This is a genomic window from Subtercola vilae (assembly GCF_004923255.1).
GTDB classification, from domain to species: domain Bacteria; phylum Actinomycetota; class Actinomycetes; order Actinomycetales; family Microbacteriaceae; genus Subtercola; species Subtercola vilae.
The window spans coordinates 1-55,503 of record NZ_QYRT01000018.1; the positions used below are offsets into that span (position 1 = coordinate 1).

60 protein-coding genes, 1 tRNA gene and 1 other RNA gene (1 of these 62 only partly in view) are annotated in these 55,503 nt (G+C 66.6%); 34 read left to right on the forward strand and 28 right to left on the reverse strand.

Going from position 1 to position 55,503, the window contains the following annotated elements:
• Positions 1-275 precede the first annotated feature (275 nt).
• Positions 276-1,622 (forward strand): S1C family serine protease, encoded by a 1,347-nt coding sequence (locus tag D4765_RS10450; RefSeq protein WP_136642246.1) that lies wholly within the window; start codon positions 276-278, stop codon positions 1,620-1,622.
• A gap of 134 nt (positions 1,623-1,756) precedes the next feature.
• Positions 1,757-2,833, forward strand: coding sequence for a glycosyltransferase (locus D4765_RS10455; RefSeq protein WP_136642247.1), 1,077 nt, complete (start codon positions 1,757-1,759; stop codon positions 2,831-2,833).
• A gap of 14 nt (positions 2,834-2,847) precedes the next feature.
• Here D4765_RS10455 and D4765_RS10460 read toward each other — a convergent pair whose 3' ends face one another.
• The 3 genes from D4765_RS10460 to D4765_RS10470 form a co-directional block, all read right to left on the reverse strand.
• On the reverse strand, positions 2,848-3,132 hold the full coding sequence (locus tag D4765_RS10460; RefSeq protein ID WP_136642248.1) for a hypothetical protein: 285 nt from the start codon (positions 3,130-3,132) through the stop codon (positions 2,848-2,850).
• Between the two features lie 42 nt (positions 3,133-3,174).
• Positions 3,175-3,447 (reverse strand): hypothetical protein, encoded by a 273-nt coding sequence (locus D4765_RS10465; RefSeq protein WP_136642249.1) that lies wholly within the window; start codon positions 3,445-3,447, stop codon positions 3,175-3,177.
• 101 nt (positions 3,448-3,548) lie between these two features.
• Positions 3,549-4,370: a hypothetical protein gene (locus tag D4765_RS10470; RefSeq protein ID WP_136642250.1), complete on the reverse strand. Its 822-nt coding sequence runs from the start codon at positions 4,368-4,370 to the stop codon at positions 3,549-3,551.
• 178 nt (positions 4,371-4,548) lie between these two features.
• Here D4765_RS10470 and D4765_RS10475 point away from each other — a divergent pair, with 178 nt between their 5' ends.
• Genes D4765_RS10475 through D4765_RS10485 form a run of 3 tightly spaced genes read left to right on the forward strand, consistent with a single transcriptional unit; the run spans position 4,549 to position 7,730 of the window.
• Positions 4,549-5,874 (forward strand): ATP-binding cassette domain-containing protein, encoded by a 1,326-nt coding sequence (locus D4765_RS10475; RefSeq protein ID WP_323512090.1) that lies wholly within the window; start codon positions 4,549-4,551, stop codon positions 5,872-5,874.
• Complete coding sequence (locus D4765_RS10480) at positions 5,850-7,424, forward strand: ABC transporter permease (RefSeq protein WP_136642251.1); 1,575 nt, start codon at positions 5,850-5,852, stop codon at positions 7,422-7,424. The genes D4765_RS10475 and D4765_RS10480 overlap by 25 nt, the downstream gene beginning before the upstream one ends.
• 9 nt (positions 7,425-7,433) lie before the next feature.
• Entirely contained in the window at positions 7,434-7,730 is a 297-nt protein-coding gene (locus tag D4765_RS10485) for a DUF3039 domain-containing protein (protein ID WP_136642252.1), read from the forward strand.
• On the opposite strand, the gene D4765_RS10490 is transcribed toward D4765_RS10485, so the two are convergent.
• Positions 7,727-9,055, reverse strand: coding sequence for a nicotinate phosphoribosyltransferase (locus D4765_RS10490; protein ID WP_136642253.1), 1,329 nt, complete (start codon positions 9,053-9,055; stop codon positions 7,727-7,729). The two genes, D4765_RS10485 and D4765_RS10490, sit on opposite strands and share 4 nt — an antisense overlap.
• Before the next feature lie 79 nt (positions 9,056-9,134).
• Here D4765_RS10490 and murI point away from each other — a divergent pair, with 79 nt between their 5' ends.
• The 4 genes from murI to D4765_RS10510 all read left to right on the forward strand — a co-directional run bounded on the left by murI (position 9,135) and on the right by D4765_RS10510 (position 12,440).
• A complete protein-coding gene (murI, locus tag D4765_RS10495; protein WP_136642254.1) occupies positions 9,135-9,959 on the forward strand; it encodes a glutamate racemase in 825 nt (274 codons plus the stop codon).
• A 14-nt stretch (positions 9,960-9,973) separates the two neighbouring features.
• Positions 9,974-10,729, forward strand: a complete 756-nt coding sequence (gene rph, locus D4765_RS10500) for a ribonuclease PH (RefSeq protein ID WP_136642255.1) — start codon at positions 9,974-9,976, stop codon at positions 10,727-10,729.
• Positions 10,726-11,361, forward strand: coding sequence for an RdgB/HAM1 family non-canonical purine NTP pyrophosphatase (gene rdgB / locus D4765_RS10505; RefSeq protein ID WP_237280376.1), 636 nt, complete (start codon positions 10,726-10,728; stop codon positions 11,359-11,361). Before rph ends, rdgB begins: the two co-directional genes overlap by 4 nt.
• Positions 11,362-11,492: 131 nt before the next feature.
• Positions 11,493-12,440, forward strand: coding sequence for a cation diffusion facilitator family transporter (locus D4765_RS10510; RefSeq protein WP_136642256.1), 948 nt, complete (start codon positions 11,493-11,495; stop codon positions 12,438-12,440).
• On the opposite strand, the gene D4765_RS19700 is transcribed toward D4765_RS10510, so the two are convergent.
• From D4765_RS19700 to D4765_RS10530, 6 genes are all read right to left on the reverse strand, one after another.
• The gene (locus D4765_RS19700; RefSeq protein ID WP_237280377.1) at positions 12,382-12,846 is read right to left on the reverse strand and encodes a cation:proton antiporter domain-containing protein; all 465 of its coding nucleotides are present in this window, start codon (positions 12,844-12,846) and stop codon (positions 12,382-12,384) included. The genes D4765_RS10510 and D4765_RS19700 overlap by 59 nt on opposite strands.
• Positions 12,837-13,136 (reverse strand): hypothetical protein, encoded by a 300-nt coding sequence (locus D4765_RS19705; protein WP_237280378.1) that lies wholly within the window; start codon positions 13,134-13,136, stop codon positions 12,837-12,839. The genes D4765_RS19700 and D4765_RS19705 overlap by 10 nt, the downstream gene beginning before the upstream one ends.
• Before the next feature lie 13 nt (positions 13,137-13,149).
• Positions 13,150-13,302, reverse strand: a complete 153-nt coding sequence (locus D4765_RS19195) for a hypothetical protein (RefSeq protein ID WP_161580413.1) — start codon at positions 13,300-13,302, stop codon at positions 13,150-13,152.
• Positions 13,303-13,308: 6 nt separating this feature from the next.
• A complete protein-coding gene (locus D4765_RS10520) occupies positions 13,309-14,040 on the reverse strand; it encodes a DedA family protein (protein WP_136642258.1) in 732 nt (243 codons plus the stop codon).
• Positions 14,041-14,095: 55 nt separating this feature from the next.
• Positions 14,096-14,177 (reverse strand) — tRNA-Leu (locus D4765_RS10525).
• 50 nt (positions 14,178-14,227) lie between these two features.
• Positions 14,228-15,478 (reverse strand): MFS transporter, encoded by a 1,251-nt coding sequence (locus D4765_RS10530; RefSeq protein ID WP_136642259.1) that lies wholly within the window; start codon positions 15,476-15,478, stop codon positions 14,228-14,230.
• A gap of 35 nt (positions 15,479-15,513) precedes the next feature.
• On the opposite strand from D4765_RS10530, the gene prfB reads away from it, so the two are divergent.
• The 5 genes from prfB to D4765_RS10555 all read left to right on the forward strand — a co-directional run bounded on the left by prfB (position 15,514) and on the right by D4765_RS10555 (position 20,461).
• Positions 15,514-16,620 (forward strand): peptide chain release factor 2, encoded by a 1,107-nt coding sequence (prfB, locus tag D4765_RS10535; RefSeq protein ID WP_136642260.1) that lies wholly within the window; start codon positions 15,514-15,516, stop codon positions 16,618-16,620.
• Positions 16,621-16,675: 55 nt separating this feature from the next.
• On the forward strand, positions 16,676-18,013 hold the full coding sequence (gene ftsE / locus D4765_RS10540) for a cell division ATP-binding protein FtsE (protein ID WP_136642261.1): 1,338 nt from the start codon (positions 16,676-16,678) through the stop codon (positions 18,011-18,013).
• Entirely contained in the window at positions 18,010-18,927 is a 918-nt protein-coding gene (gene ftsX / locus D4765_RS10545) for a permease-like cell division protein FtsX (protein WP_136642262.1), read from the forward strand. The genes ftsE and ftsX overlap by 4 nt, the downstream gene beginning before the upstream one ends.
• Positions 18,928-19,002: 75 nt before the next feature.
• The gene (smpB, locus tag D4765_RS10550) at positions 19,003-19,479 is read left to right on the forward strand and encodes an SsrA-binding protein SmpB (RefSeq protein WP_136642263.1); all 477 of its coding nucleotides are present in this window, start codon (positions 19,003-19,005) and stop codon (positions 19,477-19,479) included.
• A gap of 112 nt (positions 19,480-19,591) precedes the next feature.
• Positions 19,592-20,461, forward strand: a complete 870-nt coding sequence (locus tag D4765_RS10555) for an NAD(P)/FAD-dependent oxidoreductase (protein WP_136642264.1) — start codon at positions 19,592-19,594, stop codon at positions 20,459-20,461.
• On the opposite strand, the gene D4765_RS10560 is transcribed toward D4765_RS10555, so the two are convergent.
• Positions 20,447-21,376, reverse strand: coding sequence for an SDR family NAD(P)-dependent oxidoreductase (locus D4765_RS10560; protein ID WP_136642265.1), 930 nt, complete (start codon positions 21,374-21,376; stop codon positions 20,447-20,449). The genes D4765_RS10555 and D4765_RS10560 overlap by 15 nt on opposite strands.
• Positions 21,377-21,571: 195 nt before the next feature.
• Between D4765_RS10560 and ssrA the strand changes: the two genes are divergently transcribed.
• Positions 21,572-21,967, forward strand: a transfer-messenger RNA (tmRNA) gene (gene ssrA, locus D4765_RS10565).
• Positions 21,968-22,120: 153 nt separating this feature from the next.
• Here the strand turns inward: ssrA and D4765_RS10570 are convergent.
• From D4765_RS10570 to D4765_RS10580, 3 genes are read right to left on the reverse strand one after another with little or no spacing between them, the layout of a single operon-like run.
• Positions 22,121-22,489 carry a cupin domain-containing protein gene (locus tag D4765_RS10570; RefSeq protein WP_161580414.1) on the reverse strand — a complete coding sequence of 123 codons (369 nt, stop codon included), beginning with the start codon at positions 22,487-22,489 and terminating at the stop codon, positions 22,121-22,123.
• 54 nt (positions 22,490-22,543) lie between these two features.
• Complete coding sequence (locus tag D4765_RS10575) at positions 22,544-22,984, reverse strand: EVE domain-containing protein (RefSeq protein ID WP_136642267.1); 441 nt, start codon at positions 22,982-22,984, stop codon at positions 22,544-22,546.
• On the reverse strand, positions 22,971-23,336 hold the full coding sequence (locus D4765_RS10580; RefSeq protein WP_136642268.1) for a VOC family protein: 366 nt from the start codon (positions 23,334-23,336) through the stop codon (positions 22,971-22,973). The genes D4765_RS10575 and D4765_RS10580 overlap by 14 nt, the downstream gene beginning before the upstream one ends.
• A gap of 64 nt (positions 23,337-23,400) precedes the next feature.
• Between D4765_RS10580 and D4765_RS10585 the strand changes: the two genes are divergently transcribed.
• Positions 23,401-23,904 carry a MarR family winged helix-turn-helix transcriptional regulator gene (locus D4765_RS10585; protein WP_136642269.1) on the forward strand — a complete coding sequence of 168 codons (504 nt, stop codon included), beginning with the start codon at positions 23,401-23,403 and terminating at the stop codon, positions 23,902-23,904.
• Between the two features lie 36 nt (positions 23,905-23,940).
• On the opposite strand, the gene D4765_RS10590 is transcribed toward D4765_RS10585, so the two are convergent.
• Complete coding sequence (locus D4765_RS10590) at positions 23,941-24,270, reverse strand: DUF4190 domain-containing protein (protein ID WP_136642270.1); 330 nt, start codon at positions 24,268-24,270, stop codon at positions 23,941-23,943.
• 404 nt (positions 24,271-24,674) lie between these two features.
• Entirely contained in the window at positions 24,675-25,100 is a 426-nt protein-coding gene (locus D4765_RS10595) for a hypothetical protein (protein ID WP_136642271.1), read from the reverse strand.
• Between the two features lie 190 nt (positions 25,101-25,290).
• Here D4765_RS10595 and add point away from each other — a divergent pair, with 190 nt between their 5' ends.
• The gene (gene add, locus D4765_RS10600) at positions 25,291-26,316 is read left to right on the forward strand and encodes an adenosine deaminase (RefSeq protein ID WP_136642272.1); all 1,026 of its coding nucleotides are present in this window, start codon (positions 25,291-25,293) and stop codon (positions 26,314-26,316) included.
• Here add and D4765_RS10605 read toward each other — a convergent pair.
• Positions 26,271-27,401 (reverse strand): FUSC family protein, encoded by a 1,131-nt coding sequence (locus tag D4765_RS10605; RefSeq protein ID WP_136642273.1) that lies wholly within the window; start codon positions 27,399-27,401, stop codon positions 26,271-26,273. The two genes, add and D4765_RS10605, sit on opposite strands and share 46 nt — an antisense overlap.
• A 31-nt stretch (positions 27,402-27,432) precedes the next feature.
• Between D4765_RS10605 and D4765_RS10610 the strand changes: the two genes are divergently transcribed.
• Positions 27,433-28,065 carry a MarR family winged helix-turn-helix transcriptional regulator gene (locus D4765_RS10610; protein ID WP_161580415.1) on the forward strand — a complete coding sequence of 211 codons (633 nt, stop codon included), beginning with the start codon at positions 27,433-27,435 and terminating at the stop codon, positions 28,063-28,065.
• Here the strand turns inward: D4765_RS10610 and D4765_RS10615 are convergent.
• The gene (locus D4765_RS10615; protein WP_136642275.1) at positions 28,035-29,501 is read right to left on the reverse strand and encodes a hypothetical protein; all 1,467 of its coding nucleotides are present in this window, start codon (positions 29,499-29,501) and stop codon (positions 28,035-28,037) included. The two genes, D4765_RS10610 and D4765_RS10615, sit on opposite strands and share 31 nt — an antisense overlap.
• A 111-nt stretch (positions 29,502-29,612) precedes the next feature.
• Positions 29,613-30,815, reverse strand: coding sequence for a MarP family serine protease (locus D4765_RS10620; RefSeq protein ID WP_136642276.1), 1,203 nt, complete (start codon positions 30,813-30,815; stop codon positions 29,613-29,615).
• 157 nt (positions 30,816-30,972) lie between these two features.
• Between D4765_RS10620 and D4765_RS10625 the strand changes: the two genes are divergently transcribed.
• Complete coding sequence (locus tag D4765_RS10625) at positions 30,973-33,642, forward strand: phosphoenolpyruvate carboxylase (RefSeq protein ID WP_420824534.1); 2,670 nt, start codon at positions 30,973-30,975, stop codon at positions 33,640-33,642.
• Between the two features lie 65 nt (positions 33,643-33,707).
• Here the strand turns inward: D4765_RS10625 and D4765_RS10630 are convergent, their stop codons facing one another.
• The 3 genes from D4765_RS10630 to mftR form a co-directional block, all read right to left on the reverse strand.
• On the reverse strand, positions 33,708-34,715 hold the full coding sequence (locus D4765_RS10630; protein ID WP_136642277.1) for an NADP-dependent oxidoreductase: 1,008 nt from the start codon (positions 34,713-34,715) through the stop codon (positions 33,708-33,710).
• Between the two features lie 92 nt (positions 34,716-34,807).
• Complete coding sequence (gene mftG / locus D4765_RS10635; protein ID WP_136642278.1) at positions 34,808-36,427, reverse strand: mycofactocin dehydrogenase MftG; 1,620 nt, start codon at positions 36,425-36,427, stop codon at positions 34,808-34,810.
• Positions 36,408-37,112 (reverse strand): mycofactocin system transcriptional regulator, encoded by a 705-nt coding sequence (gene mftR, locus D4765_RS10640; RefSeq protein ID WP_136642279.1) that lies wholly within the window; start codon positions 37,110-37,112, stop codon positions 36,408-36,410. The genes mftG and mftR overlap by 20 nt, the downstream gene beginning before the upstream one ends.
• A gap of 110 nt (positions 37,113-37,222) precedes the next feature.
• Here mftR and mftA point away from each other — a divergent pair, with 110 nt between their 5' ends.
• The 8 genes from mftA to mftF all read left to right on the forward strand — a co-directional run bounded on the left by mftA (position 37,223) and on the right by mftF (position 44,146).
• Complete coding sequence (gene mftA, locus D4765_RS19465; protein WP_201799286.1) at positions 37,223-37,387, forward strand: mycofactocin precursor MftA; 165 nt, start codon at positions 37,223-37,225, stop codon at positions 37,385-37,387.
• A gap of 39 nt (positions 37,388-37,426) precedes the next feature.
• Complete coding sequence (mftB, locus tag D4765_RS10650; RefSeq protein WP_136642280.1) at positions 37,427-37,702, forward strand: mycofactocin biosynthesis chaperone MftB; 276 nt, start codon at positions 37,427-37,429, stop codon at positions 37,700-37,702.
• Positions 37,699-38,988: a mycofactocin radical SAM maturase gene (mftC, locus tag D4765_RS10655; protein ID WP_136642281.1), complete on the forward strand. Its 1,290-nt coding sequence runs from the start codon at positions 37,699-37,701 to the stop codon at positions 38,986-38,988. Before mftB ends, mftC begins: the two co-directional genes overlap by 4 nt.
• A 77-nt stretch (positions 38,989-39,065) precedes the next feature.
• Entirely contained in the window at positions 39,066-39,902 is an 837-nt protein-coding gene (locus D4765_RS10660) for a mycofactocin-coupled SDR family oxidoreductase (RefSeq protein ID WP_136642282.1), read from the forward strand.
• Entirely contained in the window at positions 39,899-40,852 is a 954-nt protein-coding gene (locus D4765_RS10665) for an AAA family ATPase (protein WP_136642283.1), read from the forward strand. The genes D4765_RS10660 and D4765_RS10665 overlap by 4 nt, the downstream gene beginning before the upstream one ends.
• A gap of 108 nt (positions 40,853-40,960) precedes the next feature.
• Positions 40,961-41,839: a vWA domain-containing protein gene (locus tag D4765_RS10670; RefSeq protein ID WP_201799287.1), complete on the forward strand. Its 879-nt coding sequence runs from the start codon at positions 40,961-40,963 to the stop codon at positions 41,837-41,839.
• A complete protein-coding gene (gene mftE, locus D4765_RS10675) occupies positions 41,836-42,654 on the forward strand; it encodes a mycofactocin biosynthesis peptidyl-dipeptidase MftE (protein WP_237280379.1) in 819 nt (272 codons plus the stop codon). The genes D4765_RS10670 and mftE overlap by 4 nt, the downstream gene beginning before the upstream one ends.
• A 4-nt stretch (positions 42,655-42,658) precedes the next feature.
• Positions 42,659-44,146: a mycofactocin biosynthesis glycosyltransferase MftF gene (mftF, locus tag D4765_RS10680; RefSeq protein ID WP_201799288.1), complete on the forward strand. Its 1,488-nt coding sequence runs from the start codon at positions 42,659-42,661 to the stop codon at positions 44,144-44,146.
• Positions 44,147-44,228: 82 nt separating this feature from the next.
• On the opposite strand, the gene D4765_RS10685 is transcribed toward mftF, so the two are convergent.
• On the reverse strand, positions 44,229-44,891 hold the full coding sequence (locus D4765_RS10685) for a helix-turn-helix transcriptional regulator (protein ID WP_161580416.1): 663 nt from the start codon (positions 44,889-44,891) through the stop codon (positions 44,229-44,231).
• Between the two features lie 207 nt (positions 44,892-45,098).
• Between D4765_RS10685 and D4765_RS10690 the strand changes: the two genes are divergently transcribed.
• A complete protein-coding gene (locus tag D4765_RS10690) occupies positions 45,099-46,031 on the forward strand; it encodes an AraC family transcriptional regulator (protein ID WP_136642286.1) in 933 nt (310 codons plus the stop codon).
• 13 nt (positions 46,032-46,044) lie between these two features.
• Here D4765_RS10690 and D4765_RS10695 read toward each other — a convergent pair whose 3' ends face one another.
• A complete protein-coding gene (locus D4765_RS10695) occupies positions 46,045-46,377 on the reverse strand; it encodes a DUF7882 family protein (protein ID WP_136642287.1) in 333 nt (110 codons plus the stop codon).
• A 322-nt stretch (positions 46,378-46,699) separates the two neighbouring features.
• Here D4765_RS10695 and D4765_RS10700 point away from each other — a divergent pair, with 322 nt between their 5' ends.
• From D4765_RS10700 to D4765_RS19360, 6 genes are all read left to right on the forward strand, one after another.
• Positions 46,700-47,401, forward strand: a complete 702-nt coding sequence (locus tag D4765_RS10700; protein ID WP_237280380.1) for an NUDIX hydrolase — start codon at positions 46,700-46,702, stop codon at positions 47,399-47,401.
• Complete coding sequence (nadA, locus tag D4765_RS10705; RefSeq protein WP_136642288.1) at positions 47,388-48,659, forward strand: quinolinate synthase NadA; 1,272 nt, start codon at positions 47,388-47,390, stop codon at positions 48,657-48,659. Before D4765_RS10700 ends, nadA begins: the two co-directional genes overlap by 14 nt.
• Positions 48,656-50,326, forward strand: coding sequence for an L-aspartate oxidase (nadB, locus tag D4765_RS10710; protein WP_237280381.1), 1,671 nt, complete (start codon positions 48,656-48,658; stop codon positions 50,324-50,326). The genes nadA and nadB overlap by 4 nt, the downstream gene beginning before the upstream one ends.
• A 131-nt stretch (positions 50,327-50,457) precedes the next feature.
• Positions 50,458-51,297 (forward strand): carboxylating nicotinate-nucleotide diphosphorylase, encoded by an 840-nt coding sequence (gene nadC, locus D4765_RS10715; RefSeq protein WP_136642309.1) that lies wholly within the window; start codon positions 50,458-50,460, stop codon positions 51,295-51,297.
• Complete coding sequence (locus D4765_RS10720; RefSeq protein ID WP_136642289.1) at positions 51,294-52,436, forward strand: cysteine desulfurase family protein; 1,143 nt, start codon at positions 51,294-51,296, stop codon at positions 52,434-52,436. The genes nadC and D4765_RS10720 overlap by 4 nt, the downstream gene beginning before the upstream one ends.
• A 120-nt stretch (positions 52,437-52,556) precedes the next feature.
• Entirely contained in the window at positions 52,557-52,718 is a 162-nt protein-coding gene (locus D4765_RS19360) for a hypothetical protein (protein WP_162849202.1), read from the forward strand.
• 80 nt (positions 52,719-52,798) lie between these two features.
• On the opposite strand, the gene epsC is transcribed toward D4765_RS19360, so the two are convergent.
• The 4 genes in view from epsC to rsgA are tightly spaced (at most 56 nt apart) and all read right to left on the reverse strand, a layout consistent with a single transcriptional unit that may run on beyond the window.
• On the reverse strand, positions 52,799-53,332 hold the full coding sequence (epsC, locus tag D4765_RS10725) for a serine O-acetyltransferase EpsC (protein ID WP_136642290.1): 534 nt from the start codon (positions 53,330-53,332) through the stop codon (positions 52,799-52,801).
• 8 nt (positions 53,333-53,340) lie between these two features.
• A complete protein-coding gene (gene cysK, locus D4765_RS10730; RefSeq protein WP_136642291.1) occupies positions 53,341-54,276 on the reverse strand; it encodes a cysteine synthase A in 936 nt (311 codons plus the stop codon).
• A gap of 56 nt (positions 54,277-54,332) precedes the next feature.
• The gene (locus D4765_RS10735) at positions 54,333-55,148 is read right to left on the reverse strand and encodes an inositol monophosphatase family protein (protein ID WP_136642292.1); all 816 of its coding nucleotides are present in this window, start codon (positions 55,146-55,148) and stop codon (positions 54,333-54,335) included.
• A gap of 9 nt (positions 55,149-55,157) precedes the next feature.
• A protein-coding gene (rsgA, locus tag D4765_RS10740) for a ribosome small subunit-dependent GTPase A (protein WP_136642293.1) crosses the window boundary here: on the reverse strand, positions 55,158-55,503 show its 3' end. It continues 713 nt past the right edge of the window; the window shows 346 of its 1,059 coding nt (coding positions 714-1,059); its start codon lies off the right edge, out of view; it ends in the stop codon at positions 55,158-55,160.

A 55,503-nucleotide genomic window follows, 5' to 3' on the forward strand; every position in this document is an offset into this window, starting at 1 on the left:
CTCCACAACCCGTTCGATGAAATCCGTGTACGCCCACCGGCACCTCAGTTAACTGGCCCGCCACGAACCCGCATGACCCGCCCGCTAGCCGGTCGCCCACCGCACGGCGACGACGCACCGCCCCCACGACCCCGGTTACCCCCGTCTCGCCGTCGACCGGCACTCCGCGCTACGGCGAGTACGCTTCCGCCCCCGGCTCGACCTCCCCCACAGTTCCTGTCGCCGGTCAGCCTCAGCAACTCCCCGTCGCCGGGCAGCAGCCCCAGCAACTCCCCGTGACAGGCCAGCAGCCGCAGCAACCGAACTACGGCAACGGATCGTTCGGACAGCCCGCCGCCGGCCAGGTGCTCTACGGGGCAGACGGGCAGCCCATCGCGCCCGCGCTCAAGCCCGCCAGACGCCGGGGCAGCGTTGCCCTCGTAGCGGCATTGGCGATCGGGGCACTGATCGGCGGAGCATCCGGAGCCGGTATCAGCGTCTGGGCACTCAGCCACAATGGCTCGACGTCGACGAACCAGGCCTCGAGCCCCACCACCATCACCGTCAACAACCCGAACAGCGCCAACCTGATCACGGCCGTCGCCGCGAAGGCCTCACCTTCAGTGGTCACCATCGGCGTCACTGACGGCAGCACCACCTCTGGCACAGGTTCAGGCGTCATTCTCTCGGCCGACGGGTACATTCTCACGAATACCCATGTGGTCACCCTCGACGGCGCAACGGCGAACCCCACCATCTCGGTCACCGCGGCCGACGGCAAGATCTACGCCGCCAAGGTCGTGGGCACCGACCCGGTCGCCGACCTCGCCGTGGTCAAACTGCAGAACGCGTCGGGCCTCACCCCCATCGAGTTCGGTGACTCATCGACTCTCAATGTGGGCGACACAGCCATTGCCATCGGCGCACCGCTCGGCCTGTCAGGAACCGTCACCAACGGCATCGTCAGCGCGCTGAACCGCAGCATCACCGTCGCCTCGTCAGCCGCACCCAACACCTCGGGCGAGCAGGCCACCCCCGACCCCAGCAGCACGGGAAGCCCCTACGACTTCTGGAACTTCGACATTCCGGGCCAGGGCGGTACCCAGAGCCAGACGCCCACGACGGCCAGCAGCACCATCTCGTTGGCCGTCATCCAGACCGATGCCGCCATCAACCCCGGCAATTCGGGCGGTGCGCTGCTGGATGCCCAAGGCAAGCTCATCGGAATCAACGTCGCCATCGCGAGCGCAGGTTCGACGAGCAGCTCGAGTGGCCAGTCGGGCAGCATCGGAGTCGGCTTCTCCATTCCTGCCAACTTCGCCAAGCGCATTTCTGACGAGATCATCGCCACAGGCAAGGCCACGCACGGGCTGCTGGGCGCGTCAATCGCCCAGACAGCCGATGCCAATGCCTCAGTCGTCGGCGCCACTGTGGCCGACGTCACGAGCGGGGGAGCAGCCGCGGCAGCGGGCCTCGCGAAGGGCGACATCATCACCGCCTTCAATAACATCGCCGTGACCGACGCCACCGACCTCACGGCACAGGTGCGCGTACTGCCGGCAGGTGCCTCTGCGACCGTCACCTACCTGCGCGGCACCATGTCGACGACCGTCACTGTGACCCTCGGCCAGCTGGCCAATTAGGCAGCATCGCGGCGCGGCGAGCATCTGCGAACCCGCGTCGCGGCCTGCTGCTAGGCTCATCGTTGCAAATTCGCCGCGATGGGCAGGCCGGTGCGAACCCGGGCCCACGGGCGCACGACAGACAAGCAGACCCCATGACCGACCCCACGCCTGGCACGACGCCGTTGCCTCCCGTGACCGCCATTCTGGCGGTGCGAAACGACGTCGAGACGCTCGAACAGGCGGTGCAGAGCATCGTCGACCAGAATTACCCACTCGCAATCGACATCGTTGTCGCGGCCGCGCCGAGTACTGACGGCACTGCCGAACTGCTCACGTCTCTCTCCGCGGCGAACCCGCGCCTCACCGTGCTGCATACCACTTCGGTGTCGCAGGTGGTGGCTCTGAACGAAGCCATCGCCGCCGCCCGCAGCTCACTCATCATCAGGGTCGACCCGCGCGGCGCACTGCCCACCGACTACGCCGTGCGCGCCGTCGAGACCATGGTCAGAACCGATGCCGCGGCGTTGGTCGGCCGCGCCCGCCCTGTCGGGCAGACCCCTTTCGAACGTGCCGTCGCTTTCGGCTACCGCCACCGCCTCGGTCTTGCGGGTGACCCGCTCACGTCGGCGGCCGGAGAAGGCCCCTCGCACGTCGCCGCTGCCCATGTCATCCGCCGACGGTCGTTCATCGAGGTGGGTCTGTACGACGAAGAGATTCGCCACGGCCAGTCGTGGGAGCTCAACGCACGCCTCCGCGCGGCCGGCCAGACCATCTGGTTCACTCCCTCTCTCATGTACCGGTTCAGGCCGCCGTCGAAAGCCCTCGCGCTCACCCGGTCGCTCTTCGCAGAGGGGTTGTGGCGCGGCGAGTTCGCGCGTTCCTTCCCCGAATCACGTGAGTTGCGGTTCGCGCTGCCACCGGTTGTCGTGCTCGCCACGATTCTCGGCTTCATCCTCGGCGCGGGTGGGCTGTTCGGCGTCGTCGCCGGAGCCATCGGTGTTGCCTCAGTGATCTCGTTCGTGCTGTTCGCGTTGCTCATCGTTCCGGTCGCGTATGTGGTGAGTGTCATCGGATTGTCGATTGTGGTTGCCGCCCGCGAGACACTGCGGGTAGGGGTGTGGTTTCTGCTCGTGCTGCCGTTCATCCACTTCTGCTGGGGCTTCGGTTACCTCGCCGGGTATCTCAATATCGAAGGCGCCGCCGACACCGTGATCGTCGACTTCGACTGATCGGCGACGTTCGTTCACACCAGGCCACGGCCGGCCGAGCGGAACACGGTCGACCAGCTCTCACCCCCAGTGTCGGTGATGGTCACCGTGACGTTTCGCGGCCCGTCGTGACGTTCGACTCGCAGGCGTACGACCGGCTGTAGCGTCGAGTGAGTCTCACCGTCGATGCTCCACGAGACGATGGATGCACCGCTCGGCGATCGCGTGTCGTGCAGTTCGACCTGCGCTTCGTGCCACAGGGCTTCGGGCAGGCACCAGTGAAGCGAGACGGAGAACGGACGAAGAGCGATGAGAGGCATGAGGCATTAAAGCATCAGCCCCCGACACGGCAACCGCCGCCGCTAGAAGCTCACCCGCCACAGGTACTCTTCGCCGCTCGGCCTGAACCAACGCACGACCAGAACTGTTCGCCGCGCCAGATCGTGCCCGCGGATGAGAACCTCGGCCGCGCCACCGACATCGAGGCTCTGCGGGATGCTCACGTTCATCGCGCCCGAACCGAGCAGGCAGAAGGTGAGGCCCACGATGCGTTCGTGGCCCACGTTGACAAGCGCGTACACCGGAGCGCGTCGTCGGTCGACGCGCAGCGGCACGGCGTATGCCGTCTCGGGCATAGCGTCTTCTAGGCTCACGGCTCTCACCATGCCCGCCAGCATAGAGGTCGGGTCTGACGCGAGCGGGCGGGTTGGGAGTAGCGAGTACGCCCCCGGGAGAACTACTCGATATTCGCCGGCTGTGGAGGAGTGGTGTCTGAGCTGGAACTGGAGCCGCGGCCGGCGGCGGCCTCGGAGCCTGAGCCTGAGCGGGGCAACCTCAGCGTCGGCTCCAGTCCGGGCGGAAATTCGAGCGGTGCCGGCCCGAATGCTGCGCGCGCACTCTTCACGACCCGTCGCCCGAGCACATGATTGCCCGCACCACCGATGACGGCCCCGATGCCGAAGGGCATCAGACGGCCTACAGCGGTTGAGCCCGTCCACGCGAGAAAATGCTTCAGAAACGTCTTCTTCACTTGGTCGGCCACCGGCCCGACCGCGGCTTGCGGCAGGTTTCGCGTGAGCAGTGTGCCGAAGAACTGCGTGCGCGGAACCGCCGTGCCCACCGCCTGCTGCGTGAGCTGCTGCACCAGGTCTGCGCCGCCACTGCCCATGAGCAGTGTCATCACCAGGGCCCGAGCCCGGTCGGGGCTCTCGACCGCGATTCCGTGCACCTCGGTGATCGACTGCGCGAACAGGGCGCTCGCCTCGAGAAACCCGAGTGTCTCGACCCCGGTCAGTGCCAGCGAGGCTGCCGTACCGACGGCCGGAATAGCTGCTGTCGCGCCCACGGCGGCGCCGCCGGTCGTCACGGCAGCGAGATAGTGCCGCTCGAGTGCCGAGATCAGTTTGTCGGGCGATGCGCCGGGGTTGCGCTTACGCAGCCCCCTGATGTGTGCCAGAACCACCGGGCGATGGATGCTCAGCACCCGGTCGACGCCTCTGATTACCCGAGGGTTCAGCTCCGCCGGCTCGCTCTCGTCTGTCTTCTGCTTTCGTGCCATCAGTCTGCCCTCCAGAACGGCCTGTGAGCGGTCAATTGTACGTGCCGGGCTGCGGTAATCCGAGCGCATGACAGGGCTCAGCAAAGCCACCACGTGCTGTGATATACATGCTGGAGGCCAGGGGGCAAGGTCGGCAGTGGTTCGTTAGTATCTCTTCGGGGATTGATAGGTTTAGCCAGTGAGCTCAGAGTCAGAACTTCCCGGCGTCGAGGGCGAGACGGGCGTAGTGCGCCCGCCGGTTCGTCGGGCTCCTGCCCGCCCGAAAACCACCGGGGCGGCGTCTGCTGGGGCATCGTCTACCCGGGGATCGTCTGCTGGGGCGGCGTCGACCGCGAAGAAGACTCCTCCGAAACGAACGAGCACCGCGGCTCGGCCCGCTACGGAGAACACAGGCACTGCCGAAGGGGCAGCTCGCAAACCCGCTGCCGTTCGTAAGCCTGCTGCTGCCCGTCAGCCCGGTGCGGCTGGCACGTCGGCGTCGCGTACTCCTTCACCGCGCACTCCAGCGGTACGCACACCCTCAGCGAACACGTCCGAAGATCATGTCGAACTCGTCGAGCTGACTGAACCTCTTGATTCGACCGAACACGCCGCCTCAGCCGAATCAGTCGAGCTGGCCGAACCAATCGAGCTGGCCGAACCGATCGAGCAGCCAGCTGCACCGATCGACGTACTACCGGTCGCCGTCGAGTCGCGGCCCCTCATGCACGACCGGGCAACCCCGGCCGACCCCTTGGCCGCCCACGACACCGTTCTGGTACTCGACAACCTCGTCAAGCGCTTCGGTTCCACAACCGCTGTAGACGGCGTGAACCTCGAGGTACTGCGCGGTGGCTTCTACGGCATCGTCGGCCCGAACGGTGCGGGCAAGACCACCACTCTCTCAATGATCACCGGCCTGCTGCGACCCGACGAGGGCATCGTGAAGGTCAACGGCCGCGACGTCTGGAAAGACCCCGCCGCCGCCAAACGCAGTATCGGCGTGCTGCCCGACAAACTGCGTCTGTTCGACCGGCTCACCGGTCGGCAGCTGCTGCACTACGCGGGCTCGCTTCGCGGCCTCAACGGCAGAACCGTTCGGGAACGAAGCGAAGAACTCGCCGAGGCATTCGGGCTGCAGGATGCGCTCGGTCGCCTGGTCTCCGACTATTCCGCCGGCATGACGAAGAAGGTCGCGCTCGCGGCATCGATGATCCACTCGCCGCGCCTGCTGGTGCTCGACGAACCGTTCGAAGCCGTAGACCCCGTGTCAGCCGACACTGTCACCGATATTCTGCTGAAGTACGTCGCTCACGGCGGCACCGTTCTGCTCTCGAGCCACAGCATGGGCATGATCGAGCGCGTCTGCGACGGCGTTGCCATCATCGTGCACGGCGTTGTTCTCTCAAGCGGCACGGTTGACGCCGTGCGCAACGGCTCGACGCTCGAAGACCGGTTTCTCGAACTCGCGGGCAGCCACAAAGCAGTTGAAGGCATGGAGTGGTTGCTCAGCTCTTTAGACTGAGGCTCGCGTTCCTCGGCAATATTCTCACCGGCACCCCACGGCGCGTTCTCGGGGTCGTGGCCGGGCTGGTGGTGGCGTTCGTTCTCGTCGCCATCGTGTGCTCCCGCGTACTCGAGTTGCGTTCGGCGACCCCGATGGTCGCCCGCTCAGACCTCGTCGTCAGCGGGTCGATCATCGTGTTCGCGTTCGTCGTGGTTCCGCTCATCCTGCAGCGCACCGACGCTGTCGACCCACGGCGGTTCTCGCTCTTCGGAATCGCGCCCCGGCCCTTGGCGCTTGGCCTGGCGGTCAGCTCACTTGTGGCGTTGCCGGTGGTCGCACTGATTCTCTTTGCTCTGTCTAGCGTTGTCGCGTGGTCACGATCTCCCCTTGAAACGGTTTGCGCGGTCGTCGGAGGCGCGCTGGCTGTCGCCACGTGTGTTCTCGTGGGCCGGCTCTCGTCGGCGTTCGCGTCGCTGGTGCTGTCGACGCGGCGCGCGCGTGAGGTCGCCGGTGTCATCGGCGTGTTCGTTCTGGTGCTGCTTGCACCGGCCGTCGTACTCGCGCTCAGTCTGAACTGGGGCGGCGCCGCGGCATCGTGGAGCGAGAGCGTCTCATCGACCCTCGGGTACACCCCGCTCGGCGCTGCGTGGGCGCTGCCGGCCGCTGCCGCGATCGACGACCCGGGGGCTGCTTTTCTCTCGTTCGTCGTGGCGGTGCTGACGGTGGCAGTGCTCTGGTTGGCGTGGCGCACCTTGGTGTCGTTCATGGTCACGTCGACGCAGCGCGATGACCCGTCAGCAGAGCCCGCCGGGCTTGGGTGGTTCGGCCGGTTTCCGTCGACGCCAGCGGGGGCCATTGCGGCCCGAAGCCTGACGTACTGGTCTCGTGACCCGCGCTACTTCGTTCCGCTCATCATCGTTCCGATCGTGCCGATTCTGATGGCCATCCCGTTGCTGCTCGTCTCATTCCCGCCCACCTGGTACGCGCTCATCCCTCTGCCCGTCATGTGCCTCTTTCTCGGTTTCTCCGTACACAACGACGTGGCGCTCGACAATTCGGCGATCTGGCTGCACGTGGTCTCAGGCAAGCGCGGCATTGCCGACCGGGTGGGCCGCATGGCCCCCGTTCTGCTGCTGGGCCTGCCGCTGATCGGCATCGGGTCGGTGGTGACCGTGTTCCTGTCTGGTAATCATGCCGCCCTCCCCTCGGTTCTCGGGGCCAGCACGTGCCTGCTGTTCACCATCATGGGGCTTGGCTCGCTGATCTCAGCACGGTTCCCCTACGGCGCGACTCGCCCCGGTGACAGCCCCTTCACCCAGCCGCAGTCGATTGGCTCGACCTCGGCTATCGTGCAGGGTGTCGTTGTGCTCGGCACACTCGCCCTCTCGGCACCGAGCATCGTGTTCGCCATTCTGGCCGAGACCACCGCAGCCGACGATCTGCACTGGGCCTCGCTCGAATGGGGTGTGGGTGTCGGAGTGCTCGTGCTCGTGCTCGGCGCCCTCAGCGGCGGTGCCGTGTTCAACCGCCGTGGCCCTGAGCTGCTGCAAGCCTCTCTTCGGAGTTAGACTTTTTACATGAGTTTCTCGCCGCGTGCATCCATTTCAGACCCCGGCAGCATTCCCGACGGCGGCGGTACAGCAACGCTCGACCGTGAGATCGAAGAGCTGCTCACGACTGAGCAGATGGAGCCGGGTGACCACGAGCGATTCTCGCACTACGTGCAGAAAGAGAAGATTCTCGAATCGGCCATGACGGGCAAGCCCGTGAAGGCGCTCTGCGGCAAGAAGTGGATTCCGGGGCGCGACCCCGACAAATTTCCCGTCTGCCCGACCTGCAAGTCGATCTACGAACAGATGCAAGACGAGGGCTAGGCGCCTGCCACATACTCGGTGGGGATGACCGGCTCGCCTCCGCGCGCCAGCCGCAGCCCCTCTGCCGGCAGTTCGGCCACGGCCTTCGCTCGGTGTTCCCGCGCTGCCAGAACCCCGGCCGCGCCGGTGTAGCGCTCATCGATCACGCCTTCGGTGACGAAGGTGTGCAGCAGGTCGCGGGCATTCTCACTCGAGCGTGGGCCGGCGCCCCCGATGGCCGCCTCGACGTAGAGCACCTCGGCGGTAGCGACGCCGCGGGCATTCAGCCGTCGAACGGCGCGTTTCTTGCCGCCGATCGAGGTCTTCTCGGCGGATTTCTTCGCCACGGGCATCCATTCGCCGTCAACTGTTCGGTGCGCCACGAGCTTGTAGACCATTCCGGCCGCGACCGACCCCGAACCGGTGACCACCGAGGTGCCGACGCCGTACGAGTCGACCGGTGTCGCGGCCAGCGCGGCAATGGTGTACTCGTCGAGATCGTTCGTCACCGTGATCTTCGTGTGGTGGTTGCCGAGCGAATCGAGCTGAGCTCGCACCGATGCGACGAGTGCCGGCAGGTCACCCGAGTCGAGGCGCACGGCACCGAGTTCGGGCCCAGCGACCTCGACCGCGAGGGCGGTGCCGCGCTCGACGTCGTAGGTGTCGACGAGCAGAGTGGTGCCCGGCCCCATGGTGGCGACCTGTGAGCGGAACGCGTCTTCTTCGGTGTCGTGCAGCAGCGTGAAGGCATGCGCGGCGGTACCCATGGTGGGAATTCCCCACGATCGCCCGGCCTCGAGGTTCGAGGTCGCCGAGAAGCCGGCGATGAACGCCGCGCGGGCCGCAGCGACCGCAGACCGTTCGCCGGTGCGCCTCGACCCCATCTCGGCAAGCGGCCGGCCGCCGGCCGCAGAAACCATGCGGGCGGCCGCGCTCGCCACCGACGAGTCGTAGTTGAGCACGCTGAGAACGAGGGTCTCGAGAATGACGCCCTCGGCAAAACTTGCTTCGACGGTGAGGATGGGGGAGCCGGGAAAGTACAGCTCACCTTCGTGATATCCCGTGATCGTGCCAGTGAAACGGTAGTCGGCCAGCCACTCGAGGGTGCGTGCGCTGACCACGTCGTTTGCAGCAAGCCAGTCGAGCTCGTCGGGGCCGAACGTGACGTCACGGATGAGTTCGAGAACGCGGCCCGTGCCGGCCACGACGCCGTAACGGCGGTCGTGCGGCAGCGTACGAGCGAAGACCTCGAACAGGCAGCGGCGCTCGGCCGTACCGTCTCGAAGTGCGGCGTCGAGCATGGTCAGTTCGTAGCGATCGGTGAGAAGCGCGGTAGAAGTACTCACACTGTTGAGCCTAGCTGTCGCCCAGCAACCGCCTGACTGTCAGCTGCGCCGGCGAAGGGTGAGGGTAGGCTGGGGTGCTGTGAGCGACGCACCGATTGGCATTTTCGATTCCGGTGTCGGTGGGCTCACCGTGGCCCGCTCGATCAGAGACCAGCTGCCCCGTGAATCTCTGCTCTACGTCGGCGACACAGCACACTCACCGTACGGCCCGAAGCCCCTCGCCGATGTGCGCCGGTTCTCGCTCGCTGTGCTCGACGACCTGGTCGCCCAGGGCGTGAAGATGCTCGTCATCGCCTGCAATACGGCCTCTGCTGCGATGCTGCGCGACGCTCGCGAGCGGTACTCCGTGCCTGTCGTCGAGGTCATCCAGCCTGCCGTGCGCGCCGCCGTCACCGCTACGCGCACCAACCGGGTGGGGGTGATCGGTACCGTCGCCACCATCACGTCGCGCGCCTACAACGACGCCTTCGCGGCCGCCCCGCACCTCGAACTCTTCTCTGCCGCCTGCCCACGCTTCGTCGACTTCGTCGAGGCGGGCGACACCTCCAGCCCCGAGCTGCTCGAGCTGGCGGCCGAGTACCTCGAGCCGTTGAAGGCCGCCGCCGTCGACACGGTGGTGCTCGGATGCACGCACTATCCCTATCTCAAAGGCGCCATCAGCGTGGTCATGGGCGACTGCGTCACGCTGGTGTCGAGCGATACCGAGACCGCCAACGATGTGTATCGCGAACTGGTTCAGCAGGGCATCCAGCGCACCGCAAGCACACCGCCCACGTACCGCTACGAGGCCACCGGCGAGAGTGCAGCCGAATTTCTGCGCCTTGCCCGCCAACTGCTCGGGCCCCAGGTCTCGGCCGTCGACCTCGTCGAGACCGGCGCCATCTCACTGCCCTTCATTCGCTGACCACAGGAGACACCATGACTGACCCCACCCCTCAGCCCCTCGTTCGTAAAGACGGCCGTTCGGTCGATGACCTGCGCGAAGTCACCATCGAGCGCGGCTGGAGCGCCCAGGCCGAAGGTTCGGCTCTCATCTCGTTCGGCAACACGAAAGTGCTCTGCACCGCGTCGTTCACCAACGGCGTTCCGCGCTGGATGTCGGGCAAGGGTAAAGGCTGGGTGACCGCCGAGTACGCCATGCTGCCCCGCGCCACCAACAGCCGCACCGACCGCGAGTCGGTGAAGGGCAAAATCGGGGGCCGCACGCACGAGATCTCGCGCCTCATCGGGCGCTCGCTTCGTGCGGTGGTCGACATGAAGGCCCTGGGTGAGAACACCATCGTCATCGACTGCGACGTGCTGCAGGCCGACGGCGGCACCCGCACGGCAGCCATCACCGGTGCATACGTAGCCATGGTCGACGCCATCGAGTGGGCTCGCGGCAAGAAGTTCATCGGGCAGAAGGCCGTGCCTCTCATTGACAGCGTCTCGGCCATCTCGGTGGGCATCATCGACGGAACCCCCATGCTCGACCTCGCTTACGTCGAAGACGTGCGTGCCGAGACCGATATGAACGTCGTGGTCACCGGCCGCGGCCTGTTCGTCGAGGTGCAGGGCACCGCAGAGGGTGCTCCCTTCGACCGCACCGAGCTGAACTCGCTGCTCGACCTCGCCCTGGTCGGCACCGCTGAACTCTCCCGCCTGCAGCTTCTCTCGCTGGGTGAGACGGCGTGAGTGGCGAACGCATCCGCGTGGTACTCGCCACGCACAATCAGCACAAAGTAGACGAGTTCCAGAAGATCCTGGGCGCCCGGATGCCCGGCCTCGACATTGTGCGCTACGACGGCCCCGAACCGGTCGAAGACGGCACCACCTTCGCCGAGAATGCGCTCATCAAGGCGAAGGCCGCCGCGCTTCACACGGGGTTGCCTGCGCTCGCTGACGATTCAGGTCTGAGCGTCGACATTCTGGGCGGCGCACCCGGTATCTTCTCTGCCCGCTGGGCCGGGCACGGCAAGGGCGACAGGGCGAACCGCGACCTGTTGCTCGACCAGCTCGCCGACATTCACGACGAGCACCGTGAGGGCGCGTTCGTCTGTACGATCGCCCTCGTCGTACCCGAACGGGGTAAAGCGGCCGAGGCCGGCGAATTCGCTGTCGAAGAAGTGGCCAGCGGTTTCTGGCGTGGCATGGTCGTGCGCGAGGCACGGGGAGAACACGGGTTCGGGTACGATCCCGTCTTTCAACCTGCGGGCAGTGCGCTGACGGCAGCCGAACTGGCTCCGGCCGAGAAGAATGCGGTGAGCCACCGGGCGCTCGCGTTCGAGAATCTGTTGCCCATCCTCAGCCGCACGCTCGCGCTCTGACAGTTCGGGTGGGCCCGCGGCCCCCTAGAACCGACTGGCCCGAACGGCCGCGTGCTTGCTGAGAATGAGCGTCATTCCTATCTGGCGCCGCGCTCTGGCGGCCGAGGTCGCCGGTGCCTAGTCTGAGAGCAATGAACCAGGATGCCGCTTCGGCAGAACGAGGCCACGAGGCCGGGCACAGTCACGCCAGTAAGTCGACGAACCGAACCCGCCTGACCATCGCCATCGCGATCGTCAGTGTCGTTCTCCTTGTCGAGATCGGCGGTGCGGCGCTCAGCGGCTCGCTGGCGCTGCTGGCCGATGCCGGCCACATGCTCTCAGACCTGTTCGGCTTGGTCATTGCACTGCTCGCGTCAATTCTGGCGCTGCGGCCCGCCTCCGACCGGCACACGTTCGGCTTTCAACGGGCCGAGGTGCTGGCGGCGCTGGTGAACGGGCTGATTCTCGTCGGGGTCGCTGTCTTTGTGGCCATCGAAGGTGTGTCTCGCCTCCTGGCACCCGCATCCGACCAGGTGCAGGGTGCACCGATGCTCATCGTGGCGTCGATCGGGCTGGTAGCCAACATCGCCGCTCTACTGGTGCTGCGCGGGGGAGACACGAAGTCGTTCAACATGCGCGGTGCCTACCTCGAGGTGCTGGGTGACACGCTGGGGTCGATCGCGGTGATCATTGCGGGAATCCTGATTCTGACGATCGGTTTCGCGGCGGCCGACGCACTGGCGTCGCTCGCCATTGCCGTGATGATCGTGCCGCGCGCGGTGTCGCTTCTTCGCGATGTGGTGGGGGTGCTCATCCAGTCGGCGCCGAAAGACACCGATGTTGAGCAGATTCGGGCGCACCTGCTGGGCACTCCCGGTGTGCTCGAGGTGCACGACGTTCATGTGTGGGCCATCACTTCGGGCGAGCCGGTATTCTCGGCGCACATCGTTGTCTCGCCGGAGGTCTACGCCGATGGAGCGACCGGCGAACTGCTCGACCGCCTGTCAGAGTGCCTGACAGCCCACTTCGACGTCGAGCACTCTACTTTTCAGCTGGAACCGGCTGAACACGCGGGGCACGAGCACGACCAGCACCGCTGAGCGACATGTTGTTCGACACAAGCACCGCGGCGATGGGAAAGACCAAGACCGAAAGCGCCCCCGCGCCGATGATGCTCGCCTGCGTGGCGATGGTCATCTGACCGTTCGAGACCCCGATTTCGGTGAGTGCGACCAGCAGCGGTAGCGCTGTGGCGCTGAAGAAGGCGAGCTCGATGCGTTCGCGCAGCTCGAAGTCGCGCCGGTACCAGAACAGGGCGGGTGCTCCGCGGATGAGCAGCAGCGCGAAGAAGATGATCAGGGGCGCTGGGTTCGAAGCGATGGAGTCGACGTCGAGCGTCATACCGGAATAGGCGAAGAAGATGGGGATGAAGAACCCGTAGCCGACCGCCTCGAGCTTCACTTCAAGAACTTCGCTCGGTACCGGTGACCAGCGTTTCAGCAGCATTCCTGCGGCGAAGGCACCGAGAACGCTGTCGAAACCAAAACCGTTCGAAGAAAGAGTGCCATCGCGACGATGGGCGCCATTTCGCCCCCCGCGCCAGCCGCAAAGGCAAAGCGGCCGAACCGGGTGCCGAACATGCCGTTCTCTTTGAGAATGGGGATGAGGGTGCCGAGCGCAGTGGTGCTGAGCGCGATGGTCAGCACGTACGGCGACTCGATGATGCCCAGAGCATTCAGCGAGAACATCAGCACTCCCGCCACTGCCAGGCTCGCGACCCACGCGATGCTAGCCAACCGCCCCGCGCGCTCAGTTCAGCACCGAGGGCCCGATCGCCACGCCACCGGCCAGAAGCAGCGCCACCTGGGGAACGCGGATGGGACCTGGCAGCAGGTCGACGATCAGTGGTGCAGCGGCCCTCAGCAGAACAACGACGACGAGTGACGCGAAAGCTTCATTCACGTGGGGTCAGTCGGCTTTGCTTTCGCTGAGCGCGGCGGTGCGGCGGGCCTTGCGGGTCGAACGAATCGTGTGGAACACCGTGGGAATCAGGGTGAGAAGCACCACAGCGATCAGCACAACATCGATGTACTTCGCGGTGAAGTCGGCCACCGCCGGAATCTGGCCGAGCAGGTACCCGAGCATCGTCACGCCGCCGCCCCACGCGAGTGCGCCGATGGCGTTGTACAGGCTGTAGCGGCGGTAGTCCATCTTGCCGACACCGGCCGCGATGGGAGCGAAGGTGCGAACGATCGGCACGAAGCGAGCCACGATCACCGCCGCGCCGCCGAAGCGCTCGAAGAACGCGTTGGTGCGCTCGACATTCTTGATGCTGAAGAAGCCCGACTCCTTGCGTTCGAAGATGCGCGGGCCGGCTTTTCGGCCGATGAGGTAGCCCATCTCACCGCCGAGGAAGGCGGCGATGGCGATGGCCGGAGCCACGATGTAGATGGGAATCTGAATTCCCTGGCCGCTCGTCGTACCCGTGTACGTGAGCAGCCCGGTGAAGAAGAGCAGGGTGTCGCCCGGCAGGATGAAGCCCACCAGCAGGCCGGTCTCGGCGAAGATGATGAAGCAGATACCGAGAATGGCGAACGGGCCGAAGGCAGTGATGATGCCCTGCGGATCGAGAAAGGGAATCAGGGCCGCGTGAACAGGCGAGGCCTGAATCAACGCCGTGAGGCTGAAAGCTGTGTGCATTGGTGAAGCTCCAGTCGTTGGTGCCTGCGCTGCCAGCCGGTCGGGCAGACGCGCGTGCGGGAGAAGGGACTTGAACCCTCACGCTCGAAAGCACAGGTACCTAAAACCTGCGTGTATACCAATTTCACCACTCCCGCGAAGAACACCCTCAGTGTAATGGCTGGGTATCAGGGCTCGAGTGCGTTACTCAGGAGTTTTTCACCAAGCGGGGCACCCGGCCCACGTGCGGCAGGTAGCGCGGAATATAACGAATCAGGATGCCCGCCCCCGCGAACCCCAGAACGCCCATGATCGCCGCAGCCAGCGGCAGCGACGCCACGGCGACAACCCCCGCCACCAGAACCGGTGCCGCGGCCGTGCCCAGGTCGCCCGTGAACCGGAAGGCCCCGAGAAACGGAGCCGGGTCGGTCTTCGGTGCGAGGTCGGCTCCGAGCGTCATGATGATGCCGCTGCCGACCCCGTTCGACAAGCCCAAGAACACGGTGAGGGCGATGAACCAGCCCACGGCTCCGTCGAGGTTGTGGGTGAACGACAGGATCACGAAGCAGATGCCCATACCCACCATTGAGGGCACGACGCTCCACAGCCGACCGAACCTGTCCATGATCTGGCCGCTCGAATAGAACAGGGCAAAGTCGAGGGCGCCTCCGATGCCGATGATCAGCGCCGTCGAACTCTCGCTGAGCCCCAGGCTGACGGCCCAGAGTGGCAGCACGACGGTGCGGCTTGCCCGCAGCGCGCCAACCAGTGTCACACCGGTGCCCACGCGCACGAGCAGCGAGCGAAACTGCACGAGGGTAGCGAACAGCCCGACAGACTCCTCGCGCACGAAGGTCTCCCCAGCATCGGGCTTCGCGAGCTTCTCGGTGGGGTCGGGAATGATGAAGAGCAGAATGATGATCGCCACACCGCACACGCCCTGAATCCAGAACACAGACTGTGACACGCCGGTCAGCGCGATGACCCCGGCCCCGAGAAAGGGCCCCACGAACCAGCCGGCCCGAAAGGTGCCGCCGAGTGTCGACAGCGCTCTGGCCCGAAACGCTGCGGGCACGAAGGTGGTCATGAAGGCGTGTCTCGCCAGGGCGAACACGGCCGCAGCGAGACCCAGTAAGAAGATGCCCGTACCGAACAACAGATTGTTCGGCGCCAGAAGGCAGAGCACGATCGCCAGAATCGACAGGATGGCGGCGTAGATCATCGACCGTCGCTCGCCGATACGGCTGACCACCCACCCGCTCGGAATATCGCCGACCAGCTCGCCGATCATGGTCATGCCCGCGATGAACCCGGCCACCGCGAGGCTCGCACCGAGGTTGCTCGCAATTGCGGGGATGACGGGGATGATCGCTCCCTCGCCGATTGCGAACAACAGCGAAGGCAAAAGAGCGGGAAGAGCAATAGACCTGAACTGGAACGCCTGCTCTGTAGTACTCATCAGCTAAGCAGTTTACGCGGGTAGGCTGGGGGATCGTGTTAGAACTCGATCTCTCCGAGCAGATCACTGCTCTCCGCTCCACCTTCGGCGACATCCGTTCGGTGGTCGACGTCGACGGCCTGAAGGTGCAGATAGCCGACCTCAGCGAGCAGGCCGGTGTTCCCGATCTTTGGAACGACACCGAGAAGGCGCAGAAGGTCACCAGCGCGCTCTCGCACCGCCAGGCCGAACTCGCGAAGATCGAAAGCATCGACTCACGGCTCGACGATCTCGAGATCATGGTCGAGCTGGCCAACGACGAGTCCGACGAAGAGTCGGCGACCGAAGCGCAGGCCGAGCTCGTCAGTCTCACGAAGGTGCTCGGCGAGCTCGAAGTGCAGACCCTGCTGAACGGCGAATACGACCCTCGGGCAGCGGTGGTCACCATCCGGGCCGGCGCGGGCGGCGTCGACGCTGCAGACTTCGCAGAGATGCTCATGCGCATGTACCTGCGCTGGGCCGAGCAGCACGGGCATCCGACCACCGTGCTCGACACGAGCTACGCCGAAGAGGCGGGTATCAAGAGCGCCACATTCGAGATCGACTCGCCCTACGCCTTCGGCACGCTGTCGGTTGAAGCCGGCACCCACCGCCTGGTGCGAATGAGCCCCTTCAACTCGGCAGGCAAGCGCCAGACCAGTTTCGCAGCGGTCGAGGTCGTTCCCCTCATCGAGCAGACCGACGTGGTCGAGGTTCCCGAGAACGACATCCGCGTCGACGTCTTTCGCTCGTCGGGTCCCGGCGGCCAGTCGGTCAACACGACCGACTCCGCCGTGCGCATCACCCACCTGCCCACCGGCATCGTGGTGAGCTGCCAGAACGAGAAGAGCCAGATTCAGAACCGGGCGGCGGCCATGCGGGTGCTGCAGTCGCGGCTGCTGCTCCTGCAGCGCGAGCAGGAGAACGCCACGAAGAAAGAGCTGGCCGGGGTCATCACGGCGAGCTGGGGCGACCAGATGCGCAGCTACGTGCTCGCGCCGTACCAGATGGTCAAAGACCTCCGCACCGACTACGAAGTGGGCAACCCCTCGCACGTGTTCGACGGCGACATCGACGGTTTCATCTCCGCCGGCATCCGGTGGCGCAAACGCAAGCAAGACTGAACGTCGGCGCGTCGCTGCGGTGAATCACATGGCCCCTGTTTAGGCTGCAAAGGCCATGATTCGATTCGACCACGTCAGTAAAAAGTACAAGGGCACGGCCAAGCCGGCGCTCAACACCATCGACCTCGAGATACTGCGGGGCGAATTCGTGTTTCTCGTCGGCGCCTCGGGTTCGGGCAAATCGAGTTTTCTGAGGCTGGTGCTGAAAGAAGACCGGCCGACGAGCGGCAACATCCACGTGCTCGGGCAAGACCTCGGGTCTATCTCGTCGCGCAAGGTGCCCTACTTCAGGCGCAACCTCGGGGTCGTCTTTCAAGACTTCCGGCTGCTGCCCAACAAGAACGTCTTCGACAACGTGGCGTTCACGCTGCAGGTCATCGGCAAGTCGCGCGGGTTCATCCAAGAAGCGGTTCCGGATGTTCTGCAGATGGTCGGGCTGGCCGAGAAGGCCAATCGCCTGCCGCACGAACTCTCGGGTGGAGAGCAGCAGCGCGTGGCCATCGCCCGTGCGGTGGTCAACAAGCCGGCCATCCTGCTCGCCGACGAACCCACGGGCAACCTCGACCCGCTCACGAGCGCCGGCATCATGAACGTGCTCGATCGCATCAACGCGGGCGGCACCACCATCATCATGGCAACGCACGACAACGCCATCGTCGACCAGATGCAGCGTCGCGTCATCGAACTCGTCGGCGGCCAGATCATTCGAGACGACCGCCAGGGCGGCTACGGCATGACGGCCGCCATCGGCTTGCAAGACAGCGGCATGACGGCCGAGATCACCCGCCCCGACCCGCTCTCGCTCCGCATGCAGGCCACGGGGGCCATCGAGCGGCCCGTGCTGCCGGTGGCTGGCGAGCCTGCTGCTGCACCTGCTTCGACTTCGTCTGCCAACGCGGTCAACTCCTCTGCGGGTCGTGAGAGTGCCGCGGTCTCGACGGGTGGCACGCCCGTCATTCCGCAGCTGAACCGCAACACGTCGTCGGTGCCCGTGGTACCGGTCGTTCCGCGCGTGCCCACCACTTCGGTTCCGGTTCAGGTATCGACACAGACCGGTCAGATATCGACTCAGACTGGTCAGGTATCGACGCAGGCCGGCTCGCACTCACAGCCGCAGGTCGGCGAACCGCCGCACTTCTTTCCGCCCGCAGCGGCTGATGTACGGCAGGCCGATACCGGCCCTGTCGAACGACTGAGCACGGTAGCTCCGGCCGATGCCGCTGCGGCACCGAATCCCGTGAACACCGTGAACGGGGCGAACACCGCGCACCCCGACGGTGACCCCGACGATCTCACCACTGGCCAGCTGAGCCTGGCCGAAAAGCTCGGCCTGCGTGCTCCCGGTGCTAACCATGACCCCGCGGCTGACCAGAATGTAGGCCCCACCTCGTGAGATTTGCACTGATTCTCGGCGAGGTCGGCACCGGCCTCCGCCGCAACATGTCGATGGTGGTGTCGGTCGTTCTCGTGACCTTCATCTCGCTCACCTTCGTGGGCGCAGCGATTCTCCTGCAGATGCAGATCGGCCAGATGAAGAACTACTGGTACGACAAAGCCCAGGTCGCGGTGTACATGTGCACGGCGACCTCGAGCGATGCGAACTGCGCCAACGGCGAGGCCACACCCGACCAGGTGGCGGCAGTGGATGCCCAACTCAAGTCGCCCACGCTGGCCCCGTTCATCCAGCAGTACTACTTCGAAGACCACCAGCAGGCCTACGACCAGTTCCAGCAGCAGTTCGCCGGCAAAGACGTGGCGAAGTACGTCACTCCCGACCTGCTCAACGAGACCTACTGGGTCAACATGGTCGACCCCCAGCAGTCCGACGTTCTCGTCGAGAGCCTCTCGGGCCTCGCGGGCGTCGACAGCGTGGTCGACCAGCGCAGCTACCTCGAACAGATCTTCTCCATTCTGAACGCGGCGAGCTACACCGCCGTCGGAATTGCTGCGCTGATGCTCGTGGCCGCCGTGCTGCTGATCGCCACCACCATCCGCCTCTCGGCGTTCTCGAGGCGGCGTGAGATCGGCATCATGAGGCTCGTGGGGGCGTCGAACAGGTTCATTCAGACACCCTTCATACTCGAGGGCGTGATCGCCGCGCTCGTGGGATCGGTTCTGGCCGGGGTCACCATCTGGGCCATTGTGCACTTCTTCGTTCAGGGCTACCTGCAACAGCTGTTGCAGTTCACGAACTTCGTCACCGAGGGTGATGCGCTGTCGATCGTGGTGCCCGTGCTCATCGTGCTGGCAGCGCTACTGGCTGCGCTCTCGGCGAAGTTCGCCATCACCCGGTACCTGAAGGTGTAGTTGCCGGGCTTCGGCCCGGTAAGCTTGAAGGCTGCCGTCAACTGAGTGCGGCATCCATCGATCTGAGGAGTAATCGTGCCACGCGAACGCGGAGAAAAGGTCGTAGCGACCAACCGCAAGGCCCGCCACGACTACACCATTGAAGACACCTTCGAGGCTGGCCTCGTGCTGACCGGCACCGAGGTCAAGTCGTTGCGCGCCGGCCGGGCCTCGCTTGTCGACGGCTACGGCTACATCGACGGAGGAGAAGCGTGGCTCGACGCCGTGCACATCCCCGAGTTCAACCAGGGCAGTTGGAACAACCACCCCGTCAGGCGCAAGCGCAAGATGCTGCTGCACAAGCACGAGATTCTGAAGATTCACAACAAGGTCAAAGAGGGCGGCTACACCCTCGTGCCGTTGCGACTGTACTTCAGCGACGGCAAGGCAAAGGTCGAACTCGCCGTGGCCAAGGGCAAGCGCGAGTACGACAAACGCCAGACCCTGCGCGAGCGCACCGACAAGCGCGAGGCCGACCGGGCCATGGGAACGCACCGCAACCTCGGCGACTGACGCCGCTGGCCAGCTCTGCTCGGGCTGACCGCGCTGGCCGTGCTGGCCGTGCTGGCCGGGCCGACCGGCTCACGCCCGTCGGCTTCGCTTCATCGGGCGGCAGAATGGGTTCATGACCCACGAGTATCAGGCGGCAATCGTCGGCGGTGGCCCTGCGGGGTTGCAGGCGGCACTCACCCTCGGGCGGATGCATGTCGACACGGTCGTGTTCGACGATGCACGCTACCGCAATGCTTCATCGGTGCGAATGGGCAATGTGCTCGGGTGGCAGAAAGCAACGCCCGAGGCCCTGCGGTCGGCTGCGCACGCCGACCTCGCCACTTATCCCTGGGTGCGGGTGGTTCGCGAGCGAGTGGAGTCTGCTCGGTGGAACGGGCCGGGTCTGGTGCTTGCCGCAGCAGGCTCGCAGTGGCGGGTCGAACGTCTCCTGATCACCAGCGGCGTCGAAGACCACCTGCTGCCCATCCCGGGCCTCCGCGAGCTGTGGGGTGACGTTGTGCTCCCGTGCCCGTACTGCCACGGGCACGAGTTCGCGCCCGGCCCGATCGCGGTTATCTCCGATGGAAGTCACGCCGAGCACGTCAGCGGCCTGTTACGCGGGCTGTCGTCTGTCGTGCCAGTCTTCGCGCCGGGAGAGGTGGCGGCGGTCACCCGCTCGCCTTCGGGGGTGAGCATCGTGTTGCGCGGCGGCGGGGTCGTCGAGGCGGCGTGCGTGTTCATTCCGCCGAACGCCGCTCCGCGCTCCGCAATCGCCGACGATCTCAGCGTTCACTGCGGCCCCGGCGGTATCGCAGTTGACGCCCTCGGGCGCACCAGCCGAGCCGGTGTGTGGGCGGCGGGCGATGTCGCAGAGCGAGCTGATCTGAGAATCCCGGCCGCCGTCATCACCGCCATGGCGTCGGGGCTCACCGCGGCCGCTGACATCGCCGCTTCGGTCGCCACAGCCCGAGTCGAGCGCCTGTCAAGCTCAGAGCGCGAGTGACTGGCCCGTCATCGTTTCTGCTCGTGACCAGAGCACGCCCGCCGTGCGGATGTCGCGGGCACGGTTGCGAGCCTCGACAACGGTGGGTTCACCCTTCAGCTGGCGCCAGCCGTCGGGGCCCCAGTACTCGCCGCCCTCGGCGAGGGGGTCTGCGGCGGCCCGCACGATGGGCAGGGCGCCGGCGTCTTTGCCCTGCGCGAAAGGGCTGAGCGCGGTGCGACGCAGCGGGTCGTAGCGCCGGGCGTTGGCGATGCCGGGTCGTGACGCGCCGAGGCCGTCGAGAGCGAACCCGGGGTGCGCCACGAGGCTGCGCGTCGGCAGGCCGGCCGCGCGAAGGCGGCGGTCGAGCTCGAAGCCGAGCAGCATGACGGCGAGCTTCGAGCGGCCATACGCGCGAAAGCTGCGGTAGTCGTCTTCGCTCATCAGGTCGTTCAGATCGAGCTCGAAGAATTCGTGGCTGATGCTGCCGAGCGACACCACGCGGGAGCCCTCGGTGGCGGCCAGCGCGGGCATCAGCTGGGCGATGAGGGCGAAGTGGCCGAGAACGTTGGTGCCGAACATCTGCTCGAAGCCGTCATCGGTGTAGCCGAGATCTGACGACCCCAGAACGCCGGCGTTCGCGATGAGACCATCGATGGGGGAGTCGCCGAGCTGCCGGGCTGCTGCTGCCACCGATTCCAGGTTGGCGAGGTTCAGCTTGACCCAGCTCACGTCACCTCGCGGTGCGCGCGACAGAATCGACGCGATGGCAGAGGTGGCTTTCTGCTCGTTGCGCGCCGCGATGACCACCGACGCCCCGCGCCGGGCCAGAAATTCGCTCGCCCAGTAACCGAGGCCTGCGGTGCCCCCCGTGACGATGAAACGTTTGCCGACCAACGAGGGCAGCCGTGCCGGGGTCCAGTGCGTTGTGCTCATGTGATCGACATTATCCGAGCATGCAGAACGAAGGGGCCGAGCGGCGGGTGCTTGCGCGAACCGGGCACACTGTGCAGTGCAGGCGAAGTTCGGGCTATACTAGAGGGCTGCATCCGGTTGCCGGATGCTCGAACGAAGTCGGCTCGCCCGGCCTTCGTGTTCACAACTCAACAGCGTGCGATAGTGGCTCACCAGGGGGATGATCGGTTTCGACATTGCCTGAGTGAGTGTGAGAAGCGGGCCGAGAACGCACGGTTATCTCGTTAACGATCCGTGCAAATTATAAGTGCCGATAAAAACAGCACTGTTGCTGCTAAGTCGACTTTCGCCCTCGCGGCCTAAGTCTCTTCTTAGCTACATATAGCAACCGTCAGACTGGGAATGCTCTCTACCCAGACCCTGGCGTAATTTAGAGAGATTGCTCCGACTCTGAGTCTCAGGGTGTCGGAGGACATGCACTGAGGCTGGGCTTGTCGGATTAGGTGCCAGTGGCACATTCCGGAGCCGAGTAGAACGCTTTCACTGGCTACACCCGTAGAAGGCACATGACCACAGCAGTGGACGGGGGTTCAATTCCCCCCATCTCCACCACCGGCCACTGTCGCACGCTGTTCGAGTCGTTCCGGCTGTTCGAGTCGTTCTGGCTGTGTGGGCCGTTCCGGCTGTTGGCGTCACCAAAAGGGGCCCCCGCCGGCTCACCTCACGTTATCGCGAGTTCATGTCTATTGCGATAAACACTCAGTTTCAAGACTGCGTGATTCTGTCGTGGTGGTGAGTTTCCGGGCTGCCCGGGATGAGTTCGGGGCTCTGGTTGGGGGCCGCGAGAAAGTAACCCAGAAAGGTGACGCCCTCCGCGGTGGCGTCGAACCTATCGATCAGCACGTCGGCGGGCTCGTAGAACACGTCACCGGCGCGGAGGATGGTTTCTGCGCCTCCGTCGACCTGGAAGACGACCGAGCCCGATTCGACTGACCCGAAGACAGGCGTGTTGTGGTGGTGCGCACCCCCGGCAACGTTCGGCTGCAGGGTGATGCGGCGAATGTGCACGGCGCCGAGGGCACGGTTGTCGAGAGGTTGCTGGAGCAGGGTGAGTCGAACGATTGGTTCTGGCATGCTCTGATTCTGCCGGAGGGGAGCCCATCTCGCTTGATGCATCGTGCCGTTCGGCTACGCGGGTGGGGCGACCTCCATCGCGGTTGTGATGGTGCGGTAGTCGGCTTCGGGAATCGTGAACAGACCGCGCCGAAAAGGGAAGCCCCAGTGCGACGGGTCAGGGATGAACGACAGCTGAGACACCAGAGGTTTCGCGTCTACTCGACGGCACGGTTCGAAGCGCGCGGCGAGCCGCCAGGGGTGAAAGTCGTCGCTCACGATCGCTTGGTACGGCTCTTCGCCGATGATGATGGCGATCGCCGTGAACTGCTGAACGGGCGAGCCGCCGTGCAACGCGGTGCGAGGGGAGTAGAAGATCATGCCGTCACCCACCCGCGGGCGGCGAAGCCGGGTGTTGGCTCCGTGGTCGGCCTGTGTGAAGCCGCCGGCGGCAGCGCCCTCAACGTGGTCGAGGCTGACGGTGTTGATCCAGAACTGGCGCTCAGGCCCGGTCATGGAGGGTCACGTGGTAGCCGTCGGGGTCGGCGAAGGTGAAGGTGAGACCGAACGGTCCGTCGATCGGTGCCGCGACGATCGGGGTGTCGGCGGCGACCAGAGCGTCGTGGATGGCCTGGACTTCGGTGGCGTGCATCCAGAGCGCGATACCCTGGCCCGGCTGCGACAGCGCGTCGAGATCGACCCCGGGCAGTACGCCGCGAACGGCGAAGGCGACCGGTTTGGTGTCGAACACCACCGCGTGGGGCGGCCCGGCTTGACGAGTGAGCCCGAGAAACGTCTCGTAGAACTCCGCGGAGCGGTGCATGTCGCGCACCTGCAGTGAAATGAAGTCGGGGCCGGTCACGGGCATCAGATGTTCTCCTCTGGGTTGTGTCAGCTAACTGACACCGATGATTCTATGTCAGAATACTGACATGAGTCAAAGCGCCATCACTCCGGGCGGCACGTCGTCGAGCGACGCTGACCGCGGTGAAACGAACTCCGAAAGAGCCGGGCTCGACCTTGATGCGTCACTCGGGTATCTGCTCAAGCAGGCGGCAAGCGTGTTGCACACGGCGATGGATGCTGTACTGCGGCCGCTCGGAATGACAATCACCCACTACGCCTGCCTCGAGCTGCTCGCGCAGCGCCCCGGACTCTCGAACTCCGACCTCGCGCGCGGCACCTTCGTGACCCGCCAGTCGATGAACACCCTGCTGCGGGCAATGGAACGCGACGGTCTCGTGAGCAGGCCCGCCCAGCCGCCTGTTGGGCGCATCCTGCCCGCCGAGCTGACCGAGCTCGGCCACCGACAGCTCGCGACCGCCAGTGCTGCCGTGAAGACGGTCGAACTGCGCATGAGAAGCAAACTCGACGCCGAGCAGCAGAGCGAACTGCGGCACCACCTCAGAAGCAGTATCGACGCGCTGACAGAGTAGTGGGCGCGCGGGTTTCGCCTCGCGGCGGGCGCGTTTTCAGTGAAGGTAGTGAACCACGATGTTGATGATGTACAGAATCGCGGCGATATAACCGATGATCATGCCCGCGATGGCAATACCGCGGCCACGCACGGTGCCCTGCTTCACGTCGCGGAGCGCCCGCCGCGCCAGCAGCACGGCGAGAACGCCCAGGATTCCGAAGACGAACAGGGAGATGCAGGCTATCGCGACGCTGGCCACCGCCTGTTTGCTCAGCGGAATCTCCGACGACGACCCGCCGAAGGCGGGCGTGGCCGCGGGCATGTTTCGTCGTGGAGTCGGGAGCGGCGGCCGGTCATCCGGTGGGAGCTGGGGCAGGTCTGTCATCGGTCGGCTCTCTTCGCCGCGACATCGCGCGCCGAGATACTCACTCTATTCGCAGGTGAACGGGTCTGCGGCCATCGTGAACCGGCGCTATCGGGTCGGTCTGGGTTTCGCCGCAGGGTGGTACATATTCATCGTGGGTTTCGCCAAGCGCCTGGGGCGCGTAGCAAAAAACGGAATCGTCGGCCCTGGCTGAAGCCGCGCCAAATGGGGCGGCGGTTTGAACGAGGGCCGCCGATTGCGGGATACAGGCGCGCAGACCGGCGCCATTGCCCATCAGGAGGCAGGGTTCGAGAAGGTTCTGAAGGCACTCGTCGAGAGCGATGCGGCCACGATGAGCACCGTTTCTGCGCTCGAATCGTCGTTGGTTCTCGGCCCTGAGCGACGGGGCAACCATGCCGCCCGGCTCAATTCGGTGACGACGCGCCGGGGTTCTGCGAGCGGTTGTACCGGGCCTGGCCGATGAGCATCTGCAGGTACGCCACCCGGTTCAGGGTGTCGGCTCGCTGCACAGCGCTGTAGACCGGAATCTGCTCGGTGAATGACTGCTCGCCCGCCTGGATGTGCACGGCGATGTACCCGCTGACCCTGGTCTCTTTCGCCAGCAGGAAGAGCAGGCTGAGTAAGAAGAACCAGATGAAGACGATCACCATGACGATGGCCCACGCGGGGGTGTGGGTGGTTGTCGCGGTCTGGTCGTGTGACGTGACGTTGACGTCGGCGAGCGGCCAGCTGCCGGCGGGTGTGACGACCCAGTAGTCGGTGGCGTTGACGTTGCCGACGCCCACGAGAAACTGGGGAGTGGGGCCCGCCTGGAACGGTTGCAGAGTCATGGGGGGAGATTATCGCAATCGCCTCTCGCGTCACGTGACGAACGTCGCCTGCCGTACCCGAAGATGCACGAACCTGTCGCGAAACGTGCGCGTGATCTGGCCGTGTTAGTGTCGCGGCGAACGCGAACCACAGCGAACCACAGCGAACCACAGCGCACGAACGCGAACGAGAGCAACGGAGAGAACACGAATGCCCACGCCCGAATTGACCCGCGACTTTCTGTACGCTCTGCCGAAGTGCGAGCTGCACCTTCACCTCGAAGGCACCCTCGAGCCCGAACTGAAGCTCGAGCTGGCGGTGCGCAACGGTGTCGACATCGGCCAGAGCACCGTCGACGAGATCACGGCGACCTACCAGTTCGACTCGCTGGCAAGCTTTCTCGGCGTCTACTATCCGGCCATGAACGTGCTCGTCGCCGAGCAGGACTTCTACGACCTCGCCATGGCGTACTTCACGCGGGCGGCCGCGAACGGCGTGCGGCACGTCGAAGCGTTCTTCGACCCGCAGGCGCACACGTCGCGCGGGGTCGCGATCGACGACGTGATTCTGGGCTACTCCCGGGCGGCTCGGGATGCTGCGGGGCTCGGTGTCTCCGCAGCGCTCATCCTCTGCTTCCTCCGTGACTTCTCGGCCGAGAGCGCCCTCGCGACCCTGACAAGCGCTCTGCCGTTCGCGGAGCACCTTGTCGGCGTCGGACTCGACTCCGACGAACGCGACAACCCCCCGGCGAAGTTCGCCGAGGTGTTCGCTCTCGCCCGCGAGGCGGGGCTGAAGCTCACCATGCACTGCGACATCGACCAGGTGGGCAGTATCGAGAACATCCGGCAAGTGCTCGAAGACATCGGCGTCGACCGCATCGACCACGGAACGAACATCGTCGAGAACCCGGAGCTCGTGGCACTGGCTATCGAGCGGGGTGTGGGGTTCACGACGTGCCCGGTGTCGAACAGCTTCGTCTCGGCCGACATGAAGGCCGACGAAATCGTGTCTCTGCTGGCGCAGGGCGCGAAGGTCATGCTGAACTCTGACGACCCGGCCTACTTCGGCGCCTATGTTGCCGACAACTATGTGGCGTTGGTCGAGAAGGCGGGCCTGTCGCCCGACGACGTGGTTCGGTTGGCGAAGAACTCCTTCGAGGCGTCGTGGCTGTCGGCCGACGAGAAGCTGCGCTACCTGGCCGAGGTCGACGCTTTTGTGGCGGCGCGCTCGGTGTAGGCGCCGGGAGGGGTCGTGGCCGGGGAGGTGCGGCGGGAGCGACCGAATGCCAGCCAGTACCCGAGGGCCACGACGATGGCGACGACGGTGCCGAGCAGGGTCTCGACCGCGCGGTCTGTGATGAGGGCTGACGTCGAGACTGGATGTGCGAGGCTCACCATGATGAGCGCGAGTGGGGTGACGAACACGAGCGCGAACCCGTAGTTGCGCACCACGAAGAGTTCGGCGACGACCTGCAGTGCCGCGACGAGCCCGATGGCCCAGAGACCCGACGGCGCGAAGAGCAGCAGCACGGAGGCGAGCGCGAGGCCGGCGACGGTTCCGAGAAGGCGGTGTGCCCCGCGCGCGAACGAGTTGCCGAGGTCGATCGCCACGAGGGGCACGATCGCAGCGACCATCGACCAGTATGGATGCCCGATACCCAGCCCCGTCGAAAGCGAGCCTGCCAGGGCGGCGGCAACGGCGAACCGCGAAATGTGCCGCAGCTCGCCGGGTCGCCGAAGTGTAGCGACAATGGCGGAGCGCACCGCGGAGCCCGCCGACTCGCGGCTACTGTTCACCGCACTGGTAGCTCCCCAAGTTGAATTTCTGACCTGCCCGGCCCGCACGCGCCCGACCTGACCCACGAGCAGCGCGAAGAGCGCCGCGCCGGCGCTCACGGTGAAGGCCAGGGCGAACTCGTTCGGCCCGGCCGGCACCGAGGCCACCGAGCAGAGCCCGAAGACGGCGAACAGCGGCCCAGGAGGCGACAGCCGGGCGGCGTCGGAGACGAACGCTACAACCAAGGCCCACACGGCTGCAACGGCAACGACGGTGTACTCGGGGTTGGGTAGCACGGCGACAACGGCACCGAGCAGCACGCTCGACACCATGATGGCGGCGGCGATGCCCTGCATGCGCAGACGCGGGGCGTAGGCGGTGTTGCGGCCGTACACCGATGTGAACGCGCCGAATGCGGCAAAGATCGACCACTCGATGTGGCCGATCGAGTACAGCACGACGAGCGGAACCAGTACCGACATGCCTGCTCGCACAGCGACCCGGTGTGCGCCCGCGTGAGCGCCGAATTCGAATAGTGACTTCATCGAAAACTATTTTACTAGTAAAATACATTGTGTGGAACCATTGACGCATCAAACTGACCGCGAAGCCGAAGCCGAGTTGCCCGGAGCAGATTCGCCCGATCTTGGGCACCCTGGGCGTCCCAGGCATGCCGACGCCGTCGACGCGATTCGCTCGGAGTGGAGCGACGTACGCCCCGACCTCGACACCGACCCGATCGGTACCTTCGGCCGAGTGCTGCGCATCGCCCGGCACCTGGCGTTGCTGAGCGACGACCTTCTCGCGGGTATCGGCATCAGCCGGGGCGAGTTCGACGTTCTCTCGGCGGTTCGCCGGGCATCCGGAGCCCCTACGCCCTCCGATCTCGCCCGAACACTGTTGGCGTCGAACGCGTCGATCACGAAGCGGCTTGTTCAGCTTGAGCGTGCCGGTCTGGCTGAGCGCCGCCGCGACAGTCGTGACGGGCGGGTGAGCACCGTCTGGCTGACGGATGCCGGGCTCAGCCTGATCGATGACGCCATGCCCCCGCAGCTCGAGTTCGATCGTCGGCTCGGCTCGGTGCTCTCGCCCGCCCAGAACGCCGAGCTCGAGGCGTCGCTTCGCATTCTGCTGCTCGAGTGCGAGCGGCTGCGAGGCGAGAGGGAGAACTCGACGGATCAGGCCGTGCAGCTGCCGGCGACAACCTGACGAAGGGCTACCCCCGACGCGAGGTCGCGGTAGGGGCGAAGAAACTGGGGATCCGACCAGTCCCACACCCGTTCGGGCTGGGCGTCGACGAGGGCGGGGGTGACGTTCCAGCAGTCGGCCGCGCGCATCAGGCCGCCGGTGGCGTTCACGAACAGTCCCCAGGCGAGCACGAGCACGACCACGCCCGCCAGAACGCGTCGCGCCACGAGCCGCCGTTCGGGCGCGCGTGATGTCAGTGCCTTCTGACTCGACGGCTCCGGGCCCGCAGCCGGCTCGACCAGCGCGTCACGGCCTGCAGCACCCGTCGCGTCACTGCCCCCACCCGGCGCGGCACGCCGCCCCAGTAGCCCGATGGCCGGCAACGCGAGGTACACGATGAACGGCACCACGTCCATCAGCAGTCGCGGCCCATACGTGAACCCGCCCGTCGACCCGTAGAACGCGATCAGCACCACCTGCGCACCGATCGCGACCACCAGTACTGCGTCGAGACCCGTGAACTGCCGGCTCCGGATGCGCAGCCACACCCCGAGCCCAGCCAACAGCACCACGGGCACGAAGAACAGCAGCCCCCTCGATGGTGATACGAGGATGAGCGCAAAGCTCTCGAAGAACCCGTACACCGGCGGGTCGGTGAGCCGGGTCGGAACGTAGTAGTACGGCGGCACCAGCGTGCCGTACTGGTTCAGCGAGAAGAGCACGAACGGGGTGGCGGCGACGAGGGCGCCGAGGAGAACGAAGGGCGTGCGGGGTCGCTGGGTGACGAGCATCCAGAGCCCCACGAGAGCGGCGAAGATCAGGTTGGTGGGTCGGGCGGCGACGGCGGCCACGAGGACAACGCCCAGAAGCGCTGCCCACGCGGGTGCCCGCGAACCGGCTCGCTGCAGGCGCTGCAGCACCAGCAGGCTGAGCGCCAGCAGCAGCATCGACACCGTCTGCTGCCAGAGCGCCCGGGAGCCCACCGACCACGCGATCGTGCCGAACGCGAACGTCAGTGCCGCGATCAGTGCCGTACGCCGCGTGGCCCACGCGTACGGCAGGTTCAGCACCACCCGCCAGAGAACCAGTGTTGTCAGCGCGACGAGCAGACTGGCCGTCGGAACCTCGATGAACCCCACCAGCGACGGGCTCGCGATCGATAGGCCCGTCGGCGGGTGGCCGAGCGCCGCGGCGATGAGGTCGCCGGGCAGGGCGAGCAGCATGGGCGGCCAGGGGAAGAACGGTACGAGGTGCCCGCCGACCGGAAGCAGGTCGCCCTGGTAGGCGAGCCCGGTGACGAGGGGATACCCCTCGAGGTGCAGGTTGCCGTGCGTGAACAACTGCCAGGCAGCGATGGCCGACAGCCGCGAGTCACCGGTCTGAGGAGTGGGGCTCACCGACTGCACGACGAAGACGACCGCGAAGAGCAGAAACGGTGTCAGCCGCGTACGTCTCATGACATTCCCCCTGTGCCGCTGTACCGCTGTACCCCTGTGCCGTTTGCAGCTGTACCCCGTGCTCACGATGTTAGCGGGTGCCGCTGCTGGCCCATCGGCCGGTGTCGCGCCCTACGGGGTCTCGGCCTGGCACGCGCCCGAGCTCACGGGGGTGGATGCACCCGCCGCCGCAACGACCGGCGCGATCTCGTTCAGCGTGAGCGCATACCCCGTCTCTGTGTCTGACGTGGAGCGAGCGAACACCACGCCGCTCACGTTGCCCGCGGTGTCGAACAGCGGCCCGCCCGAGTTGCCCGGCAGCACGGTGCCCCGCAGCGAGTAGATCTCACGGGTGACGCTCTGCTGCCCGTAGATGTCGAGCCCGGTGGCCTGCACGGTCTGCCGAACCCGGGCGGTGGCCGTTGTATATGGGCCGTTCTCGGGGTACCCGGCCACCACGGCCGAGTCGGAGGCGGCGAGCTCGGTGCCGAGAGTCAGCGGCGTGACGCCCAGGCCTGATACGGCCAGCACAGCGAGGTCGCGTTCGGGGTCGTACACCACGAGTTTCGCCTGCTGCAGGCTGGTGGAGGCGCTGGTCTGAACGTAGATGTCGGTGCCGCCGGCCACGACGTGGGCATTGGTGATGACCCGGTCTTGGCTGACAACCCAGCCGCTGCCCTCAGAGTCAGAGCCGCAGTTGGGCGCCGAAGTGAGAATCTTCACAACGCCGGAGGAGGCCGACTTCACTGCTGCGGGCACCGACGACTCGGGTGCCTGGGCGCCCGCGATGATCTCGGCGCCGTCGGCGAAGACGGTGGGAAACCCGGCACTGCCCAGCGCCGCGTCGAGCGTGCCGAGTGCTGTGGTGGCGGGCACGGGCGCCATGGTGTTCAGCACCGAGACGACCCGTGAGGCGTTCACGAGCTGGGTGGCCTGCAGCTGCCCCGTGGTGAGCAGAAACCCGGCGGCGAGCCAGACTACGACCCCCCACGAGATGAGCCCCATGGCAGCGCCGCCCAGCGAGTCGATGCCGCGCACCACCTTGACCCGACCGATCGACCGCCTGATGAGCAGCGCAATCGTGCCGAGCACGGAGGAGGCGATGACAATGCAGAGCACGAACACCACGCCGGCGGCGATGGAGCGTTGCAGCGAACTGGTCCAGCCGAACTGCACGAGCCACGTCACCACGGCCGGTGCGGCCGCTGTGGCGAACCAGGCGCCGACAACGACGCCGAGCAGTGATGCCGCCATCACCACAGCGCCGCGGCCCCAGCCCGCCCAGACGGCGAGAAGGGCTGCGACGAGAAGCACGATATCGACGACGGGTTGCATAGACCTCCAATCTGGTCGATGAAGCTGAGCGAAGGCTGCGCCGAGACCCGCAGTCGAATCAGCGCGTCGAAATTCGACGCCGAAACACCCTGCTGAATCATGACGCCGCACCGCCGCCCGAAACATGCTGTCAATATGTTCGCGCTAGCGTATTGGCGTGACGACTATTGCAGACCAGAGCCGCCAGGGTTCCGAATCCAGCCGACGAGACATTCGAGATGAGGTTGACGAAGACCTCCGCGCCGACGTTCGGCTTCTCGGCAGCCTCCTCGGCCGCGTACTCACCGAATCGGGGGGAGAGGGCCTGCTCGACGATGTCGAGAAACTGCGCGCTCTCACCATTGACGCCTATGAGCGGGAGAACAACGCGTCGATCGAAGACGCCGAGGAGCTCGTCGACTCGTTCACGCCCGCCCGCGCCGAGCAGGTGGCCCGCGCGTTCACCTGCTATTTTCACCTCAGCAACCTCGCCGAAGAGCACCACCGGGTTCGTGTTCTGCGGGCACGGGATGCGGTGGGGGAGGCGGCCCCGGCCGACTCCCTTCCGGCCGCCATCGAACGCCTCGTGGCCGAAGTCGGCACCGACGAGACCGCTGAGCGCCTTCGGCGGCTGCGCTTTCACCCGGTTCTGACCGCCCACCCGACCGAAGCGCGTCGCCGCGCCGTCGCATCCGGTATTCGCCGCATCAGCGAGCTGCTCGGCGAGCGCGACGTGACCCAGCCCGGCACCAATGCCGCCGCCGAGAACGACCGCCGGCTGCTCGAGGAGATCGATGTGCTCTGGCGCACGTCGCCGCTTCGCACGACCCGGCCCACCCCGCTCGACGAGGTGCGCACGGCCATGAACATCTTCGACCAGACGCTGTTTCAGATCGTGCCCCGCGTGTACCGGCTGCTCGACGACTGGCTGCTCGGCAACGATGCCGGCGCGAAGCCGGTCGAGGCGCCCGCGTTCATGCGCCTCGGCAGCTGGATCGGCGCCGACCGCGACGGCAACCCATTCGTCACCGCCGCCGTCACGAAGACGGCGGCCGCCATCGCCTCAGAGCACATTCTGCTCGGGCTCGAGCACGCCGCCACCCGCATCGGGCGCACGCTCACGCTCGACTCGGCCGACACTCCACCGGATGCCCGTCTGCTCGCCCTCTGGGAACGCCAGCGCAACTTCGCGGGCGAGGTGACCGCCCAGATCGGCACCCGAGCGCCGAACGAACCGCACCGCCGCGTGCTGCTCGTCATCGCCGAGCGCATCACGGCGACGCGCCTGCGCAACGCTGACCTGGCATACGCCAAGCCAGAAGAGTTGCTCGACGACCTGCGCATCATTCAGGGGTCGCTGCGCTCTGCCGGCGCCATGCGCAGCGCGAACGGCGAACTGCAGAACCTCATCTGGCAGGTCGAGACGTTCGGGTTCCACCTCGCCGAGCTCGAAGTGCGCCAGCACTCGAAGGTGCACCGCCAGGCGCTCGCCGAGATTCGCTCCGGTGGCGAGCTGAGCGACATGACCACCGAGGTGCTCGACGTCTACCGCACGATCTCGTTTCTGCAGGAGCGGTACGGGCTGAACGTCTCGCGCCGCTACATCGTGTCGTTCACGCAGTCGTCGGCCGACCTCGCGAACGTCTACGCGCTGGCTGAGGCGGCGATGGGGTCAGCCGAGGCCGCGCCCATTCTTGACGCCGTGCCGCTGTTCGAGACCTTCGACGATCTGCAGGCGAGCACCACGATTCTGGCCGAGATGATCGAGCTTCCTGCCGTGAAGGCGCGGCTCGCAGCCACCGGGCGAAAGCTCGAGGTCATGCTCGGCTACTCCGACTCGTCGAAAGACGTCGGGCCGGTCTCCGCCACCCTCGCCCTCTACTCTGCGCAGTCGAAGATCGCCCAGTGGGCGCGCGACAACGACATCGAGCTGACGCTCTTCCACGGTCGCGGGGGAGCACTCGGTCGCGGCGGTGGCCCGGCCAACGAGGCCGTTCTCGCGCAGCCTCCGGGATCGGTCGAGGGCCGGTTCAAGCTCACCGAGCAGGGCGAGGTGATCTTCGCGCAGTACGGCGACAAGACCATTGCCGCTCGGCACATCGAGCAGATGGCCGCGGCCACACTGCTCGCCTCGAGCCCGGCGAACGAGGAGGAGAACCGCCAGGCGACCGACGACTTCGCTGCGGTGGCGTCGACGATGGACGTGCGCTCGCGCGAGCGTTTCTACGAACTGATCAAGAGCGACGGTTTCGCGCCGTGGTTCGCCGAGGTGACCCCGCTCGAAGAGGTCGGGCTTCTCGCACTCGGTTCCCGCCCCGCCCGCCGCGGTCTCTCGATCGAGTCGCTCGAAGACCTGCGCGCCATTCCGTGGGTGTTCGCCTGGACCCAGGCCCGCATCAACCTCACCGGCTGGTTCGGCCTCGGCTCGGCCCTGGCCGCTGTGGGCGACGAAGCGGTGCTTCGCGACGCGTACGCCCGCTGGCCGCTGTTCACCGCCATGATCAACAACGTCGAGATGTCGCTCGCCAAGACCGACGACCGTCTCGCGCAGCGCTACCTCGCGCTCGGCGACCGTGCCGATCTGGCCGAGCTGGTGCTCGACGAGATGCGTATCACGCGCGAGTGGGTGCAGCGCACGACGGGCCACTCCGAGCTGCTAGAGGGCAGGCCCGTGCTGCGGCGAGCCGTGCGCCTGCGGAGCCCGTACGTCGACGCGCTGTCGCTGCTGCAGCTTCGTGCGTTGAAGAGTGTGCGGGCATCCGGAAGCACCGACCCGGCCGACGCACCGCACCAACTGCTGCTGCTCGCGGTCAACGGGGTTGCCGCCGGCCTTCAGAACACCGGATGATCGGGGCGGGCGTTCGGGCCCCCGACTTCGGCTGGGGGCCCGGAGCCTGACACGCGCTGCGTGGTCTAGGGAATGAGCACGATCTTGCCGCGCGTGTGGTGCTTCTCGAGCTCGACGAACGCGGCACGAACCTCGTCGAGCGGGTAGGTGGCGGCGATCTCGACCAGCACGTCGCCCGCGGCCACGAGGCGGGCTATTTCGCCGAGGGCATCCGTTGTGCTGGCGGCTGAACTGCCTTCGGCCTTGGCTCCGATTCGGCCGGCGGCCTCGAACGCGATGATGGTGTCGATACGGTCGACTGCGATGCCGAGTTCAACGGCGAGGTCGAGGTACTCGGGGCCGTACGTGTCGATGAACGCGTCGATGCCGCCCGGTGCGAGGGCGCGGATGCGGTCGGCCAGGCCGTCGCCGTACGCCACGGGCGTGACGCCCCTGGCCTCGAGCCACCCGTGGTTGGCCTCGGAGGCGATGCCGATCACGGCGGCGCCCTTCAGCTTCGCGAGCTGCACTGCGAGCGAGCCCACGCCGCCGGCCGCTGCTGAGACCACGACGGTGTCGCCCCCGGCCAGCGATACGGCGCGCACGGCCGCGAAGGCGGTGACGCCGGCGACGAACAGCGAACCGGCGACCTCCCACGACAGCTCGGCCGGCTTCGGAATCAGTTGGTGCTCGGGCACCGTCACGTATTCGGCCTGGCTCGAACGCTTCTCGCTCCAGCCCATCACCTCGTCGCCGACCGCGAAGGCGTCGACGCCGGTGCCCACTGCCACCACGACGCCGGCGAAGTCGGTGCCCTCGCCCGAGGGGAAGGTGGCAGGGAACATTTGGTCGAGGTAGCCCTGGCGAATGGCGGCCTCGCCGGGGTTGATGCCGGCGGCGCGCACCTGTACGAGTACCTCGCCGGCCGCGGGGCGCGCGACGACGACAGGGCTGATGTGCAGCACGTCGACGCCGCCGTAGTTGTCGAGCTGAACGGCGCGGGCGGTGCTCGGCACGGCGGGTGCGGCCGAGGCGGCGATGGCGCTGTCGGAGATCGAAGGTGTCGAGCTGGCGGTGGGGGTTTCGTCGGTCATGGTTCGCTCCCGGTTGGTGGTGGGTGGTTGGTGCGTGGTGGTTGATGGGTGGTGGTTGGTGCGTGGTGCGTGTGTTGGGCCGGGTCGAGCCGTCAGCGGCGCATGATGTCGGCGATCAGTTCGCCGATCAGAACGGCGGTCGCCGCCGGCCCGCGCGTGGGCACGGTGGGCAGCATCGACGTGTCGGCTACCCGGAGGCCCGCCACGCCGCGCACGAGACCGTACTGGTCGAGAACGGCAGTGGGGTCGGAGGCCAGGCCGAACGCGGCGCTGCCCGACAGGTGCAGGGCGGTGCCGAGGTTCGCGAGCATCCATTCGTCGAGGCGGTCGTCGTCGCCGAGTCGTTCGTCGTCGAGTACGCTCAGCCGGTCGAACACCCCCTCGAAAGCGGCCGAACGCAGCAGCCCCACTGCGGTGCGCACCCCTTCGCGAAGCGCCGCCCTGTCTCCCGGAGTCGATAGGTAGTCGTAGTCGATGCTCGGGTTCACGTGCGGGTCGCGTGAGAGAAGGCCCAGCCGCCCGCGCGCCTCGCCGCTCTGCAGTGACACCAGAAGGGTGAGCGGCTCGTCGGCGGGCTCGCCCGTGAGCAGGTAGTGCGTAGGCTTTAGAAACGGCAGAATCTCGAGGTCGGCGCCGCCGCCGGTACCCGAGGTTCCCACGGCGTCGGTGGGTTCTGAGTCGCCCGCCGCGCAGAAGTTGAGGCACACCGCCAGCGATTGGTGGGCCGAATAGTCGACAACACCCTGCGCTGGCCACCAGTCGACCCCGATCTGCGGGTGATCGCTGAAGCCCTGACCGACCCCCGGCGCCTCACGCACCACCGCCACGCCCGCGGCCGCCAGCTCTGCTACCGGCCCGATGCCCGAGAGCATCAGCAGGTGCGGCGTCTTCACGCTTCCCGCCGACAGCACGATCTCGTCGGCGTAGAGCGTGCTGACCGCATTCTTGTGCTCGACCTCGACACCCACCGCACGGGGTTCGGATGCCCGGCCTGCCTGCTGCGCCTCGAACACCACCCGGCGCACGAACGTGTCACCCTGCACGGTGAGATTCGGCCTCGATCGCACGGGTTCGATGTAGGCCAGCCCCGTGTTCCAGCGCGTGGTACCCGACACGTTCATCGGTAGCGGGCCGCAGCCCGCGGCGCCCTGGTCGTTCTTGTCGGGCTCGGCGGAAAAGCCCGCCGCCAGCGTAGCGGCGGTGAATGCGACGACAACCGGTGAGTGCTGTGGTGGGCGACTCACGAGCATCGGCCCCGAGCCGCCGTGCACCGCGGTGTCGCCGAACTGCTGGTCTTCTTCGAGGCGGCGGTAGAGCGGCAGAACGCGCTCGAACGCCCACTCATCGTTGCCGCCGGCCGACCAGGCGTCGAAGTCGGCCCGGCGGGCCCGCACGAAGTAGCTGCCGTTGATGCTGGTGGAGCCGCCGAGAATGCGGCCGCGGGCGATGGTGTACGGCCGGTCTGCAGTGAGGTGAGCGTCGAACGACCAGTTTTCGAGGTGGCCGGGTACGGCCCCTCGCACGGTGTCGGCGTCGACAAGATCGGCCGGAAAATCGTGGGCAAACGGTACCGGACCGGCTTCGAGCAGCAGAACCTCACGCCAGGAGTCTTCGCTCAGCCTCGCGGCCAGAGCTGCGCCGCTGGCGCCCGCTCCCACCACGATCACGCGCGTCGGTCGGCCGCGCGCGCCCTCAGTCGGCGTGCCTGCCATCTCGGCCACCCGCATCCGGTACACCAACCGCATTCGCCGCGCCGCCCGCGTCGGACGCCCCACTCGCCGCGCGCGCAGTGCCAGCACCCGCACCCGCGCTGGCGCCAGCGAACGACAGCCGCACCATCTCGAACGCCGACGACAGCAGCGTCGGCAGATCGGCGTCGAGCTCTTTCAGCCACTGCTCGTATGCCGACAGCGACACCCCGAGCACGGCCCATGCGATGGCCTGCGGCTCGAGGCTGTCGCTCGGCACTCGCATGCGTTCGGCTGCGTAGTCGGCGACCACCTGGCGCCACGCCGCGTAGCGCAGCGTCGAGTGTGCCACGAGCGTCGGAACCGTGAGCAGCAGCTCCATGCGGCGCCGGTGGTAGGTGATCTCCGCCGGAGGCAACCGGTTGAACTCGATGACCGCCATGCAGAGGGCGTCGATCAACGGCAGTTCGGTCGGCAGCGACGCGAGAAACGCGCGCATCGAGGCGAGCTGGGTCTCGAAGTCGCCCCAGGGCAGGTCGTTCTTCGACGAGAAGTACCGAAAGAACGTGCGGCGGCCGATGCCTGCCGCCGAGGCGATGTCGTCGACCGTCGTGTTGTCAAAGCCGTGCTCGACGAACAGTGTGAGCGCGATATGGCTCAGTTCGGCCTGTGAGGTCGACGGTTGCCGGCCGAGACGTACTGTCGACATTCTCTGCCCCTTCCTGCTCGTCGCTCTTCCATTCGGCACTCGGTGCCATTAGCATCTTCTCATCACAGACATTCGCCAACGGGGGTGATGTCGAGCAAAAGGAGAATCCCTTGAGCACCAGTGAACGTGTCATTGTTTCAGAAGCCGCCGTTTCAGAAGCCGCCGTGACCGAAAGCGACGTGAACGGCGAGCAGCACTCGGTCGCAGAGCCTGTTTTCGAACACGATTCCCTCGTCGAAGAAGTCTCCATCGATGGCATGTGTGGCGTCTATTGATTCTTTCACTCGTGATTTCTCCCATCGTAAGCCGCTGAGATGGTCACGCTCGATCTCGACACCGCATGGGATCTGCATCCCCAGGTGTCGGTGAGACCCGAGCCGTTCGGTGCCCTGCTCTACCACTTCGGCACCCGAAAGCTCTCGTTCCTGAAAGACCGCACCCTGCTGAGCGTCGTGCAGTCGCTCTCTGCTGCTCCCAGCGCCCGCGACGCGTGCACCGGCGCCGGTATCAGTGCAGCCGACCTGCCCCGCTACCAGCAGGCCCTCGGCACCCTCCTTGCTTCGTCAATGCTCGTCGAGAGGGCATCGTGACCATTCTTGAATCCCGACCGAATGCCCGTTCTGCCTTCGGCGCTCCCGCCGGCACCGCGGCCGCACCGCCGAAGCCTGGCCGTCTCGTCGACCTGTTCGAATACGGCCTCGACTCACCCATCTGCCTGACCTGGGAGCTGACCTACGCCTGCAACCTCTCGTGTGTGCACTGCCTGTCGAGTTCGGGCCGCCGCGACCCGCGCGAGCTGACCACCGACGAGTGCAAGGCCGTCATTGACGAGCTCGAACGTATGCAGGTGTTCTACGTGAACATCGGCGGCGGCGAGCCCACGGTTCGCCCCGACTTCTGGGAGCTCGTCGACTACGCCTCCGAACACCATGTCGGCGTCAAGTTCTCGACGAACGGCGTGAAGATCACTCCCGAGGTCGCCCAGCGGCTGGTCGACAGCGACTACGTCGACGTGCAGATCTCGCTCGACGGAGCCACTGCCGAAGTCAACGACCACGTGCGCGGCCCGGGGTCGTACGACACGGCCATGCGGGCCATGCAGAACCTGTTCGACGCGGGGTTCGAAAACTTCAAGATCTCGGTGGTCTGCACCCGCCAGAACCTGCCGCAGCTCGACGAGTTCAAGGCCATCGCCGACAAATACAAAGCGCAGTTGCGACTGACCCGGCTGCGGCCATCCGGTCGCGGCGCCGATGTGTGGGAAGAACTGCACCCCCTGGCGAGCCAGCAGCGGGGCCTCTACGACTGGCTGGTCGCGCACGGCGACAACGTGCTCACGGGCGATTCGTTCTTTCACCTCTCGGCGTACGGTGAGGCTCTTCCCGGCCTGAACCTCTGCGGCGCGGGCCGCGTTGTGTGCCTCATCGACCCCGTCGGCGACGTGTATGCCTGCCCTTTCGCGATTCACGACGACTTTCTCGCCGGCAATGTGCGCTCGGAGGGCGGCTTTCAGCAGGTCTGGCGGCACTCCGACCTCTTTCAGAAGCTCCGCACCCCGCAGACCGGCGGCGCCTGCACCTCGTGCGGGTTCTTCGACACCTGCCGCGGGGGCTGCATGGCAGCGAAGTTCTTCACCGGCCTGCCGCTCGACGGGCCCGACCCCGAATGCGTGCGCGGCTTCGGCGAAGACGCGCTCACGAAACGCAAAGAGGTCGACTCCATTCCGAAGCCCGACGGCGATCACTCGCACCGCATTCCGCGAGAGCCCCGAAGCGCGGGTTCGCGCCCGGTGAGCCTCACCCTGTCGCTGCGCCGGCCCGAATCCCCACCCGTCAGCGCGTGCGAAGACAATCCGCTGGCGGGTTTTCGGCCCTGATCCGAGCGCCGCGTGGCACAAGCTTCGGGCAGCAGACGTCTGCCCGTCGTAAAGAAATGCGAGAGAAGGTGCACGCAATGGGGCGTGTAGAAGGAAAAGTAGCGTTTGTCTCCGGGGCCGCCCGGGGTCAGGGTCGAAGCCACGCATTGCGGCTCGCCCAAGAGGGTGCCGACATCATCGCGGTCGACATCTGTGGCCAGATCGGCAGTGTTCCGTACGCCATGTCGACTCCGGATGACCTTGCCGAGACCATTCGCCAGATCGAAGCCCTCGACCGGCGAATCGTGGCCACGCAGGCCGATGTTCGTGACTTCGGCGCGGTCAAAGCAGCCGTCGACAAGGGAGTGGCTGAGCTCGGCCGCCTCGACATCGTCAGTGCCAACGCCGGAATCTTCAGCTTCGGCACCATGGAAGAACTCTCTGACGAGCTGTTCGACGACATGATCGCGGTCAACCTCACGGGAGTGTGGAAGACGGTGAAGGCGGCGATCCCGCACATCAAGGCCGGGGGCAGGGGAGGCTCGATCATCCTGACCAGTTCGACGGCCGGGCTCGAGGCCATACCGAACATCGGCCACTACGTTGCGGCCAAGCACGGGGTGGTGGGGCTCATGCGCACCCTTGCGCTCGAGTTGGCGCCCGACTTCATCAGGGTCAACTCGGTGCACCCGACCTCGGTGAACACCGACATGATTCAGAACGCGGCGACCTATGAGTTGTTCGCACCCGACTTGGCGCCCGAAGAGCGCACGGCCGAAGTGCTGGCGCCACGGTTTCAGACCATGAACACCCTGCCCATTCCGTGGGTCGAGCCGGTCGACATCTCGAACGCGGTGCTCTGGCTCGCCTCAGACGAGTCGCGCTACGTCACCGGAATCACTCTGCCCGTCGACGCCGGAGAACTGCTGAAGTGAGTCTCGTCAGAGACACGCGGGCGAGGGTCGCCTCGCACCTCGTCGGCCGCGAACGTGAGCTCGAACTCACGCTCGCGGCCGTCGCGGCCGGGCGCGACATCGTGCTCGAGGGGCCGCCCGGTACGAGTAAGACCACCATGCTGAAGGCGATCACCTCGGAGTGGGGCATTCCGCTGCTGTTCGTCGAGGGCAACGCCGATTTGACCCCCGCGAAGCTCGTGGGGCACCACAACCCGGCCCGCGTGCTGCGGGAAGACTACAGCGCCGACAACTTCGTGCCCGGCCCGTTGGTCGAGGCGATGCGCGATGGTGGGTTTCTCTACATCGAGGAGTTCAACCGCGCCCCCGAAGACACCCTGAACACCCTCCTCACCGCCATGGCCGACCGCTCGATCTCCATTCCACGCGTGGGTACCATCGTGGCAGCCCCCACCTTCCGGGTGATCGCCTCGATGAACCCCTACGACAACGTGGGTACCACGCGCCTCTCTACGAGTGTGCACGACCGGCTGAACAGGCTGGCCGTCGACTACCAAGACGCCGCAGCCGAACGCGGAATCGTGTCGCTGCGAACGGTGACTGCGCGCAACGAGGGCACCGGGCTCGGTTCGAGGCTCATCGCCGACGCGGTGGCTGTGACGAGGGCAACACGCGGGCATCCGGATGTTCGGCAGGGTTCGAGTGTTCGCGGAGCCATCGACTGTGTTCTCGTGGCGCTGCAGCTCGGCGAACTGCGTGGCATCGATGCTGCTGGCGCTGGCGGGAATGCGCGGGGCGGCGATGTCGACGCCGAGCAGGCCTACCGCGAACTCGTCTACGACGCCATGGTCGTGTCGCTCTCAGGGCGAATCCACCTCGACGAAGCCATCGAGGCGACACCCGAACAGGTGCTGCGGGAGATCTGGGAAGACCACTTCATTCTCGAGCCGGCGGCCGCCGCGCCCGGCTGAAGGGAGATCGAGGCCGAATCACCGCTCAGCCGAAAAGCTGACCGGCGAACGACCACAGCGCTGCGGCCACTGCGCCGCAAGCCCAAGCAGCTCACCGAAGACCCCACGGTGTTCGACGCGGGTGCCGGCAGCAATGCAATGGTGCTGCGCGCCCAGGGGGCCGCGAAGACTGCTTCGTCGAGCACGACGCGCGGCAGGGCGGCCCCGGGCTTCACCGACGAAGAGGGCACGCTCGTCGCCGCCGAGATCGGCGAGACGCCCGTCGACCAGCTCGTGCGCGCCCGTGCCCAGCAGATCGCCACGCGACTCGCGGTACCCCGGCCGCGCAGCGATTCGGCCGCGCATCGTGGCTCAGGAACCCTCGCGAGCATGCCCTATCGTGGCGGGTCAGACGAGATCGACCTCGACCGCACCATCGAAATGCTGGCCGAGCGGCCGGTGCCCGAAGACGAAGACATCATCGTGCGCGACCGCATCAGAACGAGGCGTTCTGTCGTGCTGGCGGTCGATGTGTCGGGGTCGATGAAAGGCGAGCGGGTGCAGACGGCCGCGGCAACTGTCGGCGCGCTCGCCGCTGAGCTGCAGCACGACGCGCTCGCGGTGATCGCCTTCTGGTCTGACGCGGCCATTGTGTTGAACCTCGGCCACGAGATCAAGCCGCTCGAGTTGCTCGACTCGATACTGCGGCTGCCCGCGCGTGGGCTCACGAACGTAGCGTTTCCGCTTGAGCTCGCGGCGCGCCAGCTCGCGCGGATTCCGGCACGGGATGCCCGCGTGGTGCTGCTCTCCGACTGCGTACACAACGCCGGGCCAGACCCCCGCTTGTTCGCGGGGCGGCTGCCCCGTCTCGATGTGCTCATCGACACCAGCGGTGAGCACGACGCCGAGCTCGGCCGCGAACTCGCCGCCCTCGGGCGGGGCCGCGCCCGCCTCGTGAAGACCCACCGCGACGTCGCGCCGGCGCTGAGCAGTATATTCAGCACGTGAGCACCAAACCAGGGGTGGGTATCGTGCCGCCAGTCGGCCCAGCGCCGGTGCATTCGGAGAAGGTGAACAGCGGCAGTGCATCGGCGAATCTCGCCCCGGCTGATCTGGCCGGCGCGGTCTCGCCGGCGGTCAATCGCGGCTCGCTCGTTCTCGTGCCCCTGGGGTCGACAGAGCAGCACGGCCCGCACCTGCCCCTCAGTACCGACAGCATCATCGCCACGAGGGTCGCGCACGCTGTGGCGCATTCGCTGTCGGCGGCGGCAGCCACCGCGGTGGTCGTGGCGCCGACTCTGCACTTCGGTTCGAGCGGCGAGCACCAGTCGTTCGCCGGAACCGTCTCGATCGGCACGGATGCCCTGCGGTTCGTACTCGTCGAACTGGTGCGCTCGCTGTCGACGTGGGCCGGCCGCGTGGTGTTCGTGAATGGCCACGGCGGCAACGTCGCCGCACTCGTGGGCGCGGTGGTGCAACTGCGATCCGAAGGGCACGACGTGGCCTGGCTGCCCTGTGCGACAGCTCTGCCGGCGCCCGGCACCGACACCCACGCGGGCCGTGTTGAGACGTCACTCCTGCTGCACCTCGCACCCGAACTCGTTCACCTCGACCGTGCGGAGGCCGGTGTGACTCTGCCGCTCGCCAGCATCATGGCCGCGCTCGCCGTCGGGGGAGTGGCGGCCGTGTCGCCCAACGGCATTCTGGGTGACCCCGCTGGTGCCGACGCGGCTGAGGGCGCGCGGCTGTTCGCAGCGATCGTAGCGACCGCTCACGATCTGATCGACCGCGCAACACCCACAAACCGGGGTCGCCTTGAGTGACGCCGTGACCGACTCGCATGACCAGAACGGTGGCGAGGGCATCCGGCCCCCGGCGAGTCGGTTGCCGAACGGGTTCGTAGTGCGGCTGAACCGGTTGGTGCGGGTGCGCGATGGTGGGCGAACGCTGGTGGGCGGGGCGCCCACGCGGGTGCTCTACCTCACGTCGGTGGCTCGGCGACTCTTGGCCGGTGATGCGCTCACCGTCGTTGACGACACGACGCGCGCCCTCGCCGATCGACTGCTCGAAACGGGGATGGCCGACCCTGTGGTGGGCAGCCTGGCGCCGGCCGATGAGGAGCAGCTGACATATGTGGTGCCTGCACACGAGCGAGCCGATGCGCTCGGGCGGCTGCTGGGCAGCATTCCGGCGGGCAGCAGGGTGATTGTGGTCGACGACTGCTCCGAGCATCCGGAGCCCGTGCGGGCTGTTGCCGAAGAGCACGGAGCAACACTGGTGCGACTCGAGGTCAATGTGGGGCCCGGCGGGGCGCGCAATGCGGGGCTCGCCGCCGTCACGACCCCGTTCGTGGCCTTTGTCGACTCGGATATCGTGCTCGAGCCGGGTGCGATCAAGACCCTGCTGAGGCACTTCGCCGACCCCCGCGTTGCGTTGGCCTCGCCGCGTGTGCTGGCGCTCGAGGCGGCAGAACCCGGCACTGGGTGGATCGCACGGTATGAAGAGGCTCGCTCCTCGCTTGACTTGGGCGTGCACGCGGGCATTGTGCGGCCTCGAGCTCCTGTGTCGTGGGTTCCGAGTGCGTGCCTGGTGGCCCGGGTCGACGCACTCGGCGGCGGGTTCAGCGACGGGCTGCGGGTGGGTGAAGATGTCGACCTCGTCTGGCGTCTGGCCGAGCGGGGTTGGCGCATCCGGTACGAGCCGGCGGCCGAAGTGCGGCACGAGCATCGGGTGACGCTGGGCGACTGGATGCTCCGCAAGGCCGTCTACGGAACCGGATCACTCGAGCTCGGCCGGCGTCACCCCCGCGACATCGCGCCGGTGATTCTGGCGCCCTGGAGCGCTCTGCTCGTCGTCGCGGTCGTTGCCCAGCGCCGCTGGTCGCTGCCGGCCGCACTCGTACTGATGGGGTTCACGGCGGTTCGGATCGCAGAGAAGGTGACGAAGAGCGATCACCCCTACCGGCTCGCCGGCACTCTGACCGTGACGGGTTCGCTCGCGGCGCTGACTCAGGCAATGGCGCTGCTGCTGCGGCACTGGTGGCCGGTGACGGTGCTGGCGGGGGTGCTCTCACCGCGGGTGCGCCGCGCGGCAGCAGTGGCGGCCGTCATCGATGTGGTGATCGAGTACCGGCGCACTGTGCTGGCCGCGCCGCCCCTGTCAGGAGCCCAGAGCCGGTTGCTCGACCCGGTTCGGTTCGGCATTGCGCGCAGGCTCGACGATCTGGCGTACGGGGCCGGAGTGTGGTTCAGCGCGCTCCGCGGCCGGTCGCTGGGCGCGCTGCTGCCCGACCTCCGCCGCCGTCGGGAACAGTGAGCGGCCGGCGCGGGGTGACCGGCGCGGAGTGGCCAGCGCGCGGTGACCGGCGCGGGCGACAGGCGCTTCGTAGCCCTGCGACTCAGCCGGCGAGAAGCTGCGGGGCGGCCTCGAGCTCGTCGATCTGCAGAAGGCCGAGGCCGAGCAGTGTCTGGCGCAGCTCGAGCCGATTGTGAACGCGGTGGCCGGCTGCGCTGAAGTGGCTGCGAAGCCGGGCGAGGTGCGACCGAACGGTCTGCGAGCTGATGTGCAGCATCGCAGCCACGTCGTCGACGCTCCAGTCGTTCTCCGACAGGTAGAGCGCTACTATCTCGCGTTCGCGTGGGCTCACGCGGGGAGTAGACGGTGTGGGCCGTTCGAACAACCCCCGCGCATCCGGTGACACGTACGCCTGCCCGGTGAAGGCCTGGTCGATCGCTCGAAGCAACTCGGTGAGGCCTTCGGTGACCGAGACGAACACGTCGACGCCGGCGAGGCGCAGGTCGTCGATGTGGGTGATCGAGGTCTTGTCGACCAACGCGATGATGGTGCTGGCGTGGCCCACCAGGGCTGCAAACTCGGCCGAGAGCGGGCACGAACTCAGCACCGTGCCGCCCAGAACCGCGACATCGGACTTCGGGCTGACCGGATTCACCGGGCCGATCCGCAGCACGAGGCCCGGGTACGTATACCGCGCAACAGCCGTGATGCCCTCGACCAGTATCGAACGATCGTCGAGAACGCACAGAGAACGATTCGAATTCACAGCCAGACTCCCCACCCCGCAGGTGAACTTCTGCGGGTGCTCGGCTCGCATGCGGTTGGCTAAAGTGTCAGCGCGTGGCGGGCCTACTGGAGGGCAGTGAGAGAGCTTCGTCGCATTCTGTCGCAAACGTGACGCACGGGGTAACCTGTACCCACTGGGTTCGCAGGCCCATTGTTCGAACGTGGGGTGAGAACAAGGGAGCAGCACATGGGTTTTACTGAAACTTCGGCGTGGTCGTGGCAGGGCGTCGACGGCTTGCGTTCTGGGCCGAACAACATCGTGCCCGAAAACGCGCAGACGTATCGTTCAGAGGGGCGCCGCTGGAATTTTGCCGACGTCGCCGTCTCTGACGTGGCGCAGACGCCCGCGAGAGTCACCCCCTCGAGCGACGAGCCGGAGCAGCACGACTACATCAGCGTGGTATTCGTGCGAAATGGGCGGTACGACCTGTTCGACAGGGGTGAGCGGCTGCACTTCGACTCCGGCGAGGTCGGCTTCATGCGCGGCTGGAACGCGGTCACCGGCGAGAACCCCGTGCTCTCCCGGGTGGCCATGGTCACCCTGCACCGCGAGCGTCTTGCCAACCAAGGAGTGCAGGTTCAGGGTCAGCTGGGCGGTTTCAGGATCGGCGCGCGGCTGCGGGGCCCCTCCCTGTCGTTCGTGCTCGCGTTGATGCACGAGGTGAATGCTCCGGTCACGGCCTGCACCGAGACAGCTGAATCCCCCACCTCCACAGTGCTGACGCAGCTGATGGCCGGGCTGTTTCTCGAAGACGCCGGCTATCGCATGGATTCGGCACTGCTCACCTCGGGGCTGAAGGCGCGCGCCGACGCGCTCATTGCACGCCAGGCCTCTGATCCGCTGTTCACACCCCAGCAGCTGGCCAACCAGCTCAACGTGTCGCTGCGGCATCTGCAGCGCAGTTTCAGTGCAAGCGGCGTGGGGCCAGCGGAAGCCATTCGGCTGCGACGACTCGAGATAGCCCTCCGCGCGCTGACCTCAGCGTCTCCTCACTCGGTGGGTACCATCGCACTGCAATCCGGGTTCTCGAGTGTGAAAGAGCTGCGCTTCGCGCTGCGAGCGAACTACGGCGTCACGCCGCGCGAGGTGGTGCCGGGCATCCTGCCGCAACCGAAGTAGTTGCGGGTTCGGCTCAGGCCTGCGATTTGGGCAGAGGGGTCGACTTTTCGCCGGGCTCTTCGATGAAAGTCAGGCCTGCACCGCTGTTGGCCGACGAGGTCATGACCGTGATCCATTCGCGGTTGATGACCGGTACCTTGCTGGCGGAGTAGCGAAAATACAGCGGCACAGATGAGTCGAGCCAGATGCTGCTGCGCCCGTCGCCCACGGCGGGGTCATCTTTCCACGAGAAGAAGAAACTCTCGCGACGCCGCAGCTTCGCACCGATGACGATCTGCAGATGGGTCAGAACGCGATCGTCGAATTCGATTTCGGTACCCGAATCGCCATAGACAAGCTTTCCCATTGAACTCCCTGCCTCTCAGATGCATCTCAGAATACGTGGCTGTGGGACATAAGGGTGGTCTGACTTCGGATTACCCGATTGTCGGAAGCCAGACCACAGGAATTCGAGCAACCCACAGCGTCAGAACTCGCGTGTGAATCGTTCGGGAATTCCGACAGCAGCGTCTTCGTGGGGGAGAGACGGCTGCGTCAAGACCAAACTATCCACCCGATTACCGGCAGTGACAAGCTGGCCATAGGGCCTTGACGCGTGTTTGTCGTTGCTCTAATGTGTGGTGTATTCTTAGTTCAAGTCATTTACACCTTTACTCGAAATCAGCCCTGTGAACACAACGATCGCCACCCCGGTGGCGCAGCTCGCCGTCTCGACGGTGATCTTCTCGCTGCGAGCCGGGTCGACTCTCTGGCTGCCGCTCGTGCGCCGCATCCGCGAGCCATTCGAAGGGCAGTGGGCGCTGCCGGGTGGCCCACTCGGCGCCAACGAGAGCCTCGCTGACTCGGCCGCCAGAACCCTGCAGCAGACCACGGGTCTGACCCCGCGCTATCTCGAACAGCTCTACGCGTTCGGTACCGTCGACCGTTCGCCGAGCCAGCGCGTGGTCTCGGTCGTCTACTGGGCATTGGTGCGGCCCGACGAGGCCGAGCAGGCCACCGAGGGCGAGAATGTGCGGTGGTTCTCAGCCGACGAGCTGCCGGAGCTCGCGTTCGACCACAACACCATCGTCGAATACGCCCTCTGGCGGCTGCGCAACAAGATGGAGTACAGCCGTATCGCTCACGCTTTTCTGGGTGAACGCTTCACCCTCGCCCAGTTGCGCGAGGTGTACGAAGCCGTACTCCGCCGCCCCCTCGACCCTGCCAATTTCAGGCGACAGATCGAGGCAGGCCAATCGATCGTCGCCACCGACGAATACCTCGCGGGCGGCCGACACCGGCCACCGCGCCTCTACCGCACCAACGAGTCGATCGACCTGGCCGAGAACGGCCCGCTGCCCGAGCAAGGAGCACCACATGCCCTCCGTTGACACCACCATTCAGCTCATCCGCCCGGGTTCGAAGGTCACCAGTTGCAGCCCGGCGCTGAAAGACTCGCCGTGGAACTTCGATCGGGTGCCGGTGCCCGCTTATGGCCCGGGCTCGTCGATGGCCGACGTGGCTCCGGTCTCCACCCCCCGCCAGGGTGAGATTCCGGCCGAGTACCGAACGGCCAGCGCAGCAGAACTCGATGGTCGCATCCGTGCGGCCAAGGCGACCCTCGGCGATCGACTGGTCATTCTCGGCCACTTCTACCAGCGCGACGAGGTCGTGCAGTACGCCGACTTCGTGGGTGACTCCTTTCAGCTGGCCCAGGCCGCCCGCGATCGCCCGGCGGCTGAGGCCATCGTGTTCTGCGGCGTGCACTTCATGGCCGAGACCGCCGACATGCTCTCGGGCCCGAACCAGTCGGTCATTCTGCCGAACCTCGCCGCGGGCTGCTCGATGGCCGACATGGCCGACATCGACTCGGTGACCGAGTGCTGGGAGGCGCTCGAAGAGCTGTACGGCACCGAGCCCGATGCGAGCGGGCGGGTGCCGGTCATCCTGGTGACCTACATGAACTCGTCGGCGGCGCTCAAGGGGTTCTGCGGCGAGCACGGCGGTATCGTCTGCACGTCGTCGAACGCGGCCACCGTGCTCGAGTGGGCGTTCGAGCGTGGGCAGCGCGTGCTCTTCTTTCCTGACCAGCACCTCGGTCGCAACACGGCGAAGGCCATGGGGGTGCCGCTCGAACGCATGCCCATGTGGAACCCGCAGAAGCCCCTCGGCGGCAATGACATCGAGACGATTCAGGATGCCCAGGTCATCCTGTGGCACGGGTTCTGCTCGGTGCACAAACGTTTCACAGTCGCCCAGATCGAACAGGCTCGCGCCCAGTACCCGGGCGTTCGTGTCATCGTGCACCCCGAGTGCCCGATGCCCGTCGTCGATGCGGCCGACGAAGCGGGGTCGACCGACTACATCAAGAAGGCCATCGAGGCGGCGGAGCCCGGGCAGGTGTTCGCCATCGGCACGGAGATCAACATGGTGCAACGGTTGCAGGCCGAGCACCCCGAGCACACGATCTTCTGCCTCGACCCGGTGATCTGCCCGTGTTCGACCATGTACCGCATTCACCCGGGCTATCTCGCCTGGGTGCTCGAGGCCTTCGTACGCGGCGAGGTTCTCAACCAGATCACGGTCGGCGACGAGGTATCGGTGCCGGCACGCGTGGCGCTCGAGAGAATGCTGGCGGCACGCCCGTGACCGAGCAGGTGCCGGCACGCCCGTGCCTGGTGGTGGTGGGAAGCGGCATTGCGGGGCTGATCGTCGCCATTGCGGCGAGCAGCACGCACGACGTGACGCTCATCACCAAGGCCGAGCTCGGCGAGAGCAACACCCGGTATGCCCAGGGCGGTATCGCCGCAGCGATGTTCGACGATGACAGCGTGGCGTCGCACATTGCTGACACGCTGGTGGCGGGGGCGGGCCTCAACCGGTTGTCGGCCGTCGAGGCGCTCTGCGCTGAGGGGCCCGAGCGTATTCGCGACCTCATCCGGCTCGGGGTGGAGTTCGATCGGGTGCCCGGAGGAGAACTCGCGCGGGGGCTCGAGGCGGCGCACGCGTCGGCGCGCATTCTGCACGCCGGGGGAGACGCCACCGGTTCGGCCATCGAGCGCGCGCTCGTGCGGGCGGTGCGAACCACGGCGGCGCGGGTGCTCGAGAACACGTTCGTGAACGACCTGGTGGTCGACGAGTCGGGCCGCGTGGTGGGGGTGGAGGTCGTTTCGGCTGCCGCCTGCGGTGTGGCGGGTACGATCACTGTGCTCGCCGACGCCGTGGTGCTGGCCAGCGGGGGCGCCGGGCAGCTCTACGCCCACACGACGAACCCCGCGGTCACCACGGGCGACGGGGTTGCAGCGGCTTACCGGGCCGGTGCAGAGCTCGCCGATGTGGAGTTCTACCAGTTCCACCCCACGTCGCTGGCCGTTCCGGGCAACTTTCTGGTGTCAGAGGCGGTGCGCGGTGAGGGAGCGGTGCTGCGCGGGGCCGACGGGGCGAGGTTCATGGTGGGCGTGCATCCGGATGCCGAACTGGCACCCCGAGACGTCGTCGCCCGGGCCATCGCCGAGCAGATGGCGAAGCAGGGCGGCGCGCCAGTGCTGCTCGACGCCACAGAGCTCGGGGCAGAGTTTCTCGAACGCAGGTTTCCGAGCATCAGCCAGGCGTGCCGGGCCAACGGGCTCGACTGGGGGCGGGAGCCCATCGCGGTGACGCCGGCGGCGCACTACTGGATGGGCGGGGTGCTCACCGACGACTGGGGGCGCAGCACCGTTCCCGGGCTGTTCGCGGTGGGTGAGGTGGCCTGCACGGGGGTGCACGGCGCCAACCGGCTCGCGTCGAACTCGCTGCTCGAGTCGGTTGTGTTCGCGTGGCGGGCCGTCGCCGTGCTGCAAGGGCATGCTGGTGCTGGTGCCGCGAGGTTTGTGACCGAGGGGTGGCCGGATGTCGCGGCCGACGCCGAGGGCGACTCGGCGTGGCACGTGCGTGCGCTCGGTGATGCGCCGGATTCGGGTCTGCCAACTGATCGTTCAGATGACGCCTCCGGTGACGCCTCAGATGACGCGAAGTTCAGCCGCGCGGCGCTGCAACAGCTGATGTGGAACGCCGTGGGCGTCTACCGCGATGCCGCAACCCTCAGCGCGGCCCAGGCGCAGTTCGCGCGCTGGCAGACGGCCTGCGACGCCACACCGGCCGAAACGATCACCGCCCTCGAAGACCGCAACCTGCTGCTGTTGGCCAGGCTCATCGCCGCCGCCGCACGGCAGCGCGAAGAGTCACGGGGGGCGCACTACCGTTCCGACTTCCCTGAGACATCGACTCTCTTTCACCACCACCAAATCTCCGCCCGAAAGGCCGCGCTTCCCACGTGAACCCCCCAGTGAACCCCCTCGCCAGCAGCGCCACCAGCCCCAACGCCTTCGCTGCCACCCCCGCGCTCGCCGCGAATCCAGCACTCGTGGCCAATACCCTCACCCCTCAGCTCATCGATCAGGTCGTGAGCATGGCCCTCTACGAAGACGCCCCGTGGGGGGACATCACCTCACAGACGCTGATTCCGGCCGACGCCACCGCCACCGCTGACTTGGTGGCCCGGGAGCCGGGTGTGTTCAGTGGGGGAGCCGTGTTCGCCGCGGCGTTCGGCCTGATCGACCCGTCGGTCACAGTCGAACTGCGCGTCGACGACGGTGAATCGTTCGAGGCGGGCCACGTTCTTGCCTCAGTGGCCGGCCCCGCCCGCTCGGTTCTGCAGTCAGAGCGCGTCGCCCTCAACTTCGTGCAACGCCTCTCGGGCGTCGCCACCCTCACTGCACAGTTCGTCGCCCTCACCGCCGGAACCCGTGCCCGCATCGTCGATACGCGCAAGACCACCCCGGGCCTTCGCGCGTTCGAACGCCACGCCGTGCGCTCCGGCGGCGGCCACAATCACCGCTTCTCGCTCTCTGACGCGGTGATGGCCAAAGACAACCACCTCGCCGTGATCACGGCCGACGGTCGGCGTTCGCTGACGGATGCCCTGCTCGACGTTCGCGCCGCCCTCTCGCACACCACCCACCTCGAAGCCGAGGTCGACCGCCTCGACCAGATCGAGCCCGTGCTCGCCGCGCGGGTCGACACCATCATGCTCGACAACTTCAGCCTCGCCGACCTGCGCACCGGTGTCGCGCAGGTAGCCGGCCGCGCGCTCGTGGAGGCCAGCGGATCGGTGAACCTCGACACCGTGCGCGCCATCGCCGAGACCGGCGTCGACATCATCTCGGTCGGCGCCCTCACCCACAGCGTGCGTTCGCTCGACCTCGGGCTCGATGTGACGCTCACGACAGCTCGCACGACCACACCGTGATCTACCTCGACGCGGCCGCCACCACGCCCGTTCGCCGCGAGGTGCTCGAGGCGATGTGGCCCTACCTCACGGGCGACTTCGGCAACCCGTCGAGCACGCATTCGTTGGGTGAACGGGCGGCACGGGCGCTCGCGGATGCCCGGGCCCGTGTGGCCCGTCACCTCGGCGCCCGCGCCAGCGAGGTCACGTTCACTTCGGGGGGCACCGAGGCCGACAACCTCGCCGTCAAGGGCATCGCCCTCGGGGCACCGCGGGGTCGCCACATCATCACCACGCCCATCGAGCACGAAGCTGTTCTCGAGTCGTGCGACTACCTGCGCCGACACCACGGCTTTCGCATCAGCTTTCTCGGTGTCGATCACACCGGTCGAGTCGATCCAGACGAGCTCGCTGCGCGCCTCAGCAGTGACGACACCCTGGTCTCGGTGATGTACGCGAACAATGAGGTCGGCAGCATCCAGCCCGTGGCAGAGCTCGCCGCAATCGCGCGCGCGGTGAAGGTTCCGCTGCACACCGACGCCGTGCAGGCCGCCGGGTGGCTGACACTGGATGCCCGCGCCCTCGGTGTCGATGCGCTGAGTTTCTCCGGCCACAAGCTCGGCGCGCCCAAAGGGGTGGGGGCCCTCTTCGTACGCGGCCGCGTACCGCTCGAACCTCTGATGCACGGTGGGGGGCAAGAGCGCGGTGCCCGTTCAGGAACCGAGAATGTCGCGGCGGCGGTAGGGCTGGCGCTCGCCCTCGACCTCGCAGCGGCGGAGCGCGAGACACAGGCCGCGCGGGTGACAGCGCTGCGCGACGGGTTCGTCGGTGAGGTGCTGCGGCGTGTGCCCGAGGCCGAGCTCACCGGGCATCCGGTACACAGACTGCCCGGTAGCGCATCGTTCTGTTTCGACGGCGTCAGCGGCGAAGCTGTGCTGCTCGAACTCGAGCGGGCGGGCGTTGTGTGCTCGAGCGGATCGGCGTGCGCGGCGGGAAGCGACGAGCCCTCGCACGTTCTGCTGGCGGCCGGATTCCCGCCGGAGAGGGCCCTGACGGCCGTGCGATTCACCTTCGGCGGCGAGAGCACCGAGGCCGATCTCGCTGCTGCTGCGACAGCCGTCGAGGCGGCAGTGGGTGCCGTTCGTTCGCTGGCTCGCTGACGTCTTCGGCCCTACAACAGAACCTCCCGGGCGCGCAAGTCCCCTGCCTCTGAGGGCCGTCGCCGGTAAAATTGGCGCGCGGCCACAGCCGCAAAACCATCTCGGGAGGGATAAAACACCATGAACATTCTCGTAGCGATCATCGCGATCATCGCGATTATTCTGCTCATCACAGGCGGGGTTTCGTCGTCGTTGAGCTTCTTGATCTGGGTGGGCGTCGTGCTGCTGGTCATCGCCCTCATCGTGTTCCTGCTGCGTTTCATCACGGGGCGCAAAGTCTGATCATCGATAGCTGAAGAAGCCCGGCCCGCTTTCTGCGGTGCCGGGCTTCTTTGTTTCTGCGGGGGCAGGCCAGGCCGAGACTAGGCCGAGGGCGTGCGCGGCCTGACCGTGGCCGGAACCCCGACGACCAGTGAGTGCGGCGGGGCGTCGATGAGCACGACCGCATTCGCACCCACGGCGCTGCCCTCGCCGATGGTGATGGGCCCGAGCAGTTTTGCGCCAGCGCCGAGCAGCACGTTGTCGCCGATGCTCGGATGCCGCGGCCCCGCAATGGGGCCGATGCCGCCCAGGGTGACCCCGTGGTAGATCAGCACATCGTTGCCGACCCTCGCCGTCTCACCGATGACCACACCCATGCCGTGGTCGATGAACACACGGCGGCCGATGACCGCGCCCGGGTGAATCTCGACGCCGGTGGCGAAGCGGGTCAGCTGCGAGAGCAGTCGGGCGGGCAGTCTCAGCCCCTCACGCTGCCACATCGCGTGAGTGAGGTGGTGCATCCACAGGGCGTGCAGCCCCGAGTAGCCCAGCAGAACCTCGACTTTCGAGCGTGCTGCCGGGTCGCGGAGGCGTGCGACGGCCAGGTCTTCCCTGACACGGGAGAAGAACGACACGCCCGATCTCAGCCGCGGATGTCGTCGTACAGCACCGACGAGACGTACCGCTCGCCGAAGTCGCAGACGATGGCCACGATGGTCTTGCCCGCGTTCTCGGGGCGCTTGGCGACCTCGAGCGCGGCCCACATGATGGCACCCGATGAGATGCCGGCGAGAATGCCTTCGTCAGTAGCCATTTGGCGCGCGACGCGAATGGAGTCGTCGAGTGTGACGTCGATGATCTCGTCGTAGACGGTGGTGTCGAGAATGTCGGGTACGAAGTTCGCGCCGATGCCCTGGATCTTGTGCGGCCCCGGCTTGCCGCCGTTCAGAATGGGGGAGTCCTTCGGCTCGACACCGATGATCTGAATGCCCGGTTTCTGTTCTTTCAGGTAGTTGCCGACACCCGTGATCGTGCCGCCCGTGCCGATACCCGCGATGAAGATGTCGACGGCGCCGTCGGTGTCCTCCCAGATCTCGGGGCCCGTGCTCGCGCGGTGGATGGCCGGGTTCGCGGCGTTCTCGAACTGGCGGGCCAGAACGGCGCCCTCTGTCTCGGCGACGATCTTCTCTGCCGTCTCCACAGCGCCCCGCATGCCATCGGGGCCGGGGGTCAGCACCAGTTCGGCGCCGTACGCGCGGAGCAGAACGCGGCGCTCCATGCTCATGCTCTCCGGCATGGTCAGAATCACCTTGTAGCCGCGTGCCGCGCCCACCATGGCGAGGGCAATACCGGTGTTGCCGCTGGTGCCTTCGACGATGGTGCCGCCGGGCTTCAGCGCCCCGGCAGCGACCGCCGCGTCGATGATGGCGACGCCGATGCGGTCTTTGACGCTGTTCGCGGGGTTGTAGAACTCGAGCTTTCCGAGAACGGTGGTGTCGATACCCTCGGTGAGCCGGTTGATGCGAACCAGCGGCGTGTGGCCGACGAGGTCGGTGATGTTGTCGTAAATGTGTGACATTGCAGGATGCTCCATCTGAAGACGTGAACCGCGGCCCGCACCACGCGGTGCCGGTCTCAGCCTAGCTTCGGCAGAGTGCCTTTCAGCGTATGTTCAGTCTCGGTGTGGAGCAGCCCGTTCGTGGCCAGCGCCGAACCGGCCCAGAGGGCATCCCCGCCCGCCGCACTCGTGAACCGGCCACCGGCCTCCTGCACGATCGGGATGAGCGCCGCCACGTCGTACGCCTGAAGGTCGTACTCGCACGCGACATCGACGAGGCCCTCGGCCACCATCATGTACGCCCACATCTCGCCGTACGCGCGGGTGCGCCACACGGCCTCGCTGAGTCGCAGCAGGTCGGGCAGATGACCCGCCTCGCTCCAGCCCTTGAGGCTGTTGTAGCTGATTGAGGCGTCGGCCAATGACGCCACTTTCGACGTCTGCAGGCGGCGCGGTGTCGAGGCGTTCGGGCCGGCCTCGGTCATCCAGGCGCCTGCGCCGAGGGATGCCCACCAACGCTTCTGCAGGGCCGGAGAGCTCACCACACCCACTGTTGGCACCCCGTCGATGACCAGCGCGATCAGCGTGCCCCACACCGGAACGCCGCGGAGAAAGTTGGCCGTGCCGTCGATCGGGTCGATGATCCACTGCCGGGCCGATTCACCGTTCGAGCCGAACTCTTCACCCAGCACCGAATCGTTCGGGCGGGCCGCGTCGAGCCCGTCGCGGATGGCCCGCTCGACGGCTTTGTCGGCGTCGGTCACCGGGGTACGGTCGGGTTTCGTCTCGACCACCAGGTCGAGGGAGCGAAACCGGTCGAACGAGATGGCGTCGGCCCGGTCGGCGAGGTCGAGGGCGAGAGCGAGGTCATCGGCGAGGCTGTAGTCGGTCACGGTTCCACCCTACTTCTCGAGGGTGGTGATGATCTTCTGCAGCGACTCGAGCCGGGCCTTGCCGCTCTCGCCGAGCTCACCGCCCGAGACGCGGTCGACGATCTCCCAGTCGTGGGCCTGGCTGAGTTCGATGCCCTTGGCCGATCGTGGCAGCGTGGCCGCGGGAATGGCGTAGTTGGCGAACGAACGGAGGATATTCTCCGGCTTCACGTGCCCGAGCCCGAACGAACGCACTCCGGGGGTGTCGATGATCCATCCCGGGTCGCCATCGGCATCGCGCACCCGGATGCACACCGTCGACGAGGAGGTGTGACGCCCGCGACCGGTGACGTCGTTCACGCGCCCGACGGCGCGG

Coding starts and splice junctions, on each gene's coding strand:
- D4765_RS10455 (WP_136642247.1), top strand. CDS start 1,757: ATGACCGACCCCACGCCTGGCACGACGCCGTTGCCTCCCGTGACCGCC.
- D4765_RS10460 (WP_136642248.1), bottom strand. CDS start 3,132: ATGCCTCTCATCGCTCTTCGTCCGTTCTCCGTCTCGCTTCACTGGTGC.
- D4765_RS10465 (WP_136642249.1), bottom strand. CDS start 3,447: ATGCCCGAGACGGCATACGCCGTGCCGCTGCGCGTCGACCGACGACGC.
- D4765_RS10470 (WP_136642250.1), bottom strand. CDS start 4,370: ATGGCACGAAAGCAGAAGACAGACGAGAGCGAGCCGGCGGAGCTGAAC.
- D4765_RS10485 (WP_136642252.1), top strand. CDS start 7,434: ATGAGTTTCTCGCCGCGTGCATCCATTTCAGACCCCGGCAGCATTCCC.
- rph (WP_136642255.1), top strand. CDS start 9,974: ATGACTGACCCCACCCCTCAGCCCCTCGTTCGTAAAGACGGCCGTTCG.
- D4765_RS10510 (WP_136642256.1), top strand. CDS start 11,493: ATGAACCAGGATGCCGCTTCGGCAGAACGAGGCCACGAGGCCGGGCAC.
- D4765_RS19700 (WP_237280377.1), bottom strand. CDS start 12,846: ATGCTGCTGAAACGCTGGTCACCGGTACCGAGCGAAGTTCTTGAAGTG.
- D4765_RS10520 (WP_136642258.1), bottom strand. CDS start 14,040: ATGCACACAGCTTTCAGCCTCACGGCGTTGATTCAGGCCTCGCCTGTT.
- D4765_RS10530 (WP_136642259.1), bottom strand. CDS start 15,478: ATGAGTACTACAGAGCAGGCGTTCCAGTTCAGGTCTATTGCTCTTCCC.
- ftsE (WP_136642261.1), top strand. CDS start 16,676: ATGATTCGATTCGACCACGTCAGTAAAAAGTACAAGGGCACGGCCAAG.
- D4765_RS10555 (WP_136642264.1), top strand. CDS start 19,592: ATGACCCACGAGTATCAGGCGGCAATCGTCGGCGGTGGCCCTGCGGGG.
- D4765_RS10560 (WP_136642265.1), bottom strand. CDS start 21,376: ATGAGCACAACGCACTGGACCCCGGCACGGCTGCCCTCGTTGGTCGGC.
- D4765_RS10570 (WP_161580414.1), bottom strand. CDS start 22,489: ATGCCAGAACCAATCGTTCGACTCACCCTGCTCCAGCAACCTCTCGAC.
- D4765_RS10575 (WP_136642267.1), bottom strand. CDS start 22,984: ATGACCGGGCCTGAGCGCCAGTTCTGGATCAACACCGTCAGCCTCGAC.
- D4765_RS10580 (WP_136642268.1), bottom strand. CDS start 23,336: ATGCCCGTGACCGGCCCCGACTTCATTTCACTGCAGGTGCGCGACATG.
- D4765_RS10585 (WP_136642269.1), top strand. CDS start 23,401: ATGAGTCAAAGCGCCATCACTCCGGGCGGCACGTCGTCGAGCGACGCT.
- D4765_RS10590 (WP_136642270.1), bottom strand. CDS start 24,270: ATGACAGACCTGCCCCAGCTCCCACCGGATGACCGGCCGCCGCTCCCG.
- D4765_RS10595 (WP_136642271.1), bottom strand. CDS start 25,100: ATGACTCTGCAACCGTTCCAGGCGGGCCCCACTCCCCAGTTTCTCGTG.
- add (WP_136642272.1), top strand. CDS start 25,291: ATGCCCACGCCCGAATTGACCCGCGACTTTCTGTACGCTCTGCCGAAG.
- D4765_RS10605 (WP_136642273.1), bottom strand. CDS start 27,401: ATGAAGTCACTATTCGAATTCGGCGCTCACGCGGGCGCACACCGGGTC.
- D4765_RS10615 (WP_136642275.1), bottom strand. CDS start 29,501: ATGAGACGTACGCGGCTGACACCGTTTCTGCTCTTCGCGGTCGTCTTC.
- D4765_RS10620 (WP_136642276.1), bottom strand. CDS start 30,815: ATGCAACCCGTCGTCGATATCGTGCTTCTCGTCGCAGCCCTTCTCGCC.
- D4765_RS10630 (WP_136642277.1), bottom strand. CDS start 34,715: ATGACCGACGAAACCCCCACCGCCAGCTCGACACCTTCGATCTCCGAC.
- mftG (WP_136642278.1), bottom strand. CDS start 36,427: ATGGCAGGCACGCCGACTGAGGGCGCGCGCGGCCGACCGACGCGCGTG.
- mftR (WP_136642279.1), bottom strand. CDS start 37,112: ATGTCGACAGTACGTCTCGGCCGGCAACCGTCGACCTCACAGGCCGAA.
- mftB (WP_136642280.1), top strand. CDS start 37,427: ATGGTCACGCTCGATCTCGACACCGCATGGGATCTGCATCCCCAGGTG.
- D4765_RS10660 (WP_136642282.1), top strand. CDS start 39,066: ATGGGGCGTGTAGAAGGAAAAGTAGCGTTTGTCTCCGGGGCCGCCCGG.
- D4765_RS10690 (WP_136642286.1), top strand. CDS start 45,099: ATGGGTTTTACTGAAACTTCGGCGTGGTCGTGGCAGGGCGTCGACGGC.
- D4765_RS10695 (WP_136642287.1), bottom strand. CDS start 46,377: ATGGGAAAGCTTGTCTATGGCGATTCGGGTACCGAAATCGAATTCGAC.
- nadA (WP_136642288.1), top strand. CDS start 47,388: ATGCCCTCCGTTGACACCACCATTCAGCTCATCCGCCCGGGTTCGAAG.
- nadC (WP_136642309.1), top strand. CDS start 50,458: ATGGCCCTCTACGAAGACGCCCCGTGGGGGGACATCACCTCACAGACG.
- D4765_RS19360 (WP_162849202.1), top strand. CDS start 52,557: ATGAACATTCTCGTAGCGATCATCGCGATCATCGCGATTATTCTGCTC.
- cysK (WP_136642291.1), bottom strand. CDS start 54,276: ATGTCACACATTTACGACAACATCACCGACCTCGTCGGCCACACGCCG.